The organism is Pseudomonas sp. NPDC085632, from assembly GCF_044541255.1.
Taxonomy (GTDB): domain Bacteria; phylum Pseudomonadota; class Gammaproteobacteria; order Pseudomonadales; family Pseudomonadaceae; genus Aquipseudomonas.
The window spans coordinates 1-54,460 of the sequence record NZ_JBITSX010000035.1; the positions used below are offsets into that span (position 1 = coordinate 1).

Annotated in this window: 48 protein-coding genes and 2 pseudogenes; 15 read left to right on the forward strand and 35 right to left on the reverse strand. The window is 60.1% G+C overall.

Annotated elements, in window-relative coordinates; all coding sequences use genetic code 11:
* Both ACIF4X_RS20065 and hemE read left to right on the forward strand, forming a co-directional pair.
* Positions 1 to 1,396, forward strand: a pseudogene (locus ACIF4X_RS20065) (FAD-dependent oxidoreductase); the annotation flags it as partial.
* Between the two features lie 247 nt (positions 1,397 to 1,643).
* Positions 1,644 to 2,711: a uroporphyrinogen decarboxylase gene (gene hemE, locus ACIF4X_RS20070; RefSeq protein WP_322845625.1), complete on the forward strand. Its 1,068-nt coding sequence runs from the start codon at positions 1,644 to 1,646 to the stop codon at positions 2,709 to 2,711.
* Between the two features lie 139 nt (positions 2,712 to 2,850).
* Here hemE and ACIF4X_RS20075 read toward each other — a convergent pair whose 3' ends face one another.
* Positions 2,851 to 4,125: an MFS transporter gene (locus tag ACIF4X_RS20075; protein WP_397483444.1), complete on the reverse strand. Its 1,275-nt coding sequence runs from the start codon at positions 4,123 to 4,125 to the stop codon at positions 2,851 to 2,853.
* 118 nt (positions 4,126 to 4,243) lie between these two features.
* On the opposite strand from ACIF4X_RS20075, the gene ACIF4X_RS20080 reads away from it, so the two are divergent.
* Positions 4,244 to 5,140: a LysR family transcriptional regulator gene (locus tag ACIF4X_RS20080; protein WP_116255738.1), complete on the forward strand. Its 897-nt coding sequence runs from the start codon at positions 4,244 to 4,246 to the stop codon at positions 5,138 to 5,140.
* An 86-nt stretch (positions 5,141 to 5,226) separates the two neighbouring features.
* On the opposite strand, the gene ACIF4X_RS20085 is transcribed toward ACIF4X_RS20080, so the two are convergent.
* Positions 5,227 to 5,664, reverse strand: a complete 438-nt coding sequence (locus ACIF4X_RS20085; RefSeq protein ID WP_320413786.1) for an excinuclease — start codon at positions 5,662 to 5,664, stop codon at positions 5,227 to 5,229.
* A 216-nt stretch (positions 5,665 to 5,880) separates the two neighbouring features.
* Here ACIF4X_RS20085 and ACIF4X_RS20090 point away from each other — a divergent pair, with 216 nt between their 5' ends.
* Entirely contained in the window at positions 5,881 to 6,264 is a 384-nt protein-coding gene (locus tag ACIF4X_RS20090) for a type II toxin-antitoxin system PemK/MazF family toxin (protein WP_110719514.1), read from the forward strand.
* A gap of 213 nt (positions 6,265 to 6,477) precedes the next feature.
* On the opposite strand, the gene ACIF4X_RS20095 is transcribed toward ACIF4X_RS20090, so the two are convergent.
* From ACIF4X_RS20095 to ACIF4X_RS20195, 21 genes are all read right to left on the reverse strand, one after another.
* Positions 6,478 to 7,281 carry a hypothetical protein gene (locus tag ACIF4X_RS20095; RefSeq protein ID WP_397483445.1) on the reverse strand — a complete coding sequence of 268 codons (804 nt, stop codon included), beginning with the start codon at positions 7,279 to 7,281 and terminating at the stop codon, positions 6,478 to 6,480.
* A 25-nt stretch (positions 7,282 to 7,306) separates the two neighbouring features.
* Positions 7,307 to 8,533 carry a beta-ketoacyl-ACP synthase gene (locus tag ACIF4X_RS20100; protein WP_397483446.1) on the reverse strand — a complete coding sequence of 409 codons (1,227 nt, stop codon included), beginning with the start codon at positions 8,531 to 8,533 and terminating at the stop codon, positions 7,307 to 7,309.
* The gene (fabG, locus tag ACIF4X_RS20105) at positions 8,533 to 9,261 is read right to left on the reverse strand and encodes a 3-oxoacyl-ACP reductase FabG (RefSeq protein ID WP_397483447.1); all 729 of its coding nucleotides are present in this window, start codon (positions 9,259 to 9,261) and stop codon (positions 8,533 to 8,535) included. The genes ACIF4X_RS20100 and fabG overlap by 1 nt, the downstream gene beginning before the upstream one ends.
* Positions 9,254 to 9,718, reverse strand: a complete 465-nt coding sequence (locus ACIF4X_RS20110; protein ID WP_397483448.1) for a hotdog family protein — start codon at positions 9,716 to 9,718, stop codon at positions 9,254 to 9,256. Before ACIF4X_RS20110 ends, fabG begins: the two co-directional genes overlap by 8 nt.
* Entirely contained in the window at positions 9,715 to 10,911 is a 1,197-nt protein-coding gene (locus ACIF4X_RS20115; protein ID WP_397483449.1) for a beta-ketoacyl-[acyl-carrier-protein] synthase family protein, read from the reverse strand. The genes ACIF4X_RS20110 and ACIF4X_RS20115 overlap by 4 nt, the downstream gene beginning before the upstream one ends.
* Positions 10,908 to 11,375, reverse strand: coding sequence for a hypothetical protein (locus ACIF4X_RS20120; protein ID WP_397483450.1), 468 nt, complete (start codon positions 11,373 to 11,375; stop codon positions 10,908 to 10,910). The genes ACIF4X_RS20115 and ACIF4X_RS20120 overlap by 4 nt, the downstream gene beginning before the upstream one ends.
* A gap of 140 nt (positions 11,376 to 11,515) precedes the next feature.
* A complete protein-coding gene (locus ACIF4X_RS20125; protein WP_397483451.1) occupies positions 11,516 to 12,241 on the reverse strand; it encodes a class I SAM-dependent methyltransferase in 726 nt (241 codons plus the stop codon).
* Positions 12,238 to 13,485 (reverse strand): NAD(P)/FAD-dependent oxidoreductase, encoded by a 1,248-nt coding sequence (locus ACIF4X_RS20130; protein WP_397483452.1) that lies wholly within the window; start codon positions 13,483 to 13,485, stop codon positions 12,238 to 12,240. The genes ACIF4X_RS20125 and ACIF4X_RS20130 overlap by 4 nt, the downstream gene beginning before the upstream one ends.
* Positions 13,472 to 14,635: a sodium:proton antiporter gene (locus tag ACIF4X_RS20135; protein WP_397483453.1), complete on the reverse strand. Its 1,164-nt coding sequence runs from the start codon at positions 14,633 to 14,635 to the stop codon at positions 13,472 to 13,474. Before ACIF4X_RS20135 ends, ACIF4X_RS20130 begins: the two co-directional genes overlap by 14 nt.
* A complete protein-coding gene (locus ACIF4X_RS20140) occupies positions 14,632 to 16,971 on the reverse strand; it encodes an MMPL family transporter (protein WP_397483454.1) in 2,340 nt (779 codons plus the stop codon). The genes ACIF4X_RS20135 and ACIF4X_RS20140 overlap by 4 nt, the downstream gene beginning before the upstream one ends.
* Entirely contained in the window at positions 16,955 to 17,557 is a 603-nt protein-coding gene (locus tag ACIF4X_RS20145; RefSeq protein ID WP_397483455.1) for an outer membrane lipoprotein carrier protein LolA, read from the reverse strand. The genes ACIF4X_RS20140 and ACIF4X_RS20145 overlap by 17 nt, the downstream gene beginning before the upstream one ends.
* Entirely contained in the window at positions 17,554 to 17,979 is a 426-nt protein-coding gene (locus tag ACIF4X_RS20150; RefSeq protein WP_397483456.1) for an acyl-CoA thioesterase, read from the reverse strand. The genes ACIF4X_RS20145 and ACIF4X_RS20150 overlap by 4 nt, the downstream gene beginning before the upstream one ends.
* The gene (hutH, locus tag ACIF4X_RS20155) at positions 17,972 to 19,516 is read right to left on the reverse strand and encodes a histidine ammonia-lyase (RefSeq protein WP_397483457.1); all 1,545 of its coding nucleotides are present in this window, start codon (positions 19,514 to 19,516) and stop codon (positions 17,972 to 17,974) included. Before hutH ends, ACIF4X_RS20150 begins: the two co-directional genes overlap by 8 nt.
* Positions 19,497 to 20,444 (reverse strand): glycosyl transferase, encoded by a 948-nt coding sequence (locus tag ACIF4X_RS20160; RefSeq protein WP_397483458.1) that lies wholly within the window; start codon positions 20,442 to 20,444, stop codon positions 19,497 to 19,499. The genes hutH and ACIF4X_RS20160 overlap by 20 nt, the downstream gene beginning before the upstream one ends.
* Positions 20,441 to 21,175 carry a glycosyltransferase family 2 protein gene (locus ACIF4X_RS20165; protein ID WP_397483459.1) on the reverse strand — a complete coding sequence of 245 codons (735 nt, stop codon included), beginning with the start codon at positions 21,173 to 21,175 and terminating at the stop codon, positions 20,441 to 20,443. Before ACIF4X_RS20165 ends, ACIF4X_RS20160 begins: the two co-directional genes overlap by 4 nt.
* 77 nt (positions 21,176 to 21,252) lie before the next feature.
* Positions 21,253 to 22,932, reverse strand: a complete 1,680-nt coding sequence (locus tag ACIF4X_RS20170; RefSeq protein ID WP_397483460.1) for an AMP-binding protein — start codon at positions 22,930 to 22,932, stop codon at positions 21,253 to 21,255.
* Positions 22,929 to 23,474 carry a hypothetical protein gene (locus tag ACIF4X_RS20175; RefSeq protein ID WP_397483461.1) on the reverse strand — a complete coding sequence of 182 codons (546 nt, stop codon included), beginning with the start codon at positions 23,472 to 23,474 and terminating at the stop codon, positions 22,929 to 22,931. Before ACIF4X_RS20175 ends, ACIF4X_RS20170 begins: the two co-directional genes overlap by 4 nt.
* Complete coding sequence (locus tag ACIF4X_RS20180; protein WP_397483462.1) at positions 23,471 to 23,725, reverse strand: acyl carrier protein; 255 nt, start codon at positions 23,723 to 23,725, stop codon at positions 23,471 to 23,473. The genes ACIF4X_RS20175 and ACIF4X_RS20180 overlap by 4 nt, the downstream gene beginning before the upstream one ends.
* Positions 23,726 to 23,734: 9 nt before the next feature.
* A complete protein-coding gene (locus ACIF4X_RS20185) occupies positions 23,735 to 23,995 on the reverse strand; it encodes a phosphopantetheine-binding protein (RefSeq protein ID WP_016983882.1) in 261 nt (86 codons plus the stop codon).
* Positions 23,976 to 24,785 carry a lysophospholipid acyltransferase family protein gene (locus ACIF4X_RS20190; RefSeq protein WP_397483463.1) on the reverse strand — a complete coding sequence of 270 codons (810 nt, stop codon included), beginning with the start codon at positions 24,783 to 24,785 and terminating at the stop codon, positions 23,976 to 23,978. The genes ACIF4X_RS20185 and ACIF4X_RS20190 overlap by 20 nt, the downstream gene beginning before the upstream one ends.
* Positions 24,761 to 25,486: a beta-ketoacyl synthase chain length factor gene (locus tag ACIF4X_RS20195; protein ID WP_397483464.1), complete on the reverse strand. Its 726-nt coding sequence runs from the start codon at positions 25,484 to 25,486 to the stop codon at positions 24,761 to 24,763. Before ACIF4X_RS20195 ends, ACIF4X_RS20190 begins: the two co-directional genes overlap by 25 nt.
* Before the next feature lie 356 nt (positions 25,487 to 25,842).
* Between ACIF4X_RS20195 and ACIF4X_RS20200 the strand changes: the two genes are divergently transcribed.
* Positions 25,843 to 26,613 carry a ParA family protein gene (locus tag ACIF4X_RS20200; protein ID WP_038360142.1) on the forward strand — a complete coding sequence of 257 codons (771 nt, stop codon included), beginning with the start codon at positions 25,843 to 25,845 and terminating at the stop codon, positions 26,611 to 26,613.
* A gap of 128 nt (positions 26,614 to 26,741) precedes the next feature.
* Here the strand turns inward: ACIF4X_RS20200 and trxC are convergent, their stop codons facing one another.
* Positions 26,742 to 27,176: a thioredoxin TrxC gene (trxC, locus tag ACIF4X_RS20205; protein WP_397483465.1), complete on the reverse strand. Its 435-nt coding sequence runs from the start codon at positions 27,174 to 27,176 to the stop codon at positions 26,742 to 26,744.
* Positions 27,177 to 27,370: 194 nt separating this feature from the next.
* On the opposite strand from trxC, the gene ACIF4X_RS20210 reads away from it, so the two are divergent.
* From ACIF4X_RS20210 to ACIF4X_RS20220, 3 genes are all read left to right on the forward strand, one after another.
* Positions 27,371 to 27,667 (forward strand): type II toxin-antitoxin system HigB family toxin, encoded by a 297-nt coding sequence (locus ACIF4X_RS20210; RefSeq protein ID WP_397483466.1) that lies wholly within the window; start codon positions 27,371 to 27,373, stop codon positions 27,665 to 27,667.
* Entirely contained in the window at positions 27,664 to 28,065 is a 402-nt protein-coding gene (locus ACIF4X_RS20215; protein ID WP_397483467.1) for a type II toxin-antitoxin system HigA family antitoxin, read from the forward strand. Before ACIF4X_RS20210 ends, ACIF4X_RS20215 begins: the two co-directional genes overlap by 4 nt.
* A 99-nt stretch (positions 28,066 to 28,164) precedes the next feature.
* Positions 28,165 to 28,620 (forward strand): hypothetical protein, encoded by a 456-nt coding sequence (locus tag ACIF4X_RS20220; protein ID WP_397483468.1) that lies wholly within the window; start codon positions 28,165 to 28,167, stop codon positions 28,618 to 28,620.
* A gap of 27 nt (positions 28,621 to 28,647) precedes the next feature.
* Here the strand turns inward: ACIF4X_RS20220 and ACIF4X_RS20225 are convergent, their stop codons facing one another.
* The 7 genes and pseudogenes from ACIF4X_RS20225 to ACIF4X_RS20255 all read right to left on the reverse strand — a co-directional run.
* Positions 28,648 to 29,085 carry a hypothetical protein gene (locus tag ACIF4X_RS20225; protein ID WP_397483469.1) on the reverse strand — a complete coding sequence of 146 codons (438 nt, stop codon included), beginning with the start codon at positions 29,083 to 29,085 and terminating at the stop codon, positions 28,648 to 28,650.
* Between the two features lie 17 nt (positions 29,086 to 29,102).
* Entirely contained in the window at positions 29,103 to 29,675 is a 573-nt protein-coding gene (locus ACIF4X_RS20230; RefSeq protein ID WP_397483470.1) for a hypothetical protein, read from the reverse strand.
* A 90-nt stretch (positions 29,676 to 29,765) separates the two neighbouring features.
* Positions 29,766 to 31,229 (reverse strand): protein adenylyltransferase SelO, encoded by a 1,464-nt coding sequence (gene selO / locus ACIF4X_RS20235; protein WP_397483471.1) that lies wholly within the window; start codon positions 31,227 to 31,229, stop codon positions 29,766 to 29,768.
* Between the two features lie 48 nt (positions 31,230 to 31,277).
* A complete protein-coding gene (gene mscK / locus ACIF4X_RS20240) occupies positions 31,278 to 34,631 on the reverse strand; it encodes a mechanosensitive channel MscK (protein WP_397483472.1) in 3,354 nt (1,117 codons plus the stop codon).
* 34 nt (positions 34,632 to 34,665) lie between these two features.
* Entirely contained in the window at positions 34,666 to 36,408 is a 1,743-nt protein-coding gene (locus ACIF4X_RS20245) for a potassium/proton antiporter (RefSeq protein ID WP_397483473.1), read from the reverse strand.
* Between the two features lie 313 nt (positions 36,409 to 36,721).
* Positions 36,722 to 37,594 (reverse strand): methyl-accepting chemotaxis protein, encoded by an 873-nt coding sequence (locus ACIF4X_RS20250; RefSeq protein WP_371042268.1) that lies wholly within the window; start codon positions 37,592 to 37,594, stop codon positions 36,722 to 36,724.
* Positions 37,595 to 37,624: 30 nt separating this feature from the next.
* A pseudogene (locus tag ACIF4X_RS20255) lies at positions 37,625 to 38,455 on the reverse strand (MCP four helix bundle domain-containing protein); the annotation flags it as partial.
* 171 nt (positions 38,456 to 38,626) lie between these two features.
* Here ACIF4X_RS20255 and ACIF4X_RS20260 point away from each other — a divergent pair.
* On the forward strand, positions 38,627 to 38,857 hold the full coding sequence (locus tag ACIF4X_RS20260) for a hypothetical protein (RefSeq protein WP_016987570.1): 231 nt from the start codon (positions 38,627 to 38,629) through the stop codon (positions 38,855 to 38,857).
* Positions 38,854 to 39,156 carry a cell division protein ZapA gene (locus tag ACIF4X_RS20265; RefSeq protein ID WP_016987569.1) on the forward strand — a complete coding sequence of 101 codons (303 nt, stop codon included), beginning with the start codon at positions 38,854 to 38,856 and terminating at the stop codon, positions 39,154 to 39,156. The genes ACIF4X_RS20260 and ACIF4X_RS20265 overlap by 4 nt, the downstream gene beginning before the upstream one ends.
* A gap of 75 nt (positions 39,157 to 39,231) precedes the next feature.
* Here the strand turns inward: ACIF4X_RS20265 and ACIF4X_RS20270 are convergent, their stop codons facing one another.
* Complete coding sequence (locus ACIF4X_RS20270) at positions 39,232 to 39,609, reverse strand: hypothetical protein (RefSeq protein WP_397483474.1); 378 nt, start codon at positions 39,607 to 39,609, stop codon at positions 39,232 to 39,234.
* Positions 39,610 to 39,818: 209 nt separating this feature from the next.
* On the opposite strand from ACIF4X_RS20270, the gene ACIF4X_RS20275 reads away from it, so the two are divergent.
* Positions 39,819 to 41,756: a methyl-accepting chemotaxis protein gene (locus ACIF4X_RS20275; protein WP_397483475.1), complete on the forward strand. Its 1,938-nt coding sequence runs from the start codon at positions 39,819 to 39,821 to the stop codon at positions 41,754 to 41,756.
* A 195-nt stretch (positions 41,757 to 41,951) separates the two neighbouring features.
* Here ACIF4X_RS20275 and ACIF4X_RS20280 read toward each other — a convergent pair whose 3' ends face one another.
* Together ACIF4X_RS20280 and putA are read right to left on the reverse strand one after the other, a co-directional pair.
* Positions 41,952 to 43,754: an acyl-CoA dehydrogenase gene (locus ACIF4X_RS20280; RefSeq protein ID WP_397483476.1), complete on the reverse strand. Its 1,803-nt coding sequence runs from the start codon at positions 43,752 to 43,754 to the stop codon at positions 41,952 to 41,954.
* A 257-nt stretch (positions 43,755 to 44,011) separates the two neighbouring features.
* Positions 44,012 to 47,965, reverse strand: a complete 3,954-nt coding sequence (gene putA / locus ACIF4X_RS20285; protein ID WP_397483477.1) for a trifunctional transcriptional regulator/proline dehydrogenase/L-glutamate gamma-semialdehyde dehydrogenase — start codon at positions 47,963 to 47,965, stop codon at positions 44,012 to 44,014.
* 458 nt (positions 47,966 to 48,423) lie between these two features.
* Here putA and putP point away from each other — a divergent pair, with 458 nt between their 5' ends.
* The 4 genes from putP to ACIF4X_RS20305 all read left to right on the forward strand — a co-directional run bounded on the left by putP (position 48,424) and on the right by ACIF4X_RS20305 (position 53,629).
* Entirely contained in the window at positions 48,424 to 49,908 is a 1,485-nt protein-coding gene (gene putP / locus ACIF4X_RS20290) for a sodium/proline symporter PutP (RefSeq protein ID WP_397483478.1), read from the forward strand.
* 351 nt (positions 49,909 to 50,259) lie between these two features.
* Complete coding sequence (locus ACIF4X_RS20295) at positions 50,260 to 52,275, forward strand: type VI secretion system tip protein VgrG (protein ID WP_397483479.1); 2,016 nt, start codon at positions 50,260 to 50,262, stop codon at positions 52,273 to 52,275.
* Complete coding sequence (locus ACIF4X_RS20300) at positions 52,265 to 52,978, forward strand: DUF4123 domain-containing protein (protein WP_397483480.1); 714 nt, start codon at positions 52,265 to 52,267, stop codon at positions 52,976 to 52,978. The genes ACIF4X_RS20295 and ACIF4X_RS20300 overlap by 11 nt, the downstream gene beginning before the upstream one ends.
* 330 nt (positions 52,979 to 53,308) lie before the next feature.
* The gene (locus ACIF4X_RS20305; RefSeq protein ID WP_038360201.1) at positions 53,309 to 53,629 is read left to right on the forward strand and encodes a hypothetical protein; all 321 of its coding nucleotides are present in this window, start codon (positions 53,309 to 53,311) and stop codon (positions 53,627 to 53,629) included.
* 105 nt (positions 53,630 to 53,734) lie between these two features.
* Here the strand turns inward: ACIF4X_RS20305 and ACIF4X_RS20310 are convergent, their stop codons facing one another.
* Positions 53,735 to 54,148 (reverse strand): hypothetical protein, encoded by a 414-nt coding sequence (locus ACIF4X_RS20310; protein WP_397483481.1) that lies wholly within the window; start codon positions 54,146 to 54,148, stop codon positions 53,735 to 53,737.
* Positions 54,149 to 54,460 lie beyond the last annotated feature (312 nt).

Here is a 54,460-nt window from a genome sequence, read left to right on the forward strand (position 1 = left end):
CTTCCAGTTCATCGATGTCGGGCGCAAAGATCCGAAGAAGAAACTGTTGCGTCAACGAAAGAAAGAGTTCGTCGAAATCTAAGAACCGTTCAAACCCCAGCAGTCGGCCGATAAGGCCCACCGCTGCCTGGGTTGCGGCAACCCGTATTGCGAATGGAAGTGCCCGGTGCACAACTTCATTCCGAACTGGCTGAAGCTGGTGGCCGAAGGCAACATCCTTCAGGCCGCCGAGCTGTCGCACCAGACCAACACCTTGCCGGAAGTCTGCGGCCGCGTGTGCCCGCAGGATCGTCTGTGCGAGGGTGCCTGCACCCTTAACGATGGTTTCGGCGCGGTGACCATCGGTTCGGTCGAGAAATACATCACCGACACCGCATTCGCCATGGGCTGGCGCCCGGACATGTCCAAAGTCAAACCGACCGGCAAACGTGTTGCGATCATCGGCGCGGGCCCGGCGGGCCTGGGTTGTGCCGACGTGCTGGTGCGTGGCGGCGTGACTCCGGTGGTGTTCGACAAGAACCCGGAAATCGGCGGTCTGCTGACCTTCGGTATCCCCGAGTTCAAGCTGGAAAAGACCGTGCTGAGCAATCGTCGCGAAGTTTTCACCGGCATGGGCATCGAGTTCCGTTTGAACACCGAAGTCGGCAAAGACGTGACCATGGAACAACTGCTCGCCGAGTACGATGCGGTGTTCATGGGCATGGGCACTTACACCTACATGAAGGGCGGTTTTGCCGGTGAGGATCTGCCGGGCGTTTATGACGCGCTGGACTTCCTGATCGCCAACGTCAACCGCAACCTTGGCTTTGAAAAGTCGCCGGAAGATTTCGTCGACATGAAAGGCAAGAAGGTTGTGGTCCTCGGCGGCGGCGACACGGCGATGGACTGCAACCGTACCTCGATACGTCAGGGCGCCAAGTCGGTGACCTGCGCTTATCGTCGTGACGAAGCGAACATGCCCGGCTCGCGCAAAGAGGTGAAGAACGCCAAGGAAGAAGGCGTGAAATTCCTCTACAACCGCCAGCCGATCGCGATCGTCGGTGAAGACAAGGTCGAAGGCGTCAAAGTGGTCGAGACCCGTCTCGGCGAACCGGACGCCCGTGGCCGTCGCAGCCCTGAGCCGATCCCGGGTTCCGAAGAGATCATCCCGGCCGACGCCGTGGTCATCGCGTTCGGTTTCCGCCCGAGCCCGGCGCCGTGGTTCGAGCAGTTCGAGATCCAGACCGACAGCCAGGGCCGCGTTGTCGCGCCTGAGCAAGGTCAGTACAAGCACCAGACCAGCAACCCGAAAATCTTTGCCGGTGGCGACATGGTGCGCGGTTCCGACCTGGTGGTAACGGCGATCTTCGAAGGCCGCAACGCCGCCGAAGGGATCCTTGATTACCTGGGCGTCTGATCCCGTCTAGCTGACTGCAATGCAATACCTGTGGGAGCTGGCTTGCCAGCGATAGCATCACCTCGGTTAATCTGGCACACCGAGGCGTCCGCATCGCTGGCAAGCCAGCTCCCACAGTGTTTTGTGGTGTTGCAAAATCTGCATTCCAACGTAATAAATTGACCCGATAGACAAAAGGCTGACCTGCATCCGTGCCTTTTGCGTCGCGCTCTGAGAAAATGCCCGCACTTTTTTTCCGGATGCCGACATGACTGCCCTGAAGAACGACCGTTTCCTCCGCGCCCTGCTCAAGCAACCCGTTGACGTCACCCCGGTGTGGATGATGCGCCAGGCCGGCCGCTACCTGCCGGAATACCGCGCCAGCCGCGCCCAGGCCGGTGATTTCATGAGCCTGTGCATGAATCCGGAATTCGCCTGCGAAGTCACCATGCAACCGCTCGACCGCTATCCACAACTGGACGCGGCGATCCTGTTTTCCGACATCCTCACCATCCCCGATGCCATGGGCCAAGGCCTGTACTTCGAGACCGGTGAAGGTCCGCGTTTCAAGAAAGTCGTCAGCACGATGGCTGATATCGAAGCCCTGCCGATCCCTGATCCGCACAAAGACCTTGGCTACGTCATGGACGCGGTCAGCACCATCCGTCGCGAGCTGAACGGTCGTGTGCCGTTGATCGGCTTCTCCGGCAGCCCCTGGACCCTGGCGACCTACATGGTTGAAGGCGGCTCGTCGAAAGACTTCCGCAAGACCAAAGCCATGCTCTATGACAACCCGCAAGCCATGCACCTGCTGCTGGATAAACTGGCGCAGTCGGTGACCTCGTACCTCAACGGCCAGATCATGGCCGGCGCGCAAGCGGTGCAGATCTTCGATACCTGGGGCGGCAACCTGTCGGCGGCGGCATACCAGGAATTCTCGCTGGCCTACATGAAGAAAATCGTCAGCGGCCTGATCCGCGAGCACGACGGTCGCAAAGTGCCGGTGATCCTCTTCACCAAAAATGGCGGCCTGTGGCTGGAAAGCATCGCCGAGGCTGGCGCTGACGCACTGGGTCTGGACTGGACCTGCGACATCGGCAACGCCCGCGCCCGTGTCGGCGACAAGGTTGCGCTGCAAGGCAACATGGACCCAACCGTGTTGTACGCCAAACCGGAAGCGATCCGCACGGAAGTCGGGCGCATTCTGGCCAGCTACGGCAAGGGCAGCGGCCACGTGTTCAACCTCGGCCATGGCATCACGCCTGAGGTTGATCCGGAGCACGCCGGTGCGTTCCTGCGCGCGGTGCATGAACTGTCGGCGCAGTATCACGAGTGATCGCCACACAGCTCTAAATAACAGAAAACAAAACGCCCGGCTTATGCCGGGCGTTTTTTCAAGATCAAAAGATCGCAGCCTTCGGCAGCTCCAACATGGGATTAATGTAGGAGCTGCCGAAGGCTGCGATCTTTTGCTTTCAGGCTTTGACACCACCGAGAGGCGGCAACTTCGCCAGCTTCAACGCCACCAGCAGCGCGATCAGCAACAACGAACCGATAAACAAACCAATCCCGTTCCACCCGCCGAGATGCCAGAACACCCCGCCCGCCGTCCCGGCGATGCTCGACCCTGCGTAATAGCTGAACAGATACAACGACGACGCCTGCCCCTTGGCCTTGGTCGCGCGTCGACCGATCCAGCTACTCGCCACTGAATGCGCGCCAAAGAAGCCAAAGGTGAAAATCAACATGCCGACAATCACCAGCAGCAAAGGCGTAAACATCGTTAAAGCCAAGCCGGCAAACATCAACGCAATGGTTGCCCACAGCACTTTGCGTCGGCCCAGTTTGTCCGCCAGCGAACCGATCTTCGCCGAGCTATAGATCCCCGACAGGTACACCACCGACAGCAAGCCCACGAACACCTGATCGAGGTTGTACGGCGCCGCCAGCAAGCGATAGCCGATGTAGTTGAACAGCGTGACGAACGCGCCCATCAGCACGAATGCCTCAAGAAACAACAACGGCAGACCAGCATCGCGAAAGTGCATGGTGAAACCGTCGAGCAGGCTGCGCGGGTGCAGTGAACGCGATCGGAAGTTGCGTGACTCCGGGAGGATCTTCCAGAACACCGCTGCGGCGATCATCGCCAGACCACCGATCACCAGCATTGCGGTGTGCCAACTGACGAAGTCGATCAACACACCGGTGATCAATCGCCCGCTCATCCCGCCAATCGCGTTGCCGCCGATGTACAGACCCATCGCCAAACCGATGTGCTGTGGATGAATCTCCTCACTCAGGTAGGTCATTGCCACCGCTGCCAGCCCACTCAACGACAGGCCGATCAACGCCCGCATGATCAGCACGCCGTGCCAGCTCGGCATCATCGCGCTGGCCATGGTGCACAGCGCCGCCGCAAACAACGCCGCGACCATCACCGGTTTGCGCCCGACCCGATCGGAAATCGGCCCGGTGATCAGCAGGCCGATGGCGAGCATGCCGGTGGCCACCGAGAGGATCAGGCTGCTTTGCGCCGCGTTGATTCCGTACTCGTGGGACAACAGCGGCATCATCGGCTGCACGCAATAGAGCAGGGCGAACGTCGCGAAGCCGCCGCTGAATAGCGCCAGCACCGTGCGCATGAACATCGGCGTGCCTTTTTCGATGTAGATCTCTTGTAGCTCGGCGACGACATCGTCGGCTGCAGCAGGCGGGACTTCATGGGCAAGGGGCGCAACAGCAGTTTTCACGTCAGACCTCGGAGGGTACAGCCAGGCAGGCAATGAAAAAATCATATAGCTGGCTAATGTTTCTATCCAATATATTGTTCGACCTGTTTGATAGCTTTAACGACCTAATGGAGTTTTCATGGAATTGCGTCATCTGCGCTACTTCATCGCCGTCGCTGAAGAACTGCATTTCGGCCGTGCCGCGCAGGTGCTGGGCATCTCGCAGCCGCCGCTGAGCCAACAGATTCAGGCGCTGGAGCAAGAGGTTGGCGCGCGGCTTTTCGAGCGGACCAATCGTCGGGTCGAACTGAGTGAGGCGGGGCGATTGTTTCTGGAAGAGGCGCGCTTGGTGCTGGCTCAGGTCGACAAAGCTGCGGATGTTGCCCGGCGTGCGCAATTGGGTGAACTGGGCGAGTTGAAAATTGGCTTTACCTCTTCGGCACCGTTCAACTCGACGATTCCCCAAGCGATCTTTGCCTTTCGCCAGCGCTTTCCGGCGGTGCATCTCAACCTTCGCGAGATGAGCAGTACGCAAGTTGCCGAAGGCCTGGTGGATGAGTCGATCGAGGTGGGCATCATGCGTCCGCTGGGTTTGCCGGATTCGTTGAGTGTGGTGGAGTTGATGCGCGAACCGTTGGTCGCCGTGCTCGGTTCCAAGCATCCACTGGCGCAGGGGTCGGAGGAGGGCTTGTTCCTCTCGGCGCTGGCGCTGGAGCCGTTCGTGTTCTTTCCGCGCAGTTACGGCAGCGGGCTGTATGCGCAATTGCTGAGTCTGGCCCGTGATGCCGGGTTCAGCCCGCACTTTGCGCAAGAGGCGGGGGAGGCGATGACCATCATCGGTCTGGTCGCAGCGGGGTTGGGGGTTTCGGTGCTGCCAGCGTCTTATCAGCGGATGCGCATCGACGGCGTGGTCTACCGACCGTTGCTCGATCCGGAAGCGGTGTCTGCGGTGTGGCTGGTGCAGCGCAAGGATCAGAAATCGCCGATGGCCAAGGCGTTTGTCGACCTTCTTACGCGCAAGGTCGAGTCTGCTTAAAAGATCGCAGGCTTCGGCAGCTCCTAGAGGGAGACCCGAATTCCATAGTAGGAGCTGCCGAAGGCTGCGATCTTTTGATCTTGCCGTTAGGGCAACCGCACCAAATCCCCCTTCAACGCCACCCGCGTCACAAAGATCCCCGCCCTGCATTCATACGTATTCAAATCCTTGCGCACATGCTGGTCGTAGTAACTGACGATATTGACCACCGCATTCGCCCCGACCCGCTTGGCATCGGCCTGCAATTTGATCAGATTTGACTGCAATACCCACTCGCAGGAATCGTGATCACTCTTGTTGAAACCATTGGTCTTCAAATCACTGACTACCCCGCTGCGCAGCAACTGCTGAGTCCCCTGCGGGCCATTGCCGAGCAGATAGAACTTCACACTGCCATCCAGCCGCCCGGCGCGAATCGCGTCCGACAGCACGGTTTCGAAGGGCATGTACATCAGATTGGTGGCGTGGCTGGCGCTGGGCAGTAGCGCGAAAAGCGCAGCGGCGATCAGGGCTTTCACTTGCATGGTCATCTCCTTGACGGTGAAAGAGAACCGCGAGTGCTCGACCGACCGGGCCCGCCGTTCTGACAGGCGTATTGATGGCCTGCATGAGCGAGTGTAGATGCTGTGCGGCGAGTGTTCAGCTTGTGCAGCCGTGTTCACCACATTTGCGGTTACGAACTGTTTTAGCGAGTGTTTGTTTTCTTGCGCAGAATCGATTTCTTTAAGTGAGTGCCATGGATGCCACTTCGATACCAGCCCAAGGAAGGTAGTGTTTTGATCTGCGATTTCAGAGGTTATGAAGTACCTGAAATGGTCAAGGTCAGGCCCGTTGTCGTAATACGCAAACACAGAACCAACAGTATGTTGGTGACGGTCGTGCCGCTGAGTACTACTGCGCCGGATTGCTTACTTGATCACCATTACGAACTCTCCAGCCATCTTCAAGGCGCCAGCCCGATCTGTTGGGCGAAGTGCGATATGGTGGCCACTGTCAGCCTTTCCCGACTGGACCGAATCAAAAGCAGAGATCGTGAAGGAAAGCGCGTCTATCTGATCTCACACCTTGAAACAGAAGAGTTCTGCGCCGTTAAAGCCGCAGTCAGGCGGGCGCTTGGGCTGTAATGGCTGCAAAAGTGGCGCAGTGAGGCCAAACGCCAGCCGTTGTCCGGATTGATGATTCGGGCAATACTGCGAGCGTTCCCGCAAGGGGCTTGTGAGACTCTAAGGATCCTGGGTGACCAGCCATCGTAGAGCCAGACAGGTAATCGGTGATGACAAGCCAACCTGTTTGTGAAAGGGCGCCGAATGGCGCCCTTTGTCGTTTCTACAATCCCATCAATCCACGTGCGCCAAATCCCCGCGCAACGCTACGCTCGACACCACCAGCCCGGCACGGCACTGGAATTTCTCAGTGTCTTTGTACAGATCGCGCTGGTCGACGCTGGCGATGTTGATCACCGCGTTGGCATCGGCTTTTTTCGCGGCGTTCTGCAAGGTTGCCAGAGCCGATTGCAGGGCCCAGAAGCAGGCGTCTTCGTCGGACTTGTTCGAGCCGTTGGTCTTGCGGCTACTGCTCACGGTGTCGAGTTTGCGCACCTGTTTCGGCAAAGCTTCGCCGGCCAGATAGAACTTCACGCTGCCGTCGAGCAGGCCGGCGTCGGTGGCGCGTTTGACGCCTTCGCGGAAGCTCAGGTAAGTCGGCTCGTCGGCGCCCTGTTTGACGATGCCCAGGTCGTTGACGAACTCGATGTCCGGGTTGATCGACAGTTCTTTGAGGACGTTGTCGCGCAGGCGGTTGACCCAGCGGTTGTAGTTACCGTGGATCTTGCCGTCCTTGGCGTCGAGGCCGTAGCTGCTGCGGTAGTCGATTTCGAACGAGGTCGGGGTGAACGGAATATCGACTTCGGCGTGATGGCGACCGCGCACGGTGATCGCCGCTTTGATCATGCCCGGACGTACCGATTGCACCACCCATTGGCGGTCGTTGAGCGCGGTGACGATGGCACGGCTCATCTGTTGCTGGGTGAAGCCGAGGTTGGGCGAGAACTCTTCCTTGGCGTTGTAAACCGGTTTGCTGGTGCAGCCGCCGAGCACAAAAAACAGTGCCAACAGAGCGGCGATGCGGTGAAACTGAGTCATTCCCTTCACTCCAAAGGTGTTGCGGTCAGTGCCAGCGGCGGAAAATCAACGAGGTGTTGACGCCACCAAAAGCGAAATTGTTGTTCATCACGTAGTCGTGATGCATCTGGCGGAATTCGCCGCGCAGGTAATCGAGTTTGCCGCAGTGCGGATCGACCTCGTCGAGGTTGAACGTGTGCACGTACAGGTCGCGGTTCATCATCTCGATGCTGAACCACGACTCCAGCGCGCCGCAGGCGCCGAGGGTGTGGCCGAGAAAGCTCTTCTGCGAGCTGATCGGCATGCGTTCGCCGAACAAACTGCTGGTTGCCAGTGTTTCGGCAATGTCGCCCTGTTCTGTAGCGGTGCCGTGACCATTTACGTAACCGATGGCGTCCGGCGTCAGGTCGGCGTCTTCCAGCGCCAGTTCCATGGCGCGGCGCATGGTCAGTTGTTCCGGGCGCGTGGTGTGCTGGCCGTCGGCGTTGCTGCCGAAGCCGACGATCTCGGCGTGGATATGCGCACCGCGGGCGAGGGCGTGTTCCAGCTCTTCGAGCACCAGCATGCCGCCACCTTCACCGATCACCAGACCATCGCGGCCCTTGTCGTACGGACGTGGGCTGGTTTGCGGCGCATCGTTTTTCAAACTGGTGGCATAGAGCGCGTCGAAGACCATGGCTTCGGTCGGGCACAGCTCTTCGGCGCCGCCGGCGAGCATCAAAGGCAGGCGGCCGAACTTGATCGCCTCGTAGGCGTAACCGATGCCCTGACTGCCGCTGGTGCAGGCGCTCGACGTCGGGATCAGCCGTCCGGTCAGGCCAAAGAAGATGCTGATGTTGGCGGCGGTGGTGTGCGGCATCATCCGCACGTAAGAGTTGGCGTTGAGGCCTTCGGCCACGGAGTTGAGCAGCATGTTGCCGAACGCTTTGATCTCATCGGTGCTGCCAGTGGACGAGCCGCATGCGACGCCCATCCGCCCATCCTTGATCGATTCGTCACCGAGCAAACCAGCGTCAGCCAGGGCGTTTTCTGCCGCACGAACCGCCAGCCGCGACACCCGGCCCATGCTGCGCAATTGCTTGCGGGTCCAGTGCGCAGGCACGGCAAAGTCATCGATCGGCCCGGCCAGGCGGGTGTTGAGTTCGCTGAAACGATCCCACTCGTCCATCCGGCGGATGCCGCTGCGATTGGCTGCAAAGTTACCGGCGATGGTCTCCCAGTCGCTGCCCAGCGAGGTAATGCCGGCCATGCCGGTGACGACGACGCGCTTCATCAGCACAAGCCTCCGTTGACCGCCAGGACCTGGCGGGTGATGTACGAGGCTTCCGCCGACATCAGGAAATTCACCGCACTGGCCACCTCTTCCGGGGTGCCCATGCGTTGCGCTGGGATCATTTTCATCAGTTCTTCCACCGGCACGTTTTCATCGAGCATCGCCGTGTCGATCAGGCCCGGGGCAACGCAGTTAACGGTGATTTTGCGCTTGCCCAGCTCGATCGCCAACGCCTTTGCCGCGCCGATCACGCCGGCCTTGGAAGCGCTGTAATTGACTTGGCCACGGTTGCCGATCAACCCCGACACGGACGTGATGCAGACAATGCGACCGGCAGCACGGCGGCGGATCATCGGCATCATCACCGGGTGCAGAACGTTGTAGAAACCGTCGAGGTTGGTGCGCAACACCACGTCCCAATCGTCGTCAGTCAGAGCTGGGAACGCGCCGTCGCGGGTCAGCCCGGCGTTCAACACCACGCCGTAATAGGCGCCGTGGGTTTCGACGTCGGCTTCAAGAATGGCTTTGCAGGTTTCGCGGTCGGCGACGTCGAATTGCAGGATGCGCGCCTTGCGCCCCAGTGCTTGGATTTCGGCCTGGACGGCTTTCGCTTCAGTCACGCCGCTGCGGCAATGCAGGACGATGTCATGCCCTGCCTGCGCGAGGCGCAAGGCAATGGCGCGGCCGATACCACGGCTGGAGCCGGTGACCAGTACGGATTCAGTCATCGTTCGACTCCTTTGTCTGTTGCAGATATTGATTGACCTGAGGCGGACGGAACACATTCAGCCGAGCGCTGGCGTGGATGCCATCGCCATTGATATGGCATTCGAACACGCCCATGCCGTTTTCATCTTCCAGCGAGCGCAGACCATGAATGGTCAGTTCGCTGCCGGCGGGGAAGGCGTCGACGTTGCACTCGAACTTGCGCGTGCCGAGCAGAAAACCCAGCTCCACCGGGTTGCCTTTCTGGCGCGCGTGGCAACCGGCAAACGCGGCGACGCTCTGCGCCATCAGTTCGATGCCGATCCAGGCTGGCAGGCTGCCGTCGGGCAAATTGAACAGGCCATCAGGCTTGACCGTGAGGCGGGTGTAAATCTGCTCATCGTCAAAGCTTGAGATGCTGTCGATCAGAATCATGTCGCCCGCATGGGGCAGCAGTTCGGCGAGCGGCCAATCAGTCATGGGGCGTCTCCGATAATCAGGCTGACGTTGTTGCCGCCAAAGGCAAACGAGTTGCTCATCAGGTAGCGGGGTGCAATGGACGTCAGGCGCGCGCTGGCGGTCACCCAGTTCAGCGGTGGCAGCGCAGGATCGGGCTGAGCGTCCCAGACGTGTGGCGGCAAGGCGTGGGCGGGGTTTTCGGCGCTCAGGCTCAACCAGCAGAACGCCGCTTCCAGCGCACCGGCCGCGCCAAGGGTGTGGCCGGTCATCGGCTTGGTCGATGAACAAGCCACGCCTGCGGGGAACAGCGTGGCAACCGCCAGACTTTCCATGGCATCGTTGTGTTGGGTGGCGGTGCCGTGCAGGTTCAGGTAATTGATCTGCGTTGCTTGCAGGTGCGCGCGGTTCAAGGCTTTCTGCATCGCTTGCAGAGCGCCGCGCCCGGTCGGTTCAGGGGCGGAAATATGATGCGCGTCGGAGCTGGCACCGGCGCCGAGCAAGGCAATAGCCGGGCCGTCACCGGGTTGCTTGCTCATGACGAACAGCACCGCAGCCTCGCCGATGTTGATGCCGCTGCGGTTGGCCGAGAACGGATTGCAGCGTTCGTCGGACATCGCTTCGAGTGACGAGAAACCGTTGAGGGTCAGTTTGCACAGACTGTCGACGCCGCCACACAGCACCGCGTCGCACAGGCCCAGATCGAGCAAACGCTGAGCGCTCATCAGTGCCCGGGCACTGGAGGTGCACGCCGTGGAAATCACATAGGCCGGGCCGCTCAGTTGCAGCCAGTCGGCGAGGAAGTTGGCCGGCGCGCCGAGTTCCTGCTGACGGTAATCATATTCGGCCGGGAACTGTTGCTCGCGAATATAGTGCGCCAGGCCACGGCTGGCCTCGTCGATGCCCGAGGTGCTGGTGCCGAGGACCACGCCGATGCGGTCGCGGCCAAAGGTCCGGATCGCTTGATCGATGTCATCGCGAACCTGCAACGCCGCCTCCAGCAACAGCTGATTATTGCGGCTGCGCTGATCGGCGAGCGCTGCCGGGATCGGCGTCAGTTCGCCCTGGACGGCGGCCACCGGCAACTCACGTTCCGCCACCCAGCCGGACTCGCGGCGCATGCCCGAGCCGTCGCCGGCGAACAGGTTGCGCGCGACTTCGGACTTGTCGCGGCCCAGCGCGCAAATTACGCCGAGGGCATTCAGGTAAGCGGTCATGGCGTCGGTTCACCCAGCGGAGAAACGCGATAGTGCGGGCCTTGAGGCAGATTCAATTCGAAGCTCAACGGTTGTGAATAACGGATATCCCAGCGCGCTGACAGAGAGCGTTGCTGACCCTGTTGCTGAGCGTCGGGGTAATTGCGCAGCAGCTCGTCGGACGGCGTCAGAGCGAACAACAGCGCAGCAAACAATTCCCGGGCTTCCGGGTTCGGCGGCAGCAGACCATCGGCCTGCCAGTGGCCGTCGATCAGTTGCTGACGCGCCTGAGGAATGCCCAGCGGATCCATCATCGACCAGCGAATGCCGGGCTCTTCGCGCTGGATCACCAGTAGCCAGTCCTGGCGTTGCCCGGTTTGCTGGCGTTCGATGTGCAGTTGCAGCGGCAGCGGCAACGTCGGGTTGCTCGCAGGCAGCGGGGCCTGGCTGGCGCATCCACTCAGGAGGACAAATACCACCAACATTAGCCACGCCACAAACCTTGTGGGAGCTGGCTTGCCAGCGATGGTGCCGGCACATCGAGCATTTTTGTTGACTGACACACCGCTATCGCTGGCAAGCCAGCTCCCACAGGGTTTCGGGTGTGCAGGTCGATAGTTGTGCATCAGAAAGTACCTTGCAGCGGCTTGCGCGCTACCACGTTGACCAGCGTTTCCTCACGCTGCCCAAACGGCTTCGGCTTACGCACCCCAAACCGCTCCAGCAAACCAAAATCCTTCGACCGGCTCCACCACAGATACGGGTACGAGACATTGCGTTCGGCAAACTCAAACCCCTGCCCGCGAATCATCTCCAGGTACTGCGCCGCACTCTTTTGCACATGCATCGGATGACGGAACAACCAGCGAATCACCCACGTATCAATGTAAGCCTCGGTGGACTCGGCGAACAGCAGGTAGCCCCCCGGTTTCAGCACCCGGTAAAACTCGGCCAAGGCCTTTTCCTGCTCGACCAGATGATGAAAGGTCTGGTGGCAGAACAGCAGATCAACGCTGGCGTCCGGCACATTGAGCGTCGCGCAATCGCTGCCGATCAGTTCCACGCTCAGATTCAGGCGCGCCGCTTCTTCGCCACTCAATTCAAGGCTGTGCGGGTCGGCATCAACGCCGATCAAACGCTGTGGCGCAAAGGTCTGGCGCAGATGGCCGAAGGACTTGCCCTGACCGCAACCGGCATCCAGCAAAACAGGATGATCCGGCAGCGCTTCACTGAACAGCCCGCGCAAGTCATTGATCGCGACACGCAACACATGGTGCTGCCAGGTGTGGCTGCGCAGGAACCAGAAACCAAAGCGGGTTTCCTCGACGTAGCTGTCGCTCAAGTAATTCATGTGGCGTCCTTTGCACAAAGTTCGGAAATCATCTTCAAGCGGCGGCGTGCTTCGCTGACGAACGGGTTGCGCTCATCCCAGGCATAACCGGCGAGGATCGAGCAGATCATCCGACGGATTTCCGCCTGACTGTCTTCATAAAAAATCACGTCTTGAAAAGTGCCGGCATACCAGCCCTCGACGTAGCAGCGGAAGGTGTCGACGCCGCGCTTGAGCGGCTCGGCAAATTCGCTTTGCCAGTCGACCGTTTCACCTCGCAACTGACGGTGCAGCACGGCGGCGGCCATGCTTGCCGAGCGCATGGCGATGGTCACGCCGGAGGAGAACACCGGGTCAAGAAATTCCGCCGCGTTGCCGAGCAAGGCGAAGCCCGCCCCGTGCAGGGTTTTCACATTGGCGGCGTAACCGCCGAGTGTGCGCGCCGGAGTGTCCCACACAGCGTTGTTGAGTACGCCAGCAAGGCTCGGGGTTTCGGCGATGAAACTGCGCAGGCAGGCATCCAGATCGCTGTCGCGGCCGTTGAAATGCTCTTGCGCCGCGACCACGCCCACCGAGCAGCGGCCGTTGCTGAACGGGATCGTCCAGAACCAGATATCGCGATGTTCCGGATGCGTGGTGACGAGAATTTTTTCGCGGTCGAATGCCGGGTTGTCGATGTGATCTTCGACGTGGGTGAACACCGCCTGACGCACTGGGAAGTTCGACGGCGCTTCCAGATCCAGCAGCCGCGACAACACACGGCCGTAGCCGCTGGCATCGAGGACGAAATCCGCTTCGAGACGGTATTCACTGCCGTCTTCGCGGCGCACATCCAGCTGCGGTTTCGCCCGGTCGAAATCGACGCTGACGATGGCATCGCCGTAGCGGATTTCCACGCCTTGCAGCGCCGCTTGATCGGCCAGCAGTTTGTCGAAGTCGGCGCGTTGCACCTGAAACGTGGTCGGCTTGCCGCCGGTAAAGGTGTCAGCGAAGTCGAAGGCGCTGTAACGCTCACCCCAGGCGAATGCGGCGCCGGTCTTGCGCTGGAATCCGGCGGCGTTGACGGCGTCGAGCATGCCGGCCTCTTCGACGAAATCCAGGCAATGGCTGAGCAGGCTTTCGCCGATCGAAAAGCGTGGGAAGTGCTGGCGCTCGATCACCAGCACATCGTGGCCCTTGCGCTTGAGCAGCGCAGCGGCGATGGCGCCGGACGGGCCGGCACCGATGACCACGACCTGACGGGATTCCATTTCAACGATTGGCACGTGAACTCCGGGGCAGGTGGGATTGGATATCCCGCGGTGCGCGATGCAGGCCGATGAGGGCCGGTAGTAGCGTCGCGATCAGGCCCATCAGCATCAGCGCGAAGTACAGCGCCGGTGTGATGAGTTGTTGTTGCAACAGCAAATTGAGAAAGACGATTTCGCTCAGGCCGCGAATGTTCAGCAGCACGCTTTCGCGCCAACGGCTGGCGCCTTCGAACGAAGCGCCAGCCCAGCCGAGGCCGAGCCAGTTGCCAAGCAATTTACTGGCAATCGGCAACAGCAGCAGCGCCGCCCATTGCACCGCGCCGAGGCTGGCGAGGGCACTGTGCATGTCGATTTGCACAATGCCGAAGGTGAGAATCAGCGGTATCGCCAGCCATGTCTGCAAGCGGTTCATCCAGCGCGCCGGCAACGGCAGCACCAGCGGCACTTTCAGCGCGGCCATGCACAGCAGATAGCCGATACCGAAGATCAGCGCGTTGAGTTTGTAATGCTCGGCCATCACCAGCAGCGCAAAGAACCCGAGGCTATAGGTCAGCGGGCGGCGCACAGCGAACAGATGCATCAACAACGGCACACACGCCAGGCCCAGCGGCAGCAACAGACTGCTCAGGTGCAGACTGCCTTGAGCGAGGCCGAACAACGTCCAGCAGGTCAGGTCAATGAGGATCGCGGTCTGCACCAGGCGGCGAGCGGCGGCCGGCGGATAATCGATGTGGCGCAGATACAGGTACAGCACCGGGATCGCGGTAATCGCGAACACCAGACCGATGGCCAGTGAGTTGAGCCACGGTTGCGCCGGCAGCAGCCAATAGGCAGCGGCAAGACCACAGGCAAACGGCACGACAAAACTCGGCAGCGCAATTTTCACGCTTTGACGGTCCAGCTTCAGATCGATCACATCACTGAGAATGTGCCCGAGCAGCAGGGCAAAACTCAGGCTGTAGAGGCTTTTCAGCCAGTCTGGCGCGATCAGTTCGGCACCGCTGAGCTGCCAGCCCGGCTCGATCCAGAAATACATCAGCAGCGGCAAGCCGAAGCTCGCCAGCAGCAACTGGCTGACAATCGGGATCAGACCAAAGTGGCGCCCAATACGAGTGGCCACGGCGAACAGCGCCATGGCCAGCAGCCAGAAAGCGACGACCATCATGCCGCTGGCTCCGCGACTGCTGTCGCGTGTTCGTGACGCCCGGCCCACGGCGCCAGCATGAAACTGAACGCCAGACCGAGGCTCACCGACACGCCGAAGTTGCTCACCGCCGGTGTGCTGGACACCGCCAGCAGACCGAACGACAGCCACGTCGTCACAGCGGCCAGCAAGGTGCCGAGCAGGCTCACCGCTGCGCCACCCACTTGCTCACGCATGAGAATCGCGTAATCGACGCTGATCGCCGTCACCAGCAGCAGGCCGAACAGGCTGAACAGGGTCAGCGGCTGACCGAGCCAGCCAAGGCTGGCCAGACTGCACAGGGCGGCGAGCAACGGCAGGGCGACGATGCGCAGCGCACCGCCGAGACCGAACGGCAACATCAGTACCAGCACGATCAACGCACAGGAGGCGAGTTTCAGTTCAGCAGCGCTGATTTGCGTCGCCGCAAAGACGTCATTCAATTCACCAAGGCGATCGACCAACATCACCCCCGGCAAATCCAGCGCCTGCACCCGCAACAGCGCCGGGTTGTTAAAACCTTGCAGGCTGGTCATCGCCGCCACGCCATCTTCGCTCGGGCCGAGCCACAGCATGCGATAAGGCTCGCCAAGTGGACCGGCCAATGCCGCGTCGATGTCTTCGGCGGGCACGGTCTGCAGCTGTTGCAATTCGCTTTGCAGCGCGGCGAGCGGCACGCCGAGGTCGAGCAGTGGCTGCCAGTGTTGCGGCAGTTTGTTCAGCGCCTGGCGCACCTGTTCTTGCTGGTTCGGCGGGCTCACCAGTTGATCGAGGGCCAGATAGCCTTGCAGCTTGTCGAGGTTGACCAACTGCTCCAGACGTTCGCTCAACGCGGCCTGACGTTCGAGCAGTTGCTGCTGATTGTCGGCGCGCACAAGGAAAAACTGGCTGGTGGGCTGATAGCCGGTGATGCGCGCGATGGTCTGCGCTTCATCGGTAAGCCGTTGTGGTGCACCGACCCATTGGCGGATGTCATTCTTGCTTTGCAACTGCACCAGACCGCCCACGCAGAAGGCAATCAGCAGTGCCAGCAACACCGGTGTGCGGACGCGTTCGAGGAGTTTTTCGCGCAACGCGACCATGCGCTCGGCCAGATGCAGCGGCCATTGCGCGGGGCGCAGTTCGACGTTTTTCAGCAGCGCCGGCAACAGGCACACCGCCGACAGATAGGCACCGAGCAACCCGGCGGCCGAGAACACCGCGATTTGCGTCAGCGCCGGGAACGGCGTCCACGCCAGCGCCAGATAACCGATGGCGCTGGTGATCAGGCTCAGGGTCAGCCCGGACAGCGTCAGGCGCAAGGCGGGCCAGCTGCGCCACGGCTTCAGGCTCCAGCTCTTCGACAGATAATGCAGCGGATAATCCACGGCCACGCCGATCAGGCTGGAACCGAGCACCAGCGTCATCACATGCATATGGCCAAACAGCGCCACACACGCCACCGCACCGAACAGCATGCCGACCAGCACCGGCACGAACGCCAGCAACACGCGCCAGCGGCGAAACGCGAGCAACAGCAGCAACAGAATGCCGACGGTGGCGCCACCGCCAACCCAGGTCATTTCACGAGTCGCTTGCTGTTGACCGTTGGCCGCATACAGCAAGCCGCTGGCGGCCAGCAGTTGCACGTCGGATTTCGCGGCCTGTTCGCGACTGTGTTGCAGCAGTGCGGCGACTTGCAGCGGCAGGTTCATATCGAAGGCATTGCCGGTGGTGCGTGCGCGCAGCAGCACCCAACTCTTGCCGTCGGCATCTGCGATCAACGCGCCGCTGCCGATGTCCAGTTGTACCGAGCCGTGCTGCGGCTGGCTGTTCTGAATGCGCCCGGTCAGGCCGAGCCAGTCGTCCTGACTCGGCACCAGACTGAAACCGCTGAACGGGTCGAACAGGGCCTGTACGCGCTGCTGAATGAACACGTCGGGGTGTTCGATCAGCAGTTGCCGATCATCCGCCGAGAGCATCGCCAGTCGACCTTGCAGCAGTTGCGTGCGCAGGGCCGGCAGATCCGCTTGCAGGTTCCACTGCACTTTTTCGAACAGACCGCTGGCTTGCCATTGCTCGCCCAGCGTCTGTGCCATGGCCACGGCTTGCGGGCGATCGGCGTGGCCGACCAGCACCAGCATCTCGCGGTTGAGCGGCTCTTGCATGCGCTGTTCGGCGCGCAGTTCGAGTGCGTCCGGATTAGTGCCGGGCACCAGTTCCATCAGGTTCGCCGACAGCGGCGCACCGTCGCGCCACTGCCAACCGGCCAGTGCGACGACCGCCAGCAGCAGGATCAGAAACAGCCAGGGCAGCCTGCGTTCACTCGGCAAAGTCATGTTGCTCCGCGTCACTCAACGGTTGCCCGGCGGTGCTGTCCTGCATGCGCAGCACGGTGCTGTCGCCCTGGGTTTCCAGCAGCTCGATGGTCTGCACCAGCGCGCCGCCGTCGATGTTGATCTGTTTGAACACTTGCTTGAGCAGCAGCGAACGCGGGGTCAGCGTGAGTTTCCACTGCTGCGCGTCGCCACTCAGCGCCAGTTCGAAGTCGCGTTGCAGGCCACTGCTGTCGCCTTGCAGCACGGCGAGAAACAAGCGATTTTGCTCGGCACCGGCACTCTTGTTCGGCAGCATCTGCCAGCCGTTATCGTCGCGGCGTGCGATGCCCTTGGCGCTGATGCGGTAGTCCTGCTGCAGCGGCGTTTTCAGCAGCCAGAGCAGTCCGTGGTTTTTCGCCAGAACAAAACTGCCCTTGCTGGTCAGCGGCTGGGGCAGGGCGCGCAGGTGTTTTTCCTGGGTGAACTGGCCGTGGATCACGTCCGGTTTCGCCAGTTGTTCGCTCAGTTGTTGCAGGTCGAAAGCATTGGCCAGCGCCGACACCGTCAGCAGCGCCAATGCGCTCAAACTTTTAAAAAAAACATTCATCGCAGCATCCTTTCCACGGCATCGGTGAAGACCTTCGGTGAAGCCAGTTGCATCTCGCGGCTGCTCACTTCGACGGCAACCTGCACCGAGCTGGCGCGGGTCAGGCGTTCGCCGCTGTGCAGGTCGGTGATCAGATAATTGATCTTCAGACGGTTTTCCCACTCGACCAGACTGGCGCGCACATTCAGGCGCTGACCGAACACCGCGCCACGCACGTAGCGCAGTTGCAGGTCGATGATCGGCCAGGCATAACCGGATTCGACCATCTGTGTGTAGTTGTGGCCGATCGTGTCGAGCAGCGCACAGCGCGCGACTTCGAGGTATTTGACGTAATGGCCGTGCCAGACGACATGCATCGTGTCGACGTCGAAGAACGGCACGAGGATTTCCGTGTCGGCGTGAAGCACTCCGGCGCTACGCATGCAGCCTCCAGTGTTGCGCGGCAATGCGTTGCAGGCACAGGCGCAATTCGCCTTCCAGTGCGCGGTCTTCGATGACCGGCGGGAAGTCTTTGGACAACTCTTCGTGCATCGCAGCGAGCGATGGCGGCAGCGGTCGCGCGTCTTCGGCCTGAGCGCGCAGCCACACGCCTTGATTGGCGGCGAGCAGGGTAGCGGCGGCGACCTGTTCGGTCAGCTCCAGCACACGAATCGCATCGCGGGCGGCGATAGTGCCCATGCTGACTTTGTCCTGGTTGTGGCACTCGGTGGAGCGCGAGAAGACGCTGGCCGGCATGGTATTTTTCAGCGCTTCGGCGGTCCAGGCGCTGGTGCCGATCTGCACGGCTTTGAAACCGTGGTTGATCATTGCCCGGTCTGCCGGCGCACCGGAGAGATTGCTCGGCAGACCGTGGTTGTAACGCTCATCGACCAGCAGCGCGAGTTGCCGGTCGAGCAGGTCAGCGACGTTGGCCACCAGGTTTTTCAGGCTGTCCATGGCGAACGCGATATGCCCGCCGTAGAAGTGCCCACCGTGCAAAACGCGCTCGGCTTCGGCGTCGATGATCGGGTTGTCGTTGGCGCTGTTCAGTTCGATTTCGATGAACGAACGCAGCCAGTTCAGGCTGTCGGCCAACACGCCGAGCACGTGCGGCGCGCAGCGCAGCGAGTAGCGATCCTGCAGACGATGCAGCGGCGCGGTCGGCGCGTCGATCGCCAGATCCTTGCGCAACCACGCGGCGACCTGCATTTGCCCCGGATGCGGTTTGGCCGCGAACAGCCGTTCGTCGAAGTGCTCCGGGTTGCCCTGCAACGCGACCACGTTGAGCGCGGTGATGCGCGTGGCCAGTTGCAGCAGATAGTCGGCGCGGGCGAAAGCGAGGCAGGCAAGGCCGGTCATCACCGCGGTGCCGTTCATCAGCGCCAGCGCTTCCTTCGGGCGCAGCACCAGCGGTGTCCAGCCGAGTTCGCGATGCACATCGGCGGCCTGACGGCGTTCGCCACGGAACATCACTTCGCGCTCGCCGGACAGCGTTGCCGCGACGTAAGACAGCGGCGTCAGATCGCCGCTGGCGCCGACTGAACCTTCTTCCGGAATCAGCGGCAGAATGTCGTATTCGAGGAAGGCATGCAGACGCTCCAGCAGCTCCACGCGCACCCCGGACACGCCGTGGCACAACGACTGCAAACGCGCTGCCAGCACCGCGCGGGTGGCTTGCGCGTCGAGCAGTTTGCCCAGCCCGCAACCGTGGAAGGTGTAGAGGTGACGCGGCAACGCTTCAACGTGATGCAGCGGCACCGCGACCACGCAGGAATCACCGTAACCGGTGGTGACGCCGTAGATAACGCCTTCCTTGTCCAGCAGCGAGTCGAGAAACCGCGCGCCTTTGGCGATGCGCTCGCGATAGTCGGCGTCGCTCTGCAACTGCACGGGCGCCTGACGGTTGGCCAGGGCCAGCACGTCTTCGATGCGCAAAGGGCGTTCGCCGAAGGTTACCGGCTCATGGGTTGGCGTCGTCATCGGTCTTCCAGAAAGGGTAAAAGTTGAACCATTGTTGCGGCGCTTCGAGGCAATAGTGACTCAGGCGCTGCGCATAGCGGGTGGCCCACTGATGAATGACCTGCTCGCGCTCGCTGCGCTTCCACACCACGGCGTCGGCGAAGGGCTCGAGAGTCAGGCGATAGTGACCGTCCGGCTGTTTCAGGCACATCAGCAGATTGACCGGGCATTTGAGCAGGCCGGCGAGCAGCCACGGGCCTTGTGGGAACGGCGCCGGATGGCCGAGAAAGTCCACGGTTACGCTGCGCCCGCCATGCAGAGGGACGCGGTCGCCGGCAATCGCCAGCCACTCGCCGCGCTCCAGGCGTTCGTGCAGTTGCAGCATGATCACCGGGTCGAGTTCGCTGACCTGAATCAGGCGCAGATTGGTCGCTCCAGCCTCGCCCAGCAAACGGTTGAATTGCTCGGCGTGCTTGGTGTGTACCAGCACGTTCATGGTGACCTTTTCGCCGATCTCCGCCAGTGCGCGACAGACTTCCAGATTGCCCAGGTGCGCGCCGACCAGCAGTTGTCCGCGACTGCCGCGCAACTGATTGCGCAGCAGGGCCGGGTCGATGATTTCGATCTGTTCGATGCGCAACTTGCCATTCCACACATCGAGCTTGTCGAGCATCGAATCGGCGAACGCCATGAACTGACCGAACACCCGCCAATGAGTGGGGTGTAAATCTTCGCGCTGACTCCACGCCGCCAAACGCTGCTGATATTGCCAGGCGCTGTGTCGCGCGGTGCGGCCAAACAGGAAAAAATACAGGACGATGCCGTACAGCAACGGGCTGAGCAGGCGTCGTCCCAAGACCTTGGCGGCGAACGCGGTGAATTTCATCAGCAGAAAGCTGCCGCGTTCCTCGCGGTCAGCCCAGTGCTTCTTGTCGGTCTCGCTGGTCATGCTCGCCACCGCCGCCAGAGGATCAGCGGAAAGCGCAGCAACATGCCGAGGAACAGCCGCGTGTGCATGCTGGAAATCAGCGCGTTGTCGTGGAACAGACGGAAGTGCGAGACACCGTCCAGCGGGTAGTGCACGCTGGTTTGCAGCCAGCGCATCGGCTGATTGCGCCACGACAGGCGCACGAGAATGTCCGAGTCGAAATCCATGCGTTTGCCGACTTTCGCCGAGTCGATCACCGCCAGCGTCGGGGCCAGTGGATAGACGCGAAAACCGCACATCGAATCGCGGATCTGCAGCGACAGCGTGTTGATCCAGACCATGACGTGGGTCAGGTAACGCGCGTACAAACGGCCTTTCGGCACGCTTTCGTCGAACAGCGGATAACCGCAGATCATCGCTTCGGGGTGGGCGCGGGATTCATTGACGAAACGCGCTACGTCGTGCAAATCGTGCTGACCGTCGGCGTCGACCTGCAGCGCATGGCTGAAACCCAGTAACGAGGCCTCGCGCAGGCCGGTCATCACTGCGCCGCCCTTGCCCTGATTGGCGGTCAGGCGTACCAGATGCACCTTGTCGCGTTCGGCCAGAGTATCGAGCACCTTCGCGCAGGATTGGGTGCTGGCGTCGTCCACCAGAATGCACGGCAAGCCTTGGACGAGCAGGGCGTCGACCACGGTGGTAATCGCGGTTTCGTGGTTGTAAACCGGGATCACTGCGCAGGGGTTATGCATACCGGTTCCCCATTGGAAAACAGCGATCCCTGTAGGAGTGAGCCTGCTCGCGATTGAGTGCGCAGCACTCACCCAGGTCAATCATGCTCTACACCCAAAAGAATCCGCCCACTGGAACAGGTCGCCGTGTCATTGCGATAAGCGAAATACAACTTGCTGCGCTCTGGATCAAAGCGCAGATGCAGCTGGATTTCATCGCCGGGGCGCACCAGTTGCTGGAATTTCAGCACTTCCATACCGGCAAACGGACCTTTCAGGTTGAGCAATTGGCGACCCACGTTCAGCGCCCATTCCACCTGCACCACGCCGGGCAATACCGGAGCTTTAGGGAAGTGGCCGCTGAAGTAGGCCAGATCCGGCGGCACGCTCAACTGCAAACTCCATTCGCCCTCAGTCTCGATCTGCGACAGCACGTGCGGCGCTTTCGGTCGCGGCGTCATCAACAACGCTTCGATATCGGCCTGCGGTAGCTTGCCTTGGCTGTTCAACGGTAATTGGCGCACGAGCCGCCAACGCCGGGGCAGGGCCAGGGCTTCGCAGTGTTGGCGCAAATGCTGGCGCAGGGTTTCAGTCAGGCTGCGGCGTCCGTGTTCACGCAAGGCAAACAGGCCGGCCTCGCTAAGCACCAGCAACGCACCGAGGGAAGCACGGTTTTCCTGAACCACGCCCAGGCGCGCTTCGGCGACCCAATCATGGGCGACCAAGGCCTGTTCCAGCATCGGCAGAGAGATGCGTTTTTCTTCAAGCTTGACGATGCGATCCAGCCGTCCCAGCAACTCAAAACGACCGTCGGCGGCAATGCGTGCAGCATCGGCGGTGTGCTCGACATGGCCGGCGGGCAGATAAGGCGAACTGATCAACAGCGCACCGTCGCTGTCCTGATTCAATTCAACCCCGGCGAACGGTTGCCACAGTTGTTCACCCTGACGCCAGGCAATGCCGCCGGTTTCCGAGCTGCCGAGGATTTCTGTCGGCCACTGCTGCAAGCGCTGTTGCAGACTTTGCGCGGCCTCAAGCGGCAACGCCCCACCGGAGGAAAACACCCGGCGCACGGCGCTCAGGGCTGGCCAGTCGAGGTTGTCGCCCATGCGTTTGAGCAGCGCCGGGCTGGCGACCCAGGCGAAGGCCGGATATTCGCGGCTGGCGCGCTGCATATCTTCCGGGAAGGCCAGTTGCTGTCGCACAAAAGTGCGCCCGGCGCACAGCGGCCACAGCACGCGAAACAGCAAACCGTAAATATGTTGAGTGGCGACGCTGCCGATGATGCAAGCTTCACCGAGATCCGCGCCCCACAACTGCTCCAGCGCTTCGACTTCATTGGCCAGTTGGCGCAGGGACTTGTCGATACGCTTGGGCTCGCCGCTGGAGCCGGACGTACACAGGCTCAGGCGGCACTGGTCGAGATCCAGTTCGGCACCGGGCAACGGCGGCTGATTAAAGTCGCTCAGTTGCGCGTCATCGGCTTGATCCGTCAGCCACCGATCGACTTCAGCTGACCAGCGCTGGCGGGTTTGTGGTTGCAGATCCGAAGGCAGCAGCACACTGACGCCGGCACGCCATGCGCCCAGCAAAGCGATGGCCAGTTCGGCGGCATCCTCAAGATGCACAGCCAGGCGCTTCACGCCCTGCGCTTGCAGACCGGCGGCAATGCTCAGCGCCTTTTCGCACAGGTGCGCGTGATCGAGTGCCGGCGTGTGGCTGATGGCCCGCGCCGGCACAGGCTTGAGCATCAGCTGCTCAAGTTTTATCCAGTTCATGTACGGCCTCTTACCCGTTGTCGTATCAGCCATTCAATGGCAAACATCAGGCCGATCAATCCGTAGGAGATCAGGCCGGTGTACAACATCCACCAATTCAGCGGCGCCCACAGGGTCAGGAGGGCGGCGCACAAACCGTTGCAGAAGAAAAACACACTCCAGGCCACCGTGACCTTTCGCGTGTAGCGAATCGCAATGTCCGGCAACTGTGGTTCACGCAAGCGCGCCAGGCGCTCGACCATCGGCGGGCCGAATTTCAGGCTCAGGCTGAACAGCACCAGCATGAAACCGCTGATCAGCACCGGATACCAGCGCAGCAACAGCGGGCTGTCGAACAGTGCCAGCAACAGGCAAAATATGATCGCCACGCCAGCCATCCACAGGCTGCCGGGCTTGCGCTCGCCGGTCAGCGCCCGCGCCAGCCAGAGACTGCCCAACAGCAGGCCGAACTGCCACGGAGCGAAATGCTCCATGCCGAAATACACCGCAAAGGGGTACAGCAGACCGGCCAGCAGCAGGCCCAGGCCGATCAGTCGGCTCATGTGGCCGGTTGAACCAGACGGTAGACCGCCTCGACCACGTCACCAACCGTGCGCACCGATTTGAATTCTTCGGCGGCGATTTTCTTGCCGGTCTGGCGCTTGATGTGATCGATCAGATCGACCGCGTCGATGCTGTCGATTTCCAGATCCTGATACAGATTGGACTCCAGGCTCACACGGGCAGGATCCAGTTCGAACAGCTCGACCAAGGCATCGCGCAGGGTGTTGAAAATATCGTCACGAGTTTGCATGGTCCGGTCTCAAGCTGCCTGTTTTGCCGTGACGAACGCCGCAAGGCTGGCCACGTTGGTGAAATGGTTACGGGTGTCTTTGGCGTCGGCGTCGATCTTGATGCCGTATTTTTTCTGGATGGCCAGGCCCAGTTCCAGCGCGTCGACGGAATCCAGGCCGAGGCCTTCGCCGAACAGCGTCTGCTCGTCGCCGATGTCGTCGACGCTGATGTCTTCCAGGCCGAGGGCGTCGATGATCAGCAGTTTGATGTCACGATTCAGATCGCTCATCTTCGGCGAGCTCCTTAATGAAATAGTTGTGCAAATAATCGTTGAGCTTGCGCGAGGCCTGGGGTGCGGGCCCCTGCGCGGCGAAAGTCTGTGGGTCTATATCGGCGCCGACGCGAAAACTGAAGTGCACGCGGCGGCTGGGGATCCGATACCAGGGTTCGGCTTTGGTCAATGTGGTCGGGCTGACCTTGATGATCACCGGCGTGAGGATTTTCGCACCGCGCAGGGCAATTGCAGCGGCGCCCCGATGGAAGGCTGGCGCCTGCCCCGGCTGGGTGCGGGTGCCTTCGGGGAAAATGATCAGGGTCTGGCCGTTTTGCAGGGATTGGGCGGCGGCATCGAGCATGTCCATGCTGCCGTCGTTGCTGATGTATTCAGTGCTGCGCAGCGGGCCGCGGGTGAAGGGGTTTTCCCACAGGCTTTTTTTCACCACGCAATTGGCCTGGCGCACCAGGCCGATCAGAAACACCACGTCGATCAGCGACGGGTGGTTGGCGATGATCATCTGCCCCGGTCGACCCAGGCGTTCAGCGCCCTGGATGTCGTAGGTCAACACGCCGGTGCGGGCCATGAACCGCACGAAAAACCAGAACAGCCGACTGACGGTCTGCCGCGCACGCTGGCGATGTGCAAGGGCGTCACCGGGCAGGCAACCCAGCAGCGGAAACACCAGCACGCGCAGGCACAGCCCGCCAAGCCCGAACAGGGCGAAGCTTGCGGCGGTGGCCAGCAGGCGCCAGTAATAGGCGTCGCGGTTTTTCTCGATCACGGGTTGCGTTGCCAGGTCCATACACGATTTTTCCAGGCATGTTGGCAAAGGGGTTGCTGGCCGAGCAGGGTGCGCAACAGATTCAGCGCGTGGGGCCAGTGCGCTTTTGACCGTGTTTCTGTGATGCTGTTCAGGGTCAGCCGCCAGTCGGTACCGGGGGTGAGTAACAGGCCGAGGGCATAAGGAAACGGCACGTCGTCGATCCACGCCGAATACGCTGCGGGCGGCTGTTCTTCGGTGATTACCAGCAACACTGCCGGGGCACCTTCATTGAGCAGCGCCGCGGCTTCGAGCATGCCGTTTTCGAGACCGTCGCCAGCGGCGGCAATGGCGGTCATTTCGCTGGTTTCTCCGCGCATGATCGACCACAGACCAATGATCGCGTTGTGCACCGACAGGCTGAACTGCGTCGGCGACAGCGGCTGTTCGTTGGCCAGATCGCTGAGGATCTCGTAGGTACGCGGGGTTTCGCCGTGACGCGAAACAAACACCAGTGGCAGATTCTCCCGTCCGTCGGCGAGGGGCCAGCCAACGCTGAACGCCATGCGTGCCAGTCGGCTGAGGCGGCGGCGCTGCATGGCCGGCAAAAACGACACATCGGGCGCGGCATCACTGCGCTGGAGCACGACCGGTTGTCGGCTCCAGGCCTGCCAGGCGTCCACGCTGTCGAAGCCTGGGGCCCACGCGCGCCATTGGGCGATGTTGAAGTTGATCACGGACATTCATCCCGCCCCTGCGGGCTTTCGTTGACGCGTTTAGTCGCCAAAGCCGCAGCAGGCTTGACGTGACGCAGGGCGCCGAGTGGCGCGCATTATCCCGGTGAGAGGAGTGTGTAGCAAATGCTGGTTACATTTTGCGCAATGAAATGTACGGAATGGTTCGCAAGAAAACTGTCACTTGGCCATTATCCAGATTGTCGGCGGCTTGTCTGTCGGGTATCTCGGCGATCAATGGCGGTTTTTGCGCTAACTGTCCGTGGATTTTTGCCCCTGACGCTGTAGTCCACGTCCATGAAGGTAGCGAAGCGAGGTCGCGCGCATCTACACTCGGTCATTCTTTGATACACGGAGGTTTGGTCATGCGGCGCGTGGTGTTCAATCAGAAAGGTGGCGTAGGCAAGTCGAGCATTGCCTGCAATCTGGCGGCGGTCAGCGCCAGCGAGGGTTATCGCACGCTGTTGGTGGACCTCGATGCCCAGGCCAACTCCACTCAGTATCTGACCGGGCTCACCGGCAACGACATCCCGATGGGTATTGCCGACTTCTTCAAGCAGACCTTGTCCTCGGGGCCGTTCTCGAAGAAGAACCAGGCGGATATCTACGAAACGCCGTTCGACAACCTGCACATCATCACGGCGACCGCTGAACTGGCCGACTTGCAGCCCAAGCTTGAAGCCAAGCACAAGATCAACAAGCTGCGAAAGTTGCTGGATGAGCTGTCCGAAGATTACGACCGGATTTACCTCGATACGCCACCGGCGCTGAATTTCTATGCGGTGTCGGCGCTGATTGCCGCTGATCGGGTGTTGATTCCCTTCGATTGCGACAGTTTCTCGCGTCAGGCCCTGTATGGTCTGATCGCGGAAATCGAAGAGTTGAAGGACGACCACAACGAAGGTCTGGAAGTCGAAGGCATCGTGGTCAACCAGTTCCAGGCCCGGGCGAGCCTGCCACAGCAGATTCTTGATGAGCTGATCGCTGAAGGTTTGCCGGTGTTGCCGGTGTACCTCACCAGTTCGGTGCGCATGCGCGAATCACACCAGGCCAGCATGCCGCTGATCCACCTCGATCCTCGGCACAAGCTGACCCAGCAGTTCGTCGAACTGCACAATCTGCTCGAAGATCATTGATCTTTCGCAACCCCCCCCATTCCTGTGGGAGCTGGCTTGCCAGCGATGAGGTCGGAAGATTCAGTATCTCTAGTGACTGATCCACCGCAATCGCTGGCCAGCCAGCTCCCACAAGGTTCGGTGGTGGGTCAGATGCCCTGGCTACGCAGCCACGCCATCAACTGCGGCAAGGGAAACGCGCCACTCTGCCGCGCCACTTCCTTTCCGTTCTTGAACAGAATCAAACTCGGAATCGAGCGAATCCCCAACTGCGCCGACAACTGCTGATTGGCCTCGCTATCCAGCTTGGCCAAACGGCACTTGCCTGCCAACTGAGCCGCAGCCTGCTCGAACACCGGCGCAAACGACTTGCACGGCCCACACCACTCCGCCCAGACATCCACCAGTAGCGGCAGATCACCTTTGATCTGGCTGGCGTAGTCGCTTTGCTTAAGTTCAAACGGTTTGCTCAACAGCACGGCGGATTTGCAGCGGCCGCATTTGGGCTGGTCCGCGAGGCGCTCGGCGGGGATGCGGTTGAGGCCGTTGCAGGAGGGGCAGGGGATGAGTAGTGGGTCGGTCATGAGCGTGGTCCGGTGAAGAGCTGATACCCCTTAGTTGGAGACGTTTGCTCATATTTTCAATCGTGCAGGGTTCGGCGGTGATTCTAGGCTGAAGCACGCCGAGCAGGTCCGTTGGTCTGCTTGGAGGTATCGCAACTTGCGATAATCCTGATCTGTGATTAACTCCCCATAGCAAAATGCGATAAGGATGTTGCATGCATGTCATCACTGCAAAACGGATACGAGAAGCGAAAGATAAATGGCCGAAAGCGGCCACCGCACTGGATCACTGGCTTGAAGTGGCAAAAGGAAGCAAACCGTTGGACTTTGTCGCCATGAAGGCGCTGTTCCCGGCTATTGATAAAGTGGGTGAATTTCATGTGTTCGATATTGGCGGTAATAAACTGAGGTTGATCGCCTACGTCAGATACCGACCACAAAAGTTGTATATCAAATATGTGCTGGATCATCGCGAATATGATCGCGGTAAATGGAAGGAGTCGAAGGCATGAGTGTTCTGATCAAAAAAGCCGCCGAGCACTGGGAGTTCGTCTCGCCATTGCTGCGCAAACCGAAAAACGAAAGTGATTACGACGGACTGGTTCAAGCACTCGACGAGTTACTCGAAATGACCGGCGATGACGAATCCCATCCTTTAATGAGCCTGGTGGATATCATCGGTGACTGGATTGAGGAGTGGGATCACACTCATCACCCAATGCCCAAGCCGCCTGGTTACGAAGTGCTGGGATATCTGATGCGCGAACATGGTTTGACCCAGAGCGATTTGCCCGGTGTCGGCCCTCAGTCAGTGGTTTCGGAAATTTTGAGCGGCAAGCGCCAGCTTAACTTACGGCAGGTCCGTTGGCTGGCCGATCACTTCAAGCTGCCAGTAGATGTATTCATCTGAAGGCCGTGGCAGGGCCATCCAGCGCCATTGCAGTTGCACTCTGCTAGCATGTCGCGCGGCTTTTTCAGGCGCGCTTTCATCTAAAGGGAATTAACTGTCATGAGCACCACCCAAGAGGCCGCAGCGCCTACCGATTCCACGCCTTACAAAGACGCAAGCATGAGTTGCGGGCATTGCAGCTACACGCTCAAGCCGACGTATCACCAGGCCTTCGAGCTGGTTCGGTTGCAGCCCATCAACTGTTATCAGTGCAGTTCGGATCTATTGCTCGAAGAGGCCGACCGTCAGGTGCTGGACAAAAAACTGCAGACAGCCACCCGTATCGGCAAGCTGGCGTTGCTGATTCTGGGGCCGTACTTCCTGATCAGCATGCTTGCGACACTCTATTTCATGTTCTTCGCTGAGCCGCCGTTTTCCGGGTTCACGGGCGTGCTGTTTGGCGGCGGGTTAGTGATCGGATTCCTCCTCAAGAGCGCCGCCACGGACAGCGAAGAGTGCGATTTCGTGCTGTTCAAACAGGGCGAGCGTCCAGCTGCAGAGGCGCAGGCTGCATAACTCAGCGGTGCCGCGGTCTCGCGAGCGCTATTGTGCTTCGAGGCCGAAGATGCGCTGCTTCCACGCAGCGCTGGCATCGACCAGCGAGTAACTGTCGTTGCAGCTCAATACGATGCCGACGTTCTTGCAGAACTCCACGTCGACAATGTTCTGATCGCGGGTGAAATCAGCCAGTTGATCCACCGCCATGAACACCTCGACGGTTTGAATCGCGTAGTGCACTTCCCCGCCCCATTGCGAACCATATCCGGAAATTTTCAACGGGCCGCTTAACCGATAGACCGCCGCGGCTTTGCCCTGCGCGGCCTCCAGTTCCCTGAACGGCAGAATGGTCGTCCCCACCAGATGAATAAAGCCGATTGCCCGACTGTCCATGAATGCCAGTGCGGCTCTTTCTGCATCGCTCAGTTCGCGAAGGGGTTGCGCCTTGGCGACAAACCGGCGAGTCGACCAGGACAGGGCCACGAGTTTCCAGAGAACCATCACCGCGGGGCCGGTGAGCAGGCCCCCAAAAAGCGCCGCAGACAGGGCGTGTGCCCGTACATTTCATACGCGAGGCGTTGCCCGAGGATCAGTGTTTCTTCGTCGTCGATACATGGGCCGGGAATACCGAACTTCCACTGAGCATCAGCCCGTTCGTCGGTCTCGACACGCTGGGCGAACGCCTCGATGTGGTAGCCGTCATTCAGGCGGATCACATAAGCGCGTTTTTTGCCGCAGATGATTTCGGCCTCGTTGTTGCCTTCCTTGTTCAGAAACGGCAGGGCCAGTGCGGGCAGCAATACCGGGATTTCAGCGATGCGGTCCATGCCGGACCAGTCTTTCATGGTGCCGGTTTTTCTATAGGCGCCGCTGAACAGGTGAACATCGCGCTCGAAGGTTTCCTTGGGGTAATAAAGGGCGAGCAGCCGGTGCTCTTCGATCGTCGCGCACCGCGCAGGTTCGTCGCGGCGCAGTGCGTTGAGTCTGAACTGGCACGCCCAGATGCCGCCGACGTAGATAAGCATTGAAAGCGTTTGAAACACCGTGATGCCAACGGAAAGATAGCCGAGCACTGCAACGTCCTTGTCCTGTAACGCCGCGTTGTCCCGTACGCGGCGGTGTTCTATGAAGCCAGAATGCCCGGCAGTGTCACATCGCTCGGCTCACGACGAGCAACTGATCTCCAGATGCTTGCCCCATTCCGGCGGCCGCTCGGCGTAGCTTTCCATCCCCGGCTGCGCCTCGAAAGGTTTGCTCAGCACCGCGTGCAGGCGCCGAACCTCGGAGTAGTCACCTTGTTCAGCCGCATCGATGGCTTTTTGCGCCAGATAATTGCGCAGGATGTACAGCGGATTGACCGCGTGCATGCGGGTGCGGCGCTGTTCCTGATCGGCGTCACCATCGCGGGCAACCCGGGCGACGTAGCGTTCGCCCCAGGCGTCGAAACCTTTGATGTCGACGAAGTCGTCACGCAATTGGGCAACAGCTTGCTGAGGTGAGTCTTCGCCAAGTCGGCGGAAAAACAGCGTGTAGTCGACGCCGCTGTTCTGCATCAACTGCAGCAGGTCTTCCAGCAATTTCTGGTCGTCGTCTTCAGCGGTGGTGAAGCCGAAACGCCGGCGAATCAGGTCGAGGTAGTGCGCCTGGAACAGTGGCAGGTACAAACCGAGGGTTTCGCGCAGGGCCTCGACGCTGATGAACGGCGTCAGTGCCTGCGCCAGCGCGCTGAGGTTCCACTGACCCACCGGCACCTGATTGCTGAAGGAGTAACGCCCCTGATCATCGGAGTGGTTGCAGATGAAATTGGCGTCGAAGTCGTCGAGGAAGGCAAACGGGCCGAAGTCGAAGGTGATGCCGAGGATCGACATGTTGTCGGTGTTCATCACGCCGTGGCAGAAACCATAGGCCTGCCACTTGGCGATCAGTTCGGCGTTGCGTTCGACGATTTCGCGGAACATCGCCAGATACGGTTCCGGTTGCTCGAGGCACTCGGGGAAGTGCATCGTCAACACGTGCTCGCCGAGTTGCTTCTGCTGCTCGGGGCGCTTGGTGTAGTAGAAATATTCGAAGTGGCCGAAGCGGATGTGGCTCGGCGCCAGACGCAGGACCATCGCCGCGCGTTCCTGCTTTTCACGCCACACCGGGGTGTCGGAGCCGATCACGCACGCCGCGCGCGAGGACGGGATGTTCAGCGCGTATAGCGCTTCGGAAGCGAGGAACTCGCGGATCGACGAACGCAACACCGCGCGGCCATCGCCCATGCGCGAAAACGGCGTCTGCCCGGCGCCCTTGAGGTGCAAATCCCAATGTTCGCCGGCAGTGTTGTAGACCTCGCCCAGCAGCAAACCGCGACCATCACCCAGCTGCGGCGTGTAGCCGCCGAACTGATGTCCGGAATAGACCATAGCGCGCGGTTCGGCATCGGCCCACAGCTTGTGGCCGCCAAACAGTTCGGCAAATTCCTCGGTTTCAGCAGTCGCCGGGTCGAGATCCAGCAAGGCCAGCGCCGCCGGGCTCGCCACGACCAGACGCGGATTGTCGATCGGCTCGGGCAGCACGTGAGCAGAGAACGCATCGCCCAGGCGGGCGAAGCGATTGTCGAAGGTCAGTTCGTCGAGGGCTTTCAAGGGCCGGCTCCAGCAGAATGTCCGAGCATTCTGCTGGGAATAGGCCGGTTAGTCGAGTTTGGCCGGCGGCGGCTCTTGCAGCGGTTTCTGATCGTCGGCGACCGGCACGATGGTTTTCGTTTCCGGCTCGATCGGCACCATCTTGTATTCCTGGCCCTGGAGGTTCTTCAGGTACACCTCCATCTGGCGGAACGAGATGTTGATGTGCTGCTTCTTGAACTCGCGGTTGATGAAGCGGTTGACCTCATCGAGCACCGGGTTACGGTCACCGAGGTCGCGCACGTGCATCCGCAACTCGTGGTCGAGGGTGCTTTCACCGAAGTTGAGGAAATACACATGCGGCTCGGGCTCTTTGAGTACGCGCGGGTTTTCCCGGGCAGCCTTGAGCAGCAGTTCCTTGACCAGATCCAGATCCGAACCGTAGTCGACGCCGAGTTTCAGCGTGACGCGGGTGATGGTGTCTGTCAGCGACCAGTTGATCAATTGCCCGGTGATGAACGTCTTGTTCGGGACAATGATGTCCTTGCGGTCGAAGTCGGTGATGGTCGTGGCGCGAATGCGGATCTTGCTCACCGTGCCCGACAGGTTGCCGATGGTGATGGTGTCACCGATCCGCACCGGGCGTTCGAAGAGGATCATGATGCCGGAGATAAAGTTCGCAAAAATCTCCTGCATACCGAAACCGAGACCCACCGACAGTGCCGCCACCAGCCATTGCAACTTGTCCCAACTCACACCAAGCGTTGACAGGGTTGAAACGAAGCCGACGCCGGCGATCACGTACGACAGCAACGTGGTGGTCGCGTAGGCACTGCCCTGAGCGAGATTGAGCTTGGACAGCACGAACACTTCCAGCAAACCGGGCAAGTTGCGCGCGAGAGCGAAGGTGATGCCGATGATGATCAGCGCACCAAGCATGTCGCCGATGCTGATCGGCACCATGCTCATGTTGGCGCCGGTGCCGCTGGTATATTCGTAGAGGGTGATGTTGTCGAGGTACGAGAACACCGAAATCAGGTCCGACCAGACCCAGTACAGCGCGGCGATGAAGCCGCCGAGCAGGGCCAGACGGATCAGGCGCAGGGACTGTTCGTTGACCTTTTCGATGTCCAGCGTCGGTTCTTCGATCACCGCTTCGCCATCGCCAGCCTCTTTCGCTGCCTGACGTTTGGCCAGGGCGCGTTGATAGGCCAGACGTCGCGCGGCAACGCTCAGGCCCCGGACGAACGTCGCTTCGATCACCAGCCAGAACATCAGCAGGTACAGGGTGTTGATCAGGCGGTCGCTGAGTTTCAGTGCGGTGTAGTAGTAGCCAAAGCACACGGCGACGAACAACGCGATCGGCAGCAGGGTGAACATCACGCCGACGGCTTTGCGGAACAGCGAGGTGTTCTCGTGGGCCGGGCTGCTGATCAGCAAGCGACTGAGCAGCCACGCCATCAGGGCGTAGCAGGTCAGTACCACCGGCATGCCGAGCACGTCGTCGGCCAATGCCGCCGGTTGCAATTCGGCCACGGCGACAATGGTCACCAATGCCATGACCACCAGACCCAGTCGACGGATCCAGCCCTGAAGGAATTCGACCTGCGGCTTTTCCCAACGGAAGTGCAACTCCGCCACGCCACCCGGCGCGAGAATCCGGTAAGCGGTGTAGAACACCAGCCACGCCTGACCCATTTGCAGCAGTGCTGCGCCCATGTTGGCGTTCTGTCCGCGAGCGTCGATCTGCAACGCCAGACCACATAAGGCCAGGCCCAGCGCCACCGGCATCGCCAGCAGAATATTGATCAGGATCGCCTGCGGCGTGTGCCACTGGCTGTCACGTTTGAAGTGACCGATGTCCTGGTGAACCTTGTTCAGCCGCGCGTACAGATTTTTGCGCCGCCATAGCAGCGCGCCGATCAACAGTGCCAGCGGCAGGAACAGCAACGGACGCTGAGTCAGGCCGTCGGTCAGCTCGCTGAGGCTGGAGGCCCACGGCAGGGTGTCGACCTGGCGTTTCAGGCGCTCCGGCACCGCGCGCATCCATTCCAGGTCCAGCGGTTTGTTGCTCGGAATCCAGAACATCTGCTCATCGAGCGTCGCACGCAGCCCCTGCGCGGTGCTCAGCAGTTGTTTCTGATTGAGTTGCAGGGTGATCGACTCGTTGAGCATGGCGCTCAGTTCGCGATTCAACCGTTCCAGCAGGTCGGCGCGGGTGTTGGCCAGATCCAGCAGGTTTTTGCGCAATTGCGGAGTGACCTGTTCCGGCGGCTGCGTGGAGAGCAGGTTGTCGACATAGGCGGCGGGATTACTCAGTTGCTCACGCTGCTGGCTGACGTCGAATTGCCACAGGCGAATGTCGGCGATCTGATCCGCCAGATCGCGGTCGACCTTGAGGCGCGGCAGGGCTTGTTTCTGCTTATAGAGAATCTTCGACAGCAGCAGGCTGCCCTTGAGCACGCTGATCTGCTCGTCCAGCGCGGAATCGCTTTGGGTCAGGCTGTCGAGCTGTTGTTTGGTCTGCAGGTTCTGCTGGGTGACTTCGTTGAGGCGGTCAGTGCTTTTGAGCAGGTAGTCGGAGAGCTTGAGGTTCGCCGTGCTTTCGATGGCCAGCAGACTGCTGCTCCCGGCCTTCTGCGCTTCGATCGATTGCTGGGTCACGGTTTCCTGTGACTGCGCCAGACGCTTCTGGTTGATCAGGGTTTGCAGTTCCTGGATCTCGCGGTCGAGGCGGTCGGACTTCTCCGAGAGCAGGTCATGCTGGGCGTTGCCCAGATCCTGCAACTGGCTGTTGCCGGCCAGCTCCTGACGACGCAGCGGAATCAGCGCATTCAGCGCCGCCAGTTCGGCGTTCAGCTGGTCGCGCTGCTCGGCGGTGACGGTTTTACCCGCGTCCTTGCCGGACTTGAGGATGTTGTTGATCTGCTGGATGCGCGTCTGGCTGGCGGATATCTCCGCTTGCGCGCGCTCGGGACGAGTCTGCGCGGTGATGATCAGGCTGTTGGCGTCGGCGAGGGCTTTTTGCAGATCACTTTGCTGGGTCGAGCGATCGGTGAGGATCTGCTCCAACTGTTGGATCGACTCTTTGGGGAAGCGCTGCGCCACCGGCACCACGGCCGTAGCCTTGAGGCGGGTCAGTTCGCGGGTGCTTTCAATGGTCTGCTTGGGCGCCGTCGCCAGTTGCTGCTTGAGATCGATCAGCTTCTGCTCGTAATCACGCTGATTGTTCAGCTGATTGAGCGTGTTCTGCAGGACGGTCTGCAGGGTCTTTTTGTCTGCATCCGGCAGTTTGCTGTCGGCCAGTTTGTCGAGGCTGGCCTGCACGGCGTCGCTGGACGGTGGTTCGGCGGCGTACAGCGGGCCGACAGTAAGACTCAGGCCCAGCAGGGCCGCGGCGAAAAAGGAGCGCAGGGTAGGCATAGAGACCGGTCAAGCAAGTGAGAGTGGACGCAGTTTAGAGGAAGAGCCCGGGGCCCGGGCGACTTCCTTCGGGGAATCTGACGCCCACTTTGCCGATCTTGTTCCCGTCCATGACCGCAACGGTCCAGTGGGTGTTGTTCCACTCCACCTGGTCACCGACGATGGGTGCGCCACCGACTTTGTGGGCGATGAAGGCGCCCAGGGTCATGTCCGGATCAATGCCTTCGGCTGGCAAGCCATAGAGCGCTGCAACCGCTTTAAGCTGGGCGTCTCCTTCGAGCACGAAGTCGCCGAAGAAACGCAGATCGAGGCCGCGTTGCGGCGCCTGGCTGAACAGTTTTCCGAGGGCGCCAAGGTTGTGTTCATGGCCGATAACACACAGCAAATCATCGACTTCCAGCACCGTACTACCCGACGGATGGAGCAGTTGGTGGCCACGAAACAGGGCCGCGATACGCGTGCCTTCGGGCATTTTCAGCTCGCGCAGGGGCGAACCGATGCACCATTTCTCCGCGCCGAGCTTGTAAACAAACAGCTCCCACTCGCTGGTGACATGGACTTCCAGCGCCGCCCGGGAAATCGGCGCGGGCTCTGGCGGTACGGTCACCTTCAACAGTTTGGCCACCCACGGCAGGCTCGTGCCCTGCACCAGCAGCGACACCAGCACGATGAAGAAGGCGAGGTTGAAGTACAGCTGCGCATTCGGCAGCCCGGCCATCAGCGGGAACACCGCGAGAATGATCGGTACCGCGCCGCGCAGGCCAACCCAGGAAATAAACGCTTTCTCGCGGCCATGGAACGCTTTGAACGGCAGCAGGCCGACCATCACCGACAGCGGCCGCGCAAACAGAATCATCCACAGCGCCAGACCCAGGGCGGGCAGGGCGATCGGCAGCAAATCGTGCGGCGTCACCAAAAGGCCCAGTACGAGGAACATGCCGATCTGCGCCAGCCATGCCATGCCGTCGAGCATGTGCAGAATGCCGTGACGGCTGCGCACCGGGCGGTTGCCGATCACCAGACCGCACAGATAAACGGCGAGGAAACCGCTGCCATGCAAGGCGTTGGTCAACGCGAACACCACCAGACCGCCGGCGATCACCAGAATCGGATACAGACCGGCCGCCAGATTGATGCGGTTGACCAGTTGCAGCATCAGCCAGCCGCCACCGAGGCCGATCGCACCGCCGATGCCGAACTCGCGGATCAGGTGGGTCAACAGGCTCCAGTGCAGGCCGGTCTGGCCGCTGGCGAGCATGTCGATCAGAGTGACAGTGAGAAACACCGCCATCGGGTCGTTGCTGCCGGATTCGATCTCCAGGCTGGCGGTCACCCGTTCGTTCAGGCCTTTGCCACCAAGCAACGAGAACACCGCTGCAGCGTCGGTTGAGCCAACGATGGCGCCGATCAGCAGGCCTTGAATCAGATTGAGGTCGAACAACCAGGCCGCGGCCATGCCGGTCAGCCCGGTGGTAATCAACACCCCGACCGTGGCCAGCGACAGCGCCGGCCATAACGCCACGCGGAAACTCGACACCCGCGTGCGCAAACCGCCGTCGAGGAGGATCACCGCCAGCGCGAGGTTGCCGACCAGATAGGCCGTCGGGTAGTTATCGAAAATGATCCCGCCGCCATCGACCCCAGCGGCCATGCCGACCGCAAGAATAATGACCAGAATCGGAATGCCGAGACGGGAAGAGAGTGAGCTGACGAGAATGCTTGCGCCTACCAGCAACGCGCCGATCAAGAACAGGCTGTTGATGGTCGTCGCATTCAAAGGCAGTACTCCAGAAGCGTAAAGACGGGCACAAACTGACCATGCAGTCTGCGTGCCAGCGATTCTAACCTGTTGAAATGTGATGCTGTCAAAAAGGTTTTTCAGCAGGGCATAAGGTTTTGTGTCTGGCGGGCGATTGCTGCCCTCACCCTAGCCCTCTCCCGGAGGGAGAGGGGACCGACCGCGGTGTTTGTTCAAGTCACACCGACCTGAAATATCGCGCCGAACTCAGGTTTTGAAAAACATGAAGATCTGCCCCCTCTCCCTCTGGGAGAGCGCTGGGGTGAGGGGCTTTTGACCTTGATCTCAAAATTTACAGACTGAACCGCCCAACCATGTTGTTCAGGTCCAGCGCCAACCGCGACAGCTCATTACTCGCCGCACTGGTCTGATTCGCCCCGGTCGCCGATTGCACCGACAAATCACGAATATTCACCAGATTACGATCCACTTCCCGCGCCACTTGCGCCTGCTCTTCGGCGGCGCTGGCGATTACCAGGTTGCGCTCGTTGATCTCGACGATGGCGGTGTTGATGGTGTCCAGCGACATGCCGGCACCACGGGCGATGTTCAAGGTCGACTCGGCGCGTTCGGTGCTGTTGCGCATCGAATCCACGGCGTGTTCGGTGCCGCTCTGAATACTGCCGATCATCCGCTCGATTTCGCTGGTCGACTGTTGAGTACGGTGCGCCAAGGCACGTACTTCGTCTGCTACCACGGCAAAACCACGACCGGCTTCACCGGCACGTGCTGCTTCGATCGCCGCGTTCAGGGCCAGCAGGTTGGTTTGATCGGCCAGACCACGAATCACATCCAACACCTTGCCGATGTCGCGGGATTCATTGGCCAGATCACCGATCAGCGACGCAGTGCTCTGCACATCGGCGCTCATGCGTTCGATCGCGCTGACGGTTTCCTGCACCAGATCACGACCGTCACCGGCCGAGGTGGTGGCGTTCTTCGAGGCTTCCGAAGTGCTCACGGCGTTGCGTGCGACTTCTTCCACGGCGCTGGTCATCTCGTTGACCGCAGTGGCTGCCTGTTCGATTTCGTTGTTCTGCTGAGTCAGGCCGCGCGCGCTTTCGTCGGTGACGCTGTTCAGTTCTTCCGCTGCCGAAGCCAACTGGGTGGCCGAGCCGGAAATACGCTGCAGGGTGTCACGCAGCTTCGATTGCATCTTCGCCATGGCTGCCAGCAGGCGGCCGGCTTCGTCTTCACCGTCAACGTGGATCGGCTGGGTCAGGTTGCCTTCGGCGATGGTTTCCGCAGCTTCCAATGCTTTGGAGATCGGCTTGGTGATGCTGACGGTCAGCAGCCAGGCGAAGAGAAACGTCAGGCCAGTGGCGATCACTAACAGCGTAACCACAAGGTTGAAAGACATCGAAAACTGATCGCTTGCGCCTTTATCCGTCTCGGCGATTTGCTGAGTGTTGATCTCCAGCAAGCGCGCCAAAGCGGTGTTCACCGCTTCCGAGTTGCTCAGCAAATCCGAGTTGAGCATCTGCCGCAGTTCATCGATCTGATTGTTGCGCGACAGGGTTTTCATCCGGTCTTCAAGCTGGCGGTACTGCGCGAGCAACTGCACGTACTGGTCGTATGCCGCACGTTCTTGCGGGCCGTCGATCAACGGCTCGTAGGCGCGCTGGGCGTCGGCGATCTGCTTGTTGCGCAGCTCGAACAGTTCGACAGTCTTTTGTTGAACGTCCGGTTCACGGTTGATCAGCAACCGATACGACAAAACGCGCAGGCGCAGAGTCAGTTGGGTGAATTCGTCGAGGGCCTTGATGGAAGGCACGCTGGCCGTGGCGATGTCTTCGCCTGCTGCGCGGATTTTGCTCATCTGATTCAGGGCAAACACACCGAGAATCAGCATCAGGCCGCCGATCAAAGCGAAGCCGGTAAACGCCCGTGGGGCGATATTCATATTGCGAAGGGACATGGGGCGGATACCAAGAGAGGGCCGCATCCATGCGGGCTGAGACTGCTGTATGGATGACTTATCGGTCATGCGACTAAAGTCTTGAGGCACTGTGCGTATTTGTCGCATAAGGCCTGGGGCGACGAAGTGCAGGAACCAGATCGGCAGATCACAGTCTTTAAAACTCGCAGGAACGGTCCGTCACCAGGAAAATCAAGGCCTTGCGCCGGTTTAACCCTGGCATCCGTGATGACTTTTCTTTATCGTACGCGCCCTTTGAAAAACGCTTGGAAGATCAAAATGTTGGAAGCATCCCTCAGCCAATTGGAACAGCTCGTCAGCGACCTGGTGCAACAGAACCAGAGCCTTGCGCAAACCAACCAGACCCTGTCCACGGAACTGGCCCAGGCCAAGGATGAAAACGAAAGCCTGCAACTGAACCTGATGGAGCAGGAAGAAAAGCACGGCGCCACCGCTGCACGCATTCAAGCCCTGGTTGATCGCGTCAACGCAGGTCCGGTCAGCGCATGAACCACCACACAGCAGGGGTAAAAGTCGTCTCCATTCTCGGCGAGGACTATTCGATCAAGGCGCCGGCCGGGGAAGAACAGACCCTGCTGGACGCGGCCATGATGCTCAAGGCAGCGCTGGATGACACCAAGCGTAAATACCCGACACTGATCGGTGACCGCTTGCTGGTGCTGGCGGCGATGAATCTGTGCTCGCAGCAGATTGAAATGAAGAAGCAACATCAAGAAGAACTCGACCGTTACCAAGAGCAAGTCAGCGCCACGGTCGACACTATTGCCAAGACCATCAATCAGGGTTGAAGTCGCGGAGGTAGACTCGAGTCTCATTCCGAGAGCGCTCCATTTGCAAGGAGCGCTCTGGAGAGTGATGAGTGATCATGTTGCGCTGATTGCCCAAATCCTGAAGTAATAGCGGCCATCCCGGTTCGCTACATCTTTTTCTTCTATCTTGTAAGGTTCATCGGGGTAGTCGGGATGTGTAAGAAAATCCCCCTTTTCAATGTACCGAACCATTTCATTCTGGTTGAGTGCCGTTTCACTTCGCCACTTGGACGGAGTTGCGTCGACCTCTACTTCGATAAACCACCCGTCGGCTGATTCCTCGAACGATTTTTTCAGGATGGTGGTTTTCCTGTCGTTGACTAGCTTTTTAATCGTCTGACCTACCCTGACGGACTTCAGCATTTCATCCCGAGTAATGCCCTCCAGACTTTGAGTGCCCTGAATACCTTCAATTGTGCGTTGGTTACTCATTTCCTTGACTCCTCGTTTTTGGGTTTCGCCAATGGAGAGTACGGCTTCAATAAATCCCTGACACCTGACAACCTTGACAGTAGACAGGGTCGGATTTAAGTGGGTGTCATTAATATCGCGCATGAGTTAATGAACAATATTTAGGTTTTTTGTATACATGTGGCGCGACAGTTGCAGTGTTTCAGACTCTTATTCTTTGGGGGTGCTCCATGCAGTTGTGGCGACGCAGTATTCAATGGCAGCTGATTCTCAGCATGGGCACCGCCCTGCTGGTCAGCATCCTGATCGTGGTTGGCATTTATACCCTGGTGGTTAACCGGCTCGCCCAGAGCTATCTGGTCGAGCAAGCGCTGCCGTCAAGCATTGAAGCGACGCGCAACGATATCGAACGTATCCTCGTCCAGCCGCTGACGGCGGCCAAGGATATTGCCAGCAACACGATGGTCCGCGACTGGCTCGCTACTGGCGAAGACAGCAGCAAAACGGCGGGCTTCGCGCAGTATCTGGAAGGCATCCGCGCCGAACATAAAGCCTTTACCGCTTTGATCATCGGCACCGAATCCAATCATTACATCACCGAAAAAGGCCTGGATCGCACCCTCAGTCGTTCCAAACCGGCTGACGCGTGGTTCTATTCTTTCCTCGATAGCGATCAGCCGCGCACCCTCAATATCGACAACGACGGTGCCACCGGAGAGTTGGCGCTGTTTATCGATTTGAAGGTCGAGCAGGCCGGCAAAGTGGTCGGCGTCGCCGGACTCGGGCTGAGCATGAAAGAGCTGTCGGAGTTGATCCACAATTTCAGCTTTGGTGAGCGCGGCAAGGTCTATCTGGTGCGTTCCGACGGTTTGATCCAGGTGCATCCCGAAGCGCAGTTCAGCGGCAAACGCACCTTGAGCGAGCAGATTGGCGCCAATGCGGCGCAGTCCGTCATGGGCCAAAAAACGGCGATCAGCAGCAGCTTCCAGAGGGATGGCGAAGACTTCCTCGCTTTCAGCCTGCCGTTGCGCGATTTGGGCTGGACTCTGGTGGCAGAAGTGCCGCAATCGCAGATCTACGCCGAGGCGCGCAAAGCCATGTGGATGAGTGGCGGTATTGGCCTTGCCGTGGCCCTCGTGTGCCTGGCGTTGGTGGTGTGGCTGGCACAAGGGCTGGTGCGGCCGATTCGTCAGGTAACAGCGGCGCTGGTAGCGATTGGTAGCGGCGGTGGAGATTTGACCCACCGGTTAGATTCCAGCCGCGCCGATGAACTGGGCGACCTTGCACGTGGCTTCAACCGCTTCCTCGACAGTCAGCGCGGGATGATCGGCGAAGTGCTGACAACCAGCGAGCGTTTACGCACTGCTGTGGGGCAAGTGGCGAAAGTGGTGGAGAACACCGCAGAGCGCTCGGGTCGTCAGCAGGAAATGACTGACATGGTCGCAACTGCGGTTCATGAAATGGGTCTGACCGTGCAGGAAATCGCGCAGAACGCTGGTAATGCCGCGCTGGCCTCGCAGACGGCGCGGGACGAGGCGATGCAGGCGCGAGAAGTGGTCGGTGGCTCGATTCGGCACATTGAAAGCATGTCCGATGAGATCGGTTTAGCGGCGGGAGCGGTGGGTGAGTTGGCGCACCAAGTGGCGTCGATTGATTCGGTACTTGCGGTGATTCGCGGGGTGTCCGAGCAGACCAACCTGTTGGCGCTCAATGCCGCCATCGAAGCGGCGCGGGCCGGGGATATGGGGCGCGGCTTTGCGGTTGTTGCCGATGAAGTGCGTACCCTGGCACGACGCACGCAGGCGTCTACCGACGAAATCCAGCAGATGATTGGCAGCCTCAAGCAAGGTGCGGAAAACGCCGTGTCGTCGATGCGCACGGGGCAAGCTGCAACCGGCACCGGGGTTGAGTCGAGTCAGCGCACCGGAGCGTCGCTGACGGCAATTACTGGGCAGGTCGAGCGCATCAGTGACATGAACCATCAGGTCGCGACGGCGACCGAGGAGCAGTCGGCGGTGACTGAAGAGATCAACCGCAATGTGCAGGGGATTTCTGATCTGGCGCGGGCGACGGCGGGGGAGGTGCGGGCTTGTCGTGAAGATTGCCAGATGCTGCAGAAACTGGCGGATGATCTGGCGCGGCAGATGGGTGGGTTCAAGCTGAGCTGAGTGTTCTATCAGAAAAGCCCCTCACCCTAACCCTCTCCCAGAGGGAGAGGGGACTGACCGTGGGATGCTTGAGAAATACGCCGACCTGAAAATGCTTTACCGAATCCATAATCGACGCGGTTTTTCAGGTCGATGTATAGCGCCAGACACCCCAGCCCTCTCCCTTCGGGAGAGGGCTGGGGTGAGGGCAGGGTGTCAGAACCACGCATCCTGCATCGCCAGACACGTATCATCCCGCGCCTCCAGCAACGCCAGTTCATGGTGGCAACCCGGCACTTCCCACGTCAGGAAATACCGCGCCGCCTGCAACTTGCCCTTATAGAAGTCCGCATCTGCCGCATTACCCTTCGCCAGTCCTTCTTCGGCACGAATCGCCTGTTCCAGCCAGCGCCAGCCAATCACCGTGTGGCCGAACACCTTCAAATACAGCGCCGAGTTCGCCAGGCTGCTGTTGACCTTGCCCTGCGCCAGATCGGTCAACAATCCGATGGTCACCGTTTGCAGGCGCGCCACCAGCTTCTCCAGTGGCTCGCGCAGTGCGCTTAGCGATTCGTAGGCTGTCGCGCGTTCAGCAGTGTTGGCGATAAGACGGATCAGTTGTTTCAACCCGGCACCACCGTTCTGCGCCAGTTTGCGCCCGAGCAAGTCCAGCGACTGGATGCCGTGGGTGCCTTCATGGATCGGGTTCAGACGGTTGTCGCGGTAATACTGCTCGACCGGATACTCACGGGTGTAACCGTGGCCGCCGAGAATCTGGATCGCCAGTTCGTTGGCCTTGAGGCAGAACTCCGATGGCCAGGATTTGACGATTGGCGTGAGCAAATCCAACAGTTCATGCGCCTGTTTACGCTCGGCTTCGGACTCAAGCGTGGTGGTGTCATCGAACAGGCGAGCGGCATACAAACCGAGGTCAAAGGCACCTTCGACGTAGGATTTCTGCGTCAACAGCATGCGTCGTACATCGGCGTGTTGAATGATCGCCACCGGCGCGGCGGTCGGGTCCTTGCTGTCCGGCACCCGGCCTTGCGGTCGTTCACGGGCGTATTCAAGTGAATACAGATAACCGGCATAACCGAGCATCACCGCGCCCATGCCGACGCCGATTCGTGCTTCGTTCATCATCTGGAACATGTAGCTCAAACCGTGATGCGGTTTGCCCACCAGATAACCGACGCACTCACCGTTATCGCCGAAGTTCAGCGCTGTGGAGGTCGTGCCGCGCCAGCCCATCTTGTGGAACAACCCGGCCAGCAGCACGTCATTGCGTTGGCCGAGGCTGCCGTCATCGTTGACCAGAAACTTCGGCACGATGAACAGCGAAATACCTTTCACCCCCGGCGGTGCGTCCGGCAGTTTGGCCAGAACCATGTGCACGATGTTTTCCGAGAGCGGGTGATCGCCGCCGGAGATGAAGATCTTGTTGCCCTTGAGGCGATAAGTGCCGTCAGACGCAGGCTCGGCGCGCGTACGAATATCCGACAGCGACGAACCCGCGTGGGGTTCGGTCAGGGCCATGGTGCCGAAGAAGCGGCCATCGATCATCGGTTGCAGGAATCGCTGCTTTTGTTCTTCCGTGCCGAAGCTTTCGATCAGATTCGCCGCGCCCATGGTCAGGAACGGGTAGGAAGTCGAAGCCGCGTTGGCTGACTGGAAATGTGCGAAGCAGGCTTGCGACAGCAATGTAGGCAGTTGCATGCCGCCAGCGTCGAAACTTCTCGCGGCGTTGAGGAATCCAGCTTCAAGGAAGGCATCTACCGCCGGTTTCACTTCAGGAATCAGAATCGCCTGACCGTTCTCATAGCGCGGCTCGTTCTCGTCGCCCTTGCGGTTGTGCGGCGCGAAGTACTTCTCGGCGATGTTGCGTGCGGTACCGATGGCGGCGTCGAAGGTCTCGCGATTGTGCTCGGCAAAACGCTCACGCCGGGTCAGGCCCTCGGCATCGAGGACTTCATACAGCTCGAAAGCCAGATTGCGGGAACTGAGCAGCGTCTCGGACATGGCGGCCTACCTGAAATTGGGGTTGGGCCGAGTCTAGGCGTGCTGATAAAGGCTGAACAGGATGATTGATGGGCGTGATGTTGGAGCCGCGCGCCGACTTAACAAACACCCCAAAACACTGTGGGAGCTGGCTTGCCAGCGATGGCGGCAGTTCAGTCGACATTGATGGTGACTGAAAAATCGCTATCGCTGGCAAGCCAGCTCCCACAGGGATTGTTGCTATGCCGGGCACCTATGCAGGTGCCCGGTTTTCGGTACTAACCGATAGTCATCAGACTGGCATTACCACCCGCCGCAGCGGTGTTAACGCTCAACGCCCGCTCAATTACCAGTCGCTCCAGGGCAATGTTGGTCTCCCCCTGGGACAAGCCCTGAACCCCAACGATCGCGCCGGCACGCTTGGCAATCTGCTGGCAAACGCCGCGCAACTGGTCGGAGTGGCCGTGATGCAGAACCGCATCAAACACCACTTCGTCTTTATTCCAGTCGGCAACCAGCTTGATCCGCGCCTGAATGTCCTTCGGCAGGCGTGCGAACAATGCCTTGCTGATGTCGGACTCCGGCCATACCGCAGAACCACCTACCGCCAGCACCGCTGCCAGTTGCGTCAGCAGATCACCTTCAACCTCGGCCAGGCACAACACGTGCTCGCGCGGCAGGATGGCGTAGCTGTTTTTCTCACCGGTCGGGCCGGCCAGCACGCGGGTGATGCCGCTTTGCGATTGTGCAGCGTATTGCACGCACAGGGTGCTCAGGTCGGCGTACTTGTTGCTTTCAGCCCAGGCTTTCAGCGCGTTCAGCGGTTTGCTCATGGCATCGCGCAGACGAACGTCCGGGGCGACGACAGCATCACCGCGAGCGAAGGATTGTTCGATGGCATCGGTAGGACGTGTCGCCAGCAAGCGGTACAAGTACAGCGGGCCGCCGGCTTTCGGGCCAGTACCCGACAGACCTTCGCCGCCGAATGGCTGCACGCCGACCACGGCACCGACGATGTTGCGGTTGACGTAGACGTTACCGGCGTTGACGTTGTCGATCACCTTGGCGATGGTCTCGTCGATACGGGTGTGCACGCCCAGCGTCAGGCCGTAGCCGGAAGCGTTGATCTGGCCGATCAGTTGATCGATCTCTTTGCGCTTGTAGCGCACTACGTGCAATACCGGGCCGAAGATCTCGCGTTGCAGCTCGTCGAAGCTTTCCAGTTCGATCAGGGTCGGCATGACGAAGGTGCCGCGTTTGACCTCTTCGGTGTCGGCGATCGCTACCTGGTAAACATTGCGACCTTTATCGCGCATGCCCTGAATGTGCTTGTCGATGCCAGCCTTGGCTTCGGCGTCGATCACCGGGCCGATGTCCACGGACAGGCGCTCAGGGTTGCCGAGACGGCTTTCCGCCATGGCACCTTTGAGCATTTCGATGACACGATCCGCGGAATCTTCCTGCAGGCACAGCACCCGCAGAGCCGAGCAGCGCTGACCGGCGCTGTCGAAGGCCGAAGACACCACGTCGATCACGACTTGTTCGGTCAGTGCCGAGGAGTCGACGATCATTGCGTTCTGGCCACCGGTTTCGGCGATCAGCGGAATCGGGCGGCCCTGGCTGTCGAGACGACCGGCGATGTTGCGTTGCAGCAGACGTGCGACTTCGGTGGAACCGGTGAACATCACACCTTTGACGCGCTCATCACCGACCAGACCGGCGCCGACGGTTTCACCGCGCCCCGGCAGCAATTGCAGCACGCCTTCCGGAATCCCTGCTTCGAGCAGCAAGCGCACGGCTTGCGCGGCCACCAGCGGAGTTTGCTCTGCAGGTTTGGCCAATACCGGGTTACCGGCAGCCAATGCCGCAGCGACTTGACCGCTGAAGATCGCCAGCGGGAAGTTCCACGGGCTGATGCAAACGACTGGACCCAATGGGCGGTGGGCGTCGTTGCTGAAATCGTTGCGTGCCTGCACCGCGTAATAACGCAGGAAGTCGACGGCTTCGCGGACTTCGGCGATGGCGTTGGCGAAGGTCTTGCCGGCTTCGCGAGCCAACAGGCCCATCAGCGGCTGGATCTCGCCTTCCATCAAGTCAGCGGCACGTTCCAGAATCGCCGCACGTTCGGCGGGCGGGGTGGCTTGCCAGATCGGTGCGGCGTTCAGCGCACATTGAATGGCGTTGTCGACGTCTTCGACGGTGGCTTCCTGAACATGGCCGACCACATCGCGGTGATCCGACGGGTTCAGAACGGCTGCCGGCGTTTCGTTGCTGGAGGCGCAACCGAGCATCGGCGCGGCTTTCCAGTCGTTGTGCGCAGTGGCCAGCAAGGCGCAGGACAGCGAAGCCAGACGATGTTCGTTGGCCATGTCGATGCCGCTGGAGTTGGCGCGTTCGGCACCGTACAGATCACGCGGCAGCGGAATACGCGGATGCGGCAAGCCGAAACCACCTTCCACGGTCGCCATCTGCTCGATCTGCGCCACCGGATCGGCCACCAATTCCTGAATCGAAATCGACTGGTCGGCGATGCGGTTGACGAACGAGGTGTTCGCACCGTTTTCCAGCAAGCGACGTACGAGGTACGCCAGCAGGGTTTCGTGAGTACCGACCGGTGCGTACACGCGGCACGGTCGGTTCAGCTTGCCTTCGGAAACTTTACCGACAACCTGCTCGTAGAGCGGTTCGCCCATGCCGTGCAGGCACTGGAATTCGTACTGGCCCGGGTAATAGTTCTGACCGGCAATGTGGTAAATGGCCGACAGGGTGTGGGCGTTGTGCGTGGCGAACTGCGGGTAGATGACTTCCGGCACCGACAGCAGTTTTCTAGCACACGCGATGTAGGAAACGTCGGTGTACACCTTGCGGGTATAGACCGGATAGCCTTCCAGGCCTTCGACTTGGGCGCGCTTGATTTCGCTGTCCCAGTACGCGCCTTTCACCAGACGGATCATCAGGCGATGACGGCTGCGACGGGCCAGATCGATCACGTAGTCGATCACGTACGGGCAACGCTTCTGGTAAGCCTGGATGACGAAACCGATGCCGTTCCAGCCGGTCAGTTGCGGCTCGAAGCACAGGCGTTCAAGCAGATCCAGCGACAGTTCGAGACGGTCGGCTTCTTCGGCGTCGATGTTCAGGCCGATATCGTATTGCTTGGCCAGCAGGGTCAGCGACAGCAGGCGCGGGTACAGCTCGTCCATCACACGCTCGTACTGCGCACGGCTGTAACGCGGGTGCAGTGCCGACAGTTTGATGGAGATGCCCGGACCTTCATAAATCCCACGACCGTGGGACGCTTTGCCGATCGAGTGAATGGCTTGTTCGTACGACGCCAGGTACTTCTGCGCGTCGTGCTCGGTCAGTGCCGCTTCACCGAGCATGTCGTAGGAATAACGGAAGCCCTTGGCTTCGAACTTGCTCGCGTTGGCCAGCGCTTCGGCGATGGTTTCGCCGGTGACGAACTGCTCGCCCATCAGGCGCATGGCCATGTCGACGCCCTTGCGGATCATCGGCTCGCCGCTCTTGCCGATGATGCGGCTCAAGGATGAGGTCAGGCCGGCTTCGTTGTGCGTCGAGACCAGTTTGCCGGTCAGCAGCAGACCCCAAGTGGCAGCGTTGACGAACAGCGACGGGCTGTTGCCCAAGTGCGGATGCCAGTTGCCGGTGCTGATCTTGTCGCGGATCAGCGCGTCGCGAGTGCCCTTGTCCGGGATACGCAACAGCGCTTCGGCGAGGCACATCAGCGCCACGCCTTCCTGGGACGACAGGGAAAATTCCTGCAGCAGGCCCTGAACAATGCCTGCACGACCGCCGGCACTTTTCTGGTTACGCAGTTTTTCCGCGATGGAAGCGGCGAGCTTGTTGGTGGCTTCAGCCATGGCGACCGGCAGGCGAGCCTGTTCGATCAGCATCGGCACGACTTCCGGCTCAGGGCGACGGTAAGCAGCGGTGATCGAGGCGCGCAGAACGGACTGCGGCAGGATGCTTTCGGCGAATTCGAGGAAGCACTGGTGGGCGTGATCGGTGTGGACTTCGCCCGCCTCATCGGCGTCCTTGGCGGTCAAACCGTTCAGCTCGGTCAGGGTTGCACCACCCTCGAGTTTTTCCAGGTAATTGAAAATTGCCTGCTTGATCAGCCAGTGCGGTGTGCGATCAATCGAGGTCGCGGCCGCCTTCAGGCGCTCGCGGGTCGGGTCATCGAGTTTGACCCCAAGGGTGGTGGTAGCCATATTTTTATCCTCATGGTTGCCACAGTTGCGTGGCATCAGCTGGCCGCAAGATTAGCCGTGCGCCGAAAGAGGTGCAACCGGGTGCAACCCTTTTTTTGTCGGAATAACAGGCAGCTCGTCAGGAATTATCTTCTGGTACGAAAGTGCTGCTCCTGCTTGGTGCTTTTGCTTCTAGCAAAGGGCCATGACTGCCACAAAAGGGAGCAAAAACGGGGAGATCGTCGATAAATCCGACTAGGTGCAACTAATTCTCACGAAACTGGTTGCACCTTATTTGATTTGTTGCATAGCATTCGCGCCCTAGGTGCAACCGGGAATAACCCGGTGTACCGGCTGATGGCTTTCCTGGGGAAACATCAGTCCTAAATGCGCGGGATCCCGGATCGTCTGCCAAACGTCGTCGTTTGCGTGCGGTTCACCACCGCCGCTACATAAAAACAAAGCCAGGGCGTAACTCAATGAGCGTAAGCAATCCAACCCTGATCACGTTCGTGATCTACATCGCAGCAATGGTGCTGATCGGCTTGATGGCCTATCGCTCCACCAACAACCTTTCTGACTATATTCTCGGCGGTCGCAGCCTCGGCAGCGTCGTCACCGCGCTGTCTGCCGGTGCCTCCGACATGAGCGGCTGGTTGTTGATGGGCCTGCCGGGCGCCATCTACATGTCCGGTCTGTCCGAAAGCTGGATCGCCATCGGTCTGGTGATCGGTGCCTACCTGAACTGGCTGTTCGTTGCCGGCCGTCTGCGCGTGCAGACCGAGCACAACGGCGACGCCCTGACCCTGCCGGACTACTTCGCCAGCCGTTTCGAAGACAAAAGCGGTCTGCTGCGGATCATCTCGGCGATCGTGATTCTGGTGTTCTTCACCATCTACTGCGCTTCCGGCATTGTCGCCGGTGCCCGTCTGTTCGAAAGCACCTTCGGCATGTCCTACGAGACCGCGCTGTGGGCCGGTGCTGCGGCGACAATTGCCTACACCTTTATCGGTGGTTTCCTGGCCGTGAGCTGGACCGACACCGTACAAGCCACCCTGATGATTTTCGCGCTGATCCTTACGCCGATCATCGTGCTGCTGGCCACCGGCGGCGTCGACACCACGTTCCTGGCGATCGAAGCACAAGATCCAAGCAACTTCGACATGCTTAAAGGCACCACCTTCATCGGCATCATCTCGCTGATGGGCTGGGGTCTGGGCTACTTCGGTCAGCCGCACATCCTCGCGCGTTTCATGGCCGCGGATTCGGTGAAATCGATCGCCAAGGCGCGTCGCATTTCCATGACCTGGATGATCCTGTGCCTGGGCGGCACCGTGGCCGTGGGCTTCTTCGGTATCGCTTATTTCTCGGCACACCCGGAAGTGGCCGGTCCCGTGACCGAGAACCACGAGCGTGTGTTCATCGAACTGGCGAAAATCCTCTTCAATCCTTGGATTGCCGGTGTGTTGCTGTCGGCCATTCTGGCTGCGGTGATGAGCACCCTGAGCTGCCAGTTGCTGGTGTGCTCGAGCGCCCTGACCGAAGACTTCTACAAAACCTTCCTGCGTAAATCTGCTTCCCAGGTTGAACTGGTGTGGGTGGGTCGCGCGATGGTGCTGCTGGTTGCCCTGATCGCGATCGGTCTGGCCGCCAACCCGGAAAACCGCGTACTGGGCCTGGTGTCCTACGCCTGGGCCGGCTTCGGTGCTGCGTTCGGTCCGGTTGTGCTGATCTCGGTGGTCTGGAAAGGCATGACCCGCGACGGCGCACTGGCCGGTATCCTGGTCGGCGCGATCACCGTGGTGGTCTGGAAGCATTTCGAACTGCTGGGTCTGTACGAAATCATCCCGGGCTTCATCTTCGCCAGCCTGGCTATCCTGATCGTCAGCAAGCTCGGCACGCCGACTGCTGGCATGGTGCAGCGCTTCGAAGCGGCGGAAAAAGATTTCCACCTGAACAAGTAATGCCCTGAGCTTCGGCTCACCCGAAAACGGCCCGCTTCCTACAGGAGACGGGCCGTTTTTTTGTGTCTGTGATTTCTTGCGGACACTGGAGAAACCTGTGGGAGCTGGCTTGCCAGCGATGAGGTCGACACATCCCACACATTGGGTGACTGATACACCGCCATCGCTGGCAAGCCAGCTCCCACAGGGTTTGGTGGTGAAGTTGGGGGATTTGTCTGTAGTTGAAGGCGCCGATTTTTGCAGGGCTTTTCGTCAATGAAAGTAGGGTAAATCTGATTTTCCCGTCACCCATTCATCACCCCTTGCCCCTCATGCAGAATCGCCCGCCCTCACACTGCAGAGAGACATCGGATGTTCGCGCCTGCCAATCAACCGCGTTTCACGTTGACCCTCGAAGGCGCCCAACATGACCTCAAAGTCCTTGAGTTCACGGGCAAGGAAGCCATCAGCCAACCCTTTCGTTTCGAGCTGGAACTGGTCAGTGAGCGACCGGATCTGGACCTCGAAAGCCTGCTGCACTGTCAGGCGTTTCTGAGCTTTGATGCTCAGGGTTCCGGTATTCACGGTCAGATTTATCAGGTCGGGCAGGGCGATTCCGGGAAACGTCTGACGCGTTATCACTTAAGCCTCGTTCCGCGCCTGACCTACCTCGGGCACCGGATCAATCAGCGGATCTTCCAGCACCTGACGGTTCCGCAGATTGTCGCGCGAGTGCTCAAGGATCATTCGATCCTGCGTGATGCCTTTGAATTTCGCCTCGGCAGTGAGTACCCGGTGCGTGAGTATTGCGTGCAATACGCCGAGAGTGATCTGGCCTTCATTCAGCGGTTGTGTGCGGAGGTCGGCATTCATTACCACTTCCAGCACAGTCCCGAAGGCCATCTATTGGTGTTCGGCGACGACCAGACGGTGTTTCCGCGTCTGGCTGAGTCGACGGTATATCTGCCGGGCAGCGGCATGGCGGGCGGAGCGCGGGCGATTCAGCGTTTCAACGTGCGGGTGGAAACCCGCACCAGCGTGGTGACCCGGCGCGATTACAATTTCATCAAGCCGCGACTGCAGTTGGAAAGTCGTGTCGACGCTGAGCAGCGCCCGGTGCTGGAGGACTATCACTTCCCCGGCCAATTCAATGACCGGGAAACCGGCAAGCACCTGGCCCAGCGGGCACTTGAGCGACATGTCGCCGATTACCGTCAGGCCGAAGGCATCAGCGACGAATCCGCACTGGTTTGCGGACATTTCCTGCAACTGAGCGACCATCCGCGCCACGATTGGAATGACCTGTGGTTGCTGACCGCCGTTGAACACCATGGCCGCCAGCCGCAAGTGCTGGAGGAATCGGTGACCAGTGATGGGGAAGCATTCCAGGGTTACCGTAATACCTTTCTCGCCACGCCCTGGGACGTGTTCTTTCGCCCGGCGCTGGGGCCGGAAAAACCACGCATGCTCGGTTATCAACCAGCGGTTGTGACCGGGCCGAAAGACACCGAAATCCACTGTGACGAGTATGGTCGGGTCAAGGTGCAACTGGCTTGGGATCGCGACGGTGAATTGAATGAGCATTCCAGCTGCTGGCTGCGCGTTGCCACAAATTGGGCGCACGACCGTTACGGCAGTGTGTTGATCCCGCGAGTCGGCATGGAAGTGCTGGTCGGTTTCATCGATGCCGACGCCGACAAGCCGCTGGTCGTGGGTTGCCTGCCCAACGCAGCGACACCGATCCCGCTGGATCTGCCAGCGGAAAAGACCCGCAGCATTTTCCGCAGTCAGAGCAGCCCCGGCGGTGGCGGCTACAACGAACTGCGCATCGAGGATCGCAAAGGCGCCGAGGAAATCTACCTGCGTGCCCAACGCAACTGGACGCAGCATGTGTTGCATGACCAACAGGTGCAGGTCGATAACCAGCGCAGCATCGTCGTCACCGGCACCGCGCGGCATGAGTTGAAGGCTGATGAGCAGCGCATCACCCACGGCCAGCGCCAGACCGAAGTGAAACAGGACGATCATCTGAGCGTGACCGGCGACCGTCATATTCGCGTGAGTAATCAGGCGATCAGCGCCAGTGGGCAATTCCACGTCAGCGCTGGTCAGCAAGTGGTCATCGACGGTGGCGCGAGTGCGACGATTCAGGCCGGCGGGCAGTGGATCAATATCGGCCCGGGCGGGATTTTCAGCAGCGTGCCGATTGTCGTGGGGGGCGCACCGATAGCGGCGATGAGTGCCGCGCCGGTTGTACCGGGATTGCCGGAGAAACTCACCGCAGCGCCGGCTGCCATGCTGACGGCCGCACAAATCATGAGCTTCAAGGGTGATGCGCCATTCTGCGAAGAGTGTGAGCGTTGCAAGGACGGTTTCTGTGCAGTCTGATTTTCTTTTGCTTGCCGATTGGTTGGCACGCGAACCTTTGAAAGCGTCCGAGCAATTGTTCGCGGTGTTCAGTAATGCCAGTGCGGCGAAACCGCTTGAGGCCTCGCCAGACATGGCGAGTCCGATCTGGGCCGAGACGATCTATGCCGAGTGGGAGGTGGTGATGCCTTACGTGGGAATTATCGCTGCTGACAGTGAGTTTCTGCATTGGGTCGCCACTACCGAGTCGCTGGATTGGGGATGGTTGGCGGTTTCTTCGGCGAGTCTTGAAGAGGTGGTGGCGCACTTTCGCAGCCTGACGCAGGTGTTGATGCCGGACGGCAAAACCGTGTTTTTTCGATTCTGGGACGGACGGTTTCTGTTGCCGGTTTTGCAGTCTGATGAGGTGGATGCGGCACAACTGTTCCCGCTGATCGGGCGTTGTTTGATCAACGGTCAGGCGCTGGAAATCGGCGGCAGGGCGCAGGTTTCGGGAAGGGCATTCCCGTGGTGGCAGGTGCCGGAGTCGGTGCTGGCGCAGCAGGGCAATGACGTTCGAACGGCCAATGCGTTGCAGTGGTTGAGCGAAGAACATCCGACACTTTTCGAGGCCTTTCCCGAGGCGGTTTTGCGTTGCAAGGTGAGGCGGTTTTTTCAGGTTTCACTGTCGGAAGAATCGTCGCAATCGGCGTTGCTGGCGTTTTTGCTGGCAGAGTCAGAGTGAGTTTTCGGGGCGAAGGTCTCGGACGATTCCTTCGAGTTGCGGCGGTTTTCATGAACTGTTGGGCGATGCGTTGCAGGGATAGTCTTAAAAGGTCACCGCAGATGCGGCGACAGGGTGTAGGAGCCTTGATACTAGAAGAGTGCATAAACGTCGTTGCCCGGTTTGCGGCAGTCTACGTGCGTCCGTAAGATCGTTTGCGGCGGTTATGTGCGGGCACGCCTTGGCGTGGCCGAGTTCTCTGGTCTCGGTACTCCTACCCCGCGCATGGCTGCCACCCAAACCCGTAGGAGGGCGATGGTGGAAGCTCATTTCACTACCAGAGGTTCAAAAATGAAAACGCTAACACCCGATCCACCCTACGAAAAGATCATCCCTCATCCCGACAACCGCTTCATGGCCCTGACCGGCAATTGCAGCGACATGCCCACCCTGTTCATCGACACCCACGTGCCCCTCGACATCCTCATGGACGCCGCCAACCACCGTCTGCGCGCGGTGATCCAGGTGCTGGAAAACATGTGCATGCGCGGCTCGGTCGAGTGCGACTCCGTCATCCTTAGCGACTTCGCCCAGCTCTGCGTGATCCCCTTGCGCGACGGCTGTGATGTGCTTGATGTCATCGGCAGGCGCCTGCGCAGCATGCCTGCCTGAAAAAGATCAAAGGACCGCAGCCTGCGGCAGCTCAAAGGAACTGGCGTTCATCCTGTAGGTGCTGCCGAAGGCTGCGTTCTTTTGACGTTGGTGGATATCAGCGCGTTAGTCGGAAATGTACGCGTCCTGAGTGTTTATAAAGCGGTTGAACGCCTCGGAGTTGTAGACCTTCAGGCACGCGATAAACACTACTTTTTCATTCGAATATTTGCTGTTTGAAGGTGTCTGCTCGTAAGCCGTTAATACGTAGTTTCGGGTTTCTTTGTAGGGATCGTGCAGCACCTGCAGCGTGTCTTCATTTTGCAGGATGGAATGCATGCCTTTGCCCATGAAGGAATAGGCATTGGCGGACAGTGCAATGTCTTTTTCCAGTGCGGAGCGTTCGTTGAATGGCTTTAGGATGCAGTGGCTCAGACCGTAGTTCTTTAGTGTCTGGCGTGCCTGTTCAGTGTGGGTTTCCTCGGCAAGGGCGAGGTATGGGCCAAGCAGGCTGAATAAGCAGATGATCAGATATCGCATGAGTTTTTGACTTCCTGTCGCTTGTGTTTTGCCAGTTTAACGCCATAAAAGCAAAGCCCCTCACCCTAACCCTCTCCCAGAGGGAGAGGGGACTGACCGAGTTGTCTGGGTGATGTACGCCGACTTGCGACTTCAGTGGTGAACTTGGCTTGGCCAGGCCTCGCTATGCGTTGTTTCTGGGGACTGACTGAGTTGTCTGGGTGATGTGCGCCGACCTGCGACTTCAGTGGTGAACTTGGCTTGGCCAGGCCTCGCTATGCGTTGTTTCTGGGGACTGACTGAGTTGTCTGGGTGATGTGCGCCGACCTGCGA

What these genes read in the sequence shown, in the direction of transcription:
- putA (WP_397483477.1), bottom strand. Translation starts at nt 47,965, where the DNA reads ATGGCTACCACCACCCTTGGGGTCAAACTCGATGACCCGACCCGCGAG.
- mscK (WP_397483472.1), bottom strand. Translation starts at nt 34,631, where the DNA reads ATGCCTACCCTGCGCTCCTTTTTCGCCGCGGCCCTGCTGGGCCTGAGT.
- ACIF4X_RS20110 (WP_397483448.1), bottom strand. Translation starts at nt 9,718, where the DNA reads ATGACTGATTGGCCGCTCGCCGAACTGCTGCCCCATGCGGGCGACATG.
- ACIF4X_RS20160 (WP_397483458.1), bottom strand. Translation starts at nt 20,444, where the DNA reads ATGACCAGCGAGACCGACAAGAAGCACTGGGCTGACCGCGAGGAACGC.
- ACIF4X_RS20150 (WP_397483456.1), bottom strand. Translation starts at nt 17,979, where the DNA reads ATGCGTAGCGCCGGAGTGCTTCACGCCGACACGGAAATCCTCGTGCCG.
- ACIF4X_RS20170 (WP_397483460.1), bottom strand. Translation starts at nt 22,932, where the DNA reads ATGAACTGGATAAAACTTGAGCAGCTGATGCTCAAGCCTGTGCCGGCG.
- ACIF4X_RS20185 (WP_016983882.1), bottom strand. Translation starts at nt 23,995, where the DNA reads ATGAGCGATCTGAATCGTGACATCAAACTGCTGATCATCGACGCCCTC.
- ACIF4X_RS20195 (WP_397483464.1), bottom strand. Translation starts at nt 25,486, where the DNA reads ATGTCCGTGATCAACTTCAACATCGCCCAATGGCGCGCGTGGGCCCCA.
- ACIF4X_RS20275 (WP_397483475.1), top strand. Translation starts at nt 39,819, where the DNA reads ATGCAGTTGTGGCGACGCAGTATTCAATGGCAGCTGATTCTCAGCATG.
- ACIF4X_RS20265 (WP_016987569.1), top strand. Translation starts at nt 38,854, where the DNA reads ATGAACCACCACACAGCAGGGGTAAAAGTCGTCTCCATTCTCGGCGAG.
- ACIF4X_RS20295 (WP_397483479.1), top strand. Translation starts at nt 50,260, where the DNA reads ATGTTCGCGCCTGCCAATCAACCGCGTTTCACGTTGACCCTCGAAGGC.
- putP (WP_397483478.1), top strand. Translation starts at nt 48,424, where the DNA reads ATGAGCGTAAGCAATCCAACCCTGATCACGTTCGTGATCTACATCGCA.
- ACIF4X_RS20165 (WP_397483459.1), bottom strand. Translation starts at nt 21,175, where the DNA reads ATGCATAACCCCTGCGCAGTGATCCCGGTTTACAACCACGAAACCGCG.
- ACIF4X_RS20175 (WP_397483461.1), bottom strand. Translation starts at nt 23,474, where the DNA reads ATGAGCCGACTGATCGGCCTGGGCCTGCTGCTGGCCGGTCTGCTGTAC.
- ACIF4X_RS20310 (WP_397483481.1), bottom strand. Translation starts at nt 54,148, where the DNA reads ATGCGATATCTGATCATCTGCTTATTCAGCCTGCTTGGCCCATACCTC.
- ACIF4X_RS20115 (WP_397483449.1), bottom strand. Translation starts at nt 10,911, where the DNA reads ATGACCGCTTACCTGAATGCCCTCGGCGTAATTTGCGCGCTGGGCCGC.
- ACIF4X_RS20210 (WP_397483466.1), top strand. Translation starts at nt 27,371, where the DNA reads ATGCATGTCATCACTGCAAAACGGATACGAGAAGCGAAAGATAAATGG.
- ACIF4X_RS20145 (WP_397483455.1), bottom strand. Translation starts at nt 17,557, where the DNA reads ATGAATGTTTTTTTTAAAAGTTTGAGCGCATTGGCGCTGCTGACGGTG.
- ACIF4X_RS20280 (WP_397483476.1), bottom strand. Translation starts at nt 43,754, where the DNA reads ATGTCCGAGACGCTGCTCAGTTCCCGCAATCTGGCTTTCGAGCTGTAT.
- ACIF4X_RS20090 (WP_110719514.1), top strand. Translation starts at nt 5,881, where the DNA reads ATGCCACTTCGATACCAGCCCAAGGAAGGTAGTGTTTTGATCTGCGAT.
- hutH (WP_397483457.1), bottom strand. Translation starts at nt 19,516, where the DNA reads ATGACGACGCCAACCCATGAGCCGGTAACCTTCGGCGAACGCCCTTTG.
- ACIF4X_RS20250 (WP_371042268.1), bottom strand. Translation starts at nt 37,594, where the DNA reads ATGGCGAAGATGCAATCGAAGCTGCGTGACACCCTGCAGCGTATTTCC.
- ACIF4X_RS20080 (WP_116255738.1), top strand. Translation starts at nt 4,244, where the DNA reads ATGGAATTGCGTCATCTGCGCTACTTCATCGCCGTCGCTGAAGAACTG.
- ACIF4X_RS20305 (WP_038360201.1), top strand. Translation starts at nt 53,309, where the DNA reads ATGAAAACGCTAACACCCGATCCACCCTACGAAAAGATCATCCCTCAT.
- hemE (WP_322845625.1), top strand. Translation starts at nt 1,644, where the DNA reads ATGACTGCCCTGAAGAACGACCGTTTCCTCCGCGCCCTGCTCAAGCAA.
- ACIF4X_RS20135 (WP_397483453.1), bottom strand. Translation starts at nt 14,635, where the DNA reads ATGATGGTCGTCGCTTTCTGGCTGCTGGCCATGGCGCTGTTCGCCGTG.
- ACIF4X_RS20085 (WP_320413786.1), bottom strand. Translation starts at nt 5,664, where the DNA reads ATGCAAGTGAAAGCCCTGATCGCCGCTGCGCTTTTCGCGCTACTGCCC.
- ACIF4X_RS20215 (WP_397483467.1), top strand. Translation starts at nt 27,664, where the DNA reads ATGAGTGTTCTGATCAAAAAAGCCGCCGAGCACTGGGAGTTCGTCTCG.
- ACIF4X_RS20260 (WP_016987570.1), top strand. Translation starts at nt 38,627, where the DNA reads ATGTTGGAAGCATCCCTCAGCCAATTGGAACAGCTCGTCAGCGACCTG.
- ACIF4X_RS20220 (WP_397483468.1), top strand. Translation starts at nt 28,165, where the DNA reads ATGAGCACCACCCAAGAGGCCGCAGCGCCTACCGATTCCACGCCTTAC.
- ACIF4X_RS20100 (WP_397483446.1), bottom strand. Translation starts at nt 8,533, where the DNA reads ATGAAGCGCGTCGTCGTCACCGGCATGGCCGGCATTACCTCGCTGGGC.
- ACIF4X_RS20270 (WP_397483474.1), bottom strand. Translation starts at nt 39,609, where the DNA reads ATGAGTAACCAACGCACAATTGAAGGTATTCAGGGCACTCAAAGTCTG.
- ACIF4X_RS20200 (WP_038360142.1), top strand. Translation starts at nt 25,843, where the DNA reads ATGCGGCGCGTGGTGTTCAATCAGAAAGGTGGCGTAGGCAAGTCGAGC.
- trxC (WP_397483465.1), bottom strand. Translation starts at nt 27,176, where the DNA reads ATGACCGACCCACTACTCATCCCCTGCCCCTCCTGCAACGGCCTCAAC.
- ACIF4X_RS20095 (WP_397483445.1), bottom strand. Translation starts at nt 7,281, where the DNA reads ATGACTCAGTTTCACCGCATCGCCGCTCTGTTGGCACTGTTTTTTGTG.
- ACIF4X_RS20190 (WP_397483463.1), bottom strand. Translation starts at nt 24,785, where the DNA reads ATGGACCTGGCAACGCAACCCGTGATCGAGAAAAACCGCGACGCCTAT.
- fabG (WP_397483447.1), bottom strand. Translation starts at nt 9,261, where the DNA reads ATGACTGAATCCGTACTGGTCACCGGCTCCAGCCGTGGTATCGGCCGC.
- ACIF4X_RS20140 (WP_397483454.1), bottom strand. Translation starts at nt 16,971, where the DNA reads ATGACTTTGCCGAGTGAACGCAGGCTGCCCTGGCTGTTTCTGATCCTG.
- ACIF4X_RS20120 (WP_397483450.1), bottom strand. Translation starts at nt 11,375, where the DNA reads ATGTTGGTGGTATTTGTCCTCCTGAGTGGATGCGCCAGCCAGGCCCCG.
- ACIF4X_RS20125 (WP_397483451.1), bottom strand. Translation starts at nt 12,241, where the DNA reads ATGAATTACTTGAGCGACAGCTACGTCGAGGAAACCCGCTTTGGTTTC.
- ACIF4X_RS20180 (WP_397483462.1), bottom strand. Translation starts at nt 23,725, where the DNA reads ATGCAAACTCGTGACGATATTTTCAACACCCTGCGCGATGCCTTGGTC.